Source organism: Streptomyces sp. GLSS-08 (assembly GCF_056387915.1).
Window position 1 is genome coordinate 55246 of sequence record NZ_JBWJAQ010000016.1, and the last position, 55387, is coordinate 110632.

The following is a 55387-nucleotide window of genomic DNA, read 5'->3' on the forward strand; positions in this document are numbered from 1 at the left end:
TCGCTGTCATGAAGCGACAGGCGGATCTCACGAAGCGGCGGGCAGTAGACCTGTGCCGCGTCGCCGCCATGCTCTGTCGCACCTTCTGAGCGGAAGCCCGCGTACTTCCGCGTTCCCGGCCCGTGGACCATCCCCGTCAGGGCCACGCGTGCGCCGCGTACGCCACCGCTGTCGTGACCGTGTACCGCGCACCCCCTCTACACCGCACAGCCCCGCCGCACCTGCCCCGGAGGAGAACGAGCATGAGCCGCAGCGACGTCCTGGTAGACGCCGACTGGGTCCAGGAGCACCTGGACGACCCGAACGTGGCCGTCGTCGAGGTCGACGAGGACACGTCCGCGTACGAGAAGAACCACATCCGCAACGCGATCCGGATCGACTGGACCAAGGACCTCCAGGACCCGGTCCGCCGTGACTTCGTCGACCAGGAGGGCTTCGAGAAGCTCCTGTCGGAGAAGGGCATCGCCAACGACACGCTGGTGGTCCTCTACGGCGGCAACAACAACTGGTTCGCCTCGTACGCCTACTGGTACTTCAAGCTCTACGGCCACGAGAACGTGAAGCTCCTCGACGGCGGCCGCAAGAAGTGGGAGCTCGACTCCCGCGACCTGGTCGCCGAGGTCCCGGCACGCCCGAGGACCGAGTACACGGCCAAGCCGCAGAACACGGCGATCCGCGCCTTCCGTGACGACGTCGTCGCCGCGATCGGCTCGCAGAACCTGGTCGACGTGCGGTCGCCCGACGAGTTCTCCGGCAAGCTGCTCGCCCCGGCCCACCTCCCGCAGGAGCAGTCGCAGCGCCCGGGCCACGTCCCGAGCGCCCGCAACATCCCGTGGTCGAAGAACGCCAACGACGACGGCACCTTCAAGTCGGACGAGGAGCTCAAGGAGCTCTACGCCGCCGAGCAGGTCGACCTCGCCAAGGACACCATCGCGTACTGCCGCATCGGTGAGCGTTCCGCGCTGACCTGGTTCGTGCTGCACGAGCTGCTCGGCGTCGAGAACGTCAAGAACTACGACGGCTCCTGGACCGAGTACGGCTCCCTCGTCGGTGTGCCGATCGAGCTCGGCGCCAACAAGTAATCCGCGGCCTCCGCGACCCCTCATCACCCGAAGGACAGAACTTATGTGTGGAGCGAAGGCCGGCGGCCCCGACGCGTCGACGATCAAGCCCGGTGAGACCACCATCCAGGGTCAGGTGACGCGCGACGGCGAGCCCGTCACGGGTTACGTCCGTCTGCTGGACTCGACGGGTGAGTTCACCGCCGAGGTTCCGACCTCGGCGACCGGACAGTTCCGCTTCTACGCGGCCGAGGGCACCTGGACCGTCCGGGCCCTGGTCCCCGGTGGCACCGCGGACCGTACGGTCGTCGCGCAGACGGGCGGCCTCGCCGAGGTCGCGATCGCCGTCTGACGCCGGCACCCGAACGGCCGCAGGGCCGCACCCCAGGGTTGGACGCTCGGGGCGCGGCCCTTCGGCTGTCCGCGGCCTACGCTGGAGGTATGTACGCGCGACGGCGGCACGCCTACTTCGCCCTCATGGCGACGTGCATCGGCCTCTTCGTCCTGGCCTGGGGGGTCGTGCGGATCTGGTCGGTCCCCGCGGCCGTCGGGATGTGTGTGGTGGCGATGGTGATCCCGCCGGTGGCCGCGATGGTGGCCAACCGGCGCGGGCCCGAGGACCGGTGGTGGGACGACCCCTCGGGGGACCCGAAGTCCGACGAGTGGTGGGACGAGCTGGACGGGAAGAGGCGCCGGCCGCAGTAGCGGCGGCGACCGCGCTGCCCGGCCCGGCATCCGTCCGCGCCGACGCGCCGCTCCCCGGGGGCGTCTCAGGTCCCAGCAGTGGGAGCCGTCCCTCGGGCGCGTCTCAGCAGTGGGCGCCGTTCCCCGGGGATGTCTCAGTAGACGAGCGCCTGCGTCCCGTCGGCCATCGCCTCCTGCACGAACACCTGGGCGCCCGCGATGCGGACGCCCTGGAGGACGTCCTTCTCCGTGATGTCCCGGCGGGCCGCGCACTGGGTGCACAGGGTGATGCGGCCGGCCGCCATGATCGAGTGGATCAGCTCGGGCAGCGGCGCCGCGTGCGGTAGCTCGAACTCCGCCGCCCGGCCCGGCAGCGCGAACCACGCGGACTCCCCGGTCAGCCAGAGGGAGACGTCGACACCGCTGGCCACCGCCACCGCCGCGACGGTGAACGCCTGCGAGCAGCGCTCGGGGGCATCGGCCCCCGCGGTCACCTTGATCACGAGCTTCTTCGCCATGGCCGCATGGTAGTCCGCGTCCTGATCAACGCATCGAGGACATCAGCGGACGGTGACCCCGCAGAGCCGGCTGCTCGGGCGGCCCCCCGAGGGCGACCTCACAGAGAGAGCCGGGCCCCCGCCCACTAAGCTGGGATCCGGCTCTTGTACTTCCACCCCGCTCAATCGAGGAGCACCCCGTGCTTGAGGCATTCTTCGAAGCCCTGCTGGTCCTGGTCTGCGTCGGCGTCCTCGCCTTCGCCGGACTGACCGTGAAGAAGCTGTACCAGGGCCAGCGCTGACCCCGCGTCGTCCCTGACCTCCGCGACGTCCCCGACGCCCCCGACGAAAAGCTGCTCATGATCGAGATCCCGTCCGACCTCCACAAGGACCTCGTCCCGCTCGCCTTCCTGCTCGGCAGCTGGGCCGGCGCGGGCGTCCACGACTTCCCCGGTTCCGAGAAGTGCAACTTCGGGCAGGAGGTCTCCTTCAGCCACGACGGCCGGGACTTCCTGGAGTACCACTCCCGCACCTGGGTCCTCGACACCGACGGGAACAAGGTCAGGCCGCTGGAGACCGAGTCCGGCTTCTGGCGGATCGACGGCAACCGCAAGGTCGAGGTCGTCATGACCCGCGACGACGGCGTCGTCGAGATCTGGTACGGCGAGCTGGCCGCCAAGAAGCCGCAGATCGACCTGGTCACCGACGCCGTGGCCCGCACGGCGGCCTCCGGCCCGTACACCGGCGGCAAGCGCCTGTACGGCTACGTGAAGAGCGACCTGATGTGGGTCGGCGAGAAGCAGACCCCCGAGGTCGAGCTGCGCCCCTACCTGTCGGCGCACCTCAAGAAGGTCGTCACCCCGGAGGACGTCGAGCGCTGGGCCAAGGCCCTGCCGGACGACATGCCGGACGACGGGATCGCCTTCTTCAAGTAGGCCGATCGAGTCCCCGGCGGCTCCGGCCGGGTGGCCATACACTTCCGGTGTGGTGAGCACCGACTGGAAGAGCGACCTGAGGCAGCGCGGCTACCGGCTGACGCCGCAGCGCCAGCTTGTCCTCGAAGCCGTGGACACCCTGGAGCACGCGACCCCCGACGACATCCTCATCGAGGTGAGGAAGACGGCGTCGGGGGTCAACATTTCCACCGTCTACCGGACGCTGGAGCTCCTGGAGGAGCTCGGTCTGGTCAGTCACGCCCATCTCGGGCACGGTGCCCCGACGTACCACCTGGCCGACCGGCACCACCACATCCACCTGGTCTGCCGGGACTGCACGAACGTCATCGAGGCCGACGTCGAGGTGGCCGCCGAGTTCACCGCCAAGCTGCGGGACACCTTCGGCTTCGACACGGATCTGAAGCACTTCGCGATCTTCGGGCGCTGCCAGAGCTGCACGCTCAAGACTTCAACTACCGAGTCGTAGGGTTAGGCGTATGAAGAGCCCCCTGCTGTCCCTGCCCGGCGCCGTGCCCGCCGAGGGTGTGGACGAAGGTGTCGCAGCCCACTACGGCGACCTGTTCCGCGAGCAGCGGACCCTCGCCGACGGCACCGGCTTCGTCGACCTCTCGCACCGCGGCGTCGTCGCCGTCTCCGGCGCGGACCGGCTGAGCTGGCTGCACCTGCTGCTCACCCAGCACGTCAGCGACCTCCCCGCCGGCCGTGCCACCGAGGCGCTGATCCTCTCCGCCAACGGCCACATCGAACACGCGCTGTACCTCGTCGACGACGGCGAGACGGTGTGGATGCACACCGAGCCCGGCACCCAGGACGCGCTGATCGCGTACCTGGAGTCCATGAAGTTCTTCTACCGCGTCGACGTCACCGACCGGACGGGCGAGATCGCGGTCGTGCACCTGCCGGCCGGTTCCATCGCCGAGGTCCCGCAGGGCGTCGTCGTCCGCGAGACCCCGCACGGGCGCGACCTCTTCCTGCCGCGCGCCGGGCTGGAGGCGTTCGCTGCGGACACCGGCGGCCACGGACCGGCGGTCGGGCTGCTGGCGTACGAGGCGCTGCGCGTCGAACACCACCGCCCGCGGCTCGGCTTCGAGACCGACCACCGCACCATCCCGCACGAACTGGGCTGGATCGGCAGCGCCGTCCACCTCCAGAAGGGCTGCTACCGCGGCCAGGAGACGGTCGCCCGCGTCCACAACCTGGGCAAGCCCCCGCGCCGGCTGGTCTTCCTGCACCTGGACGGCAGCGAGGTCCACCTGCCGCCGCACGGCACGGAACTGCGCATCGCGGACGAGGGTCCCGACGGCCGCAAGATCGGCTTCGTGACGACGTCCGTACGCCACTACGAACTGGGCCCCATCGCGCTGGCCCTGGTGAAGCGGAACGTTCCGCCGGGCGCGCGGCTCCTCGCCGACACGACGGCGGCGGCCCAGGAAGTCGTCGTCGAACCGTAGGAGTCCGGGGCGCGGGCCGTGGGCGTCACATCTCCAGCAGGACCGTGAACGGGCCGTCGTTCGTCAGCGAGACCCGCATCGACGCGCCGAACCGGCCCGTCGCCACCGTGGCGCCCAGCGACCGCAGCTGGGCGACCACCTCGTCGACCAGGGGCTCGGCGACCTCACCGGGCGCGGCCGCGTTCCAGGTGGGGCGCCGGCCCTTGCGGGCGTCGCCGTAGAGCGTGAACTGGCTGACGACCAGCAGCGGCGCGTCGATGTCCGAGCAGGAACGCTCCTCGCTGAGCATCCGGACCGACCAGAGCTTGCGGGCCAGTCGGGCCGCCTTCTCCTTGGTGTCGTCGTGGGTGACGCCCACCAGGACGCACAGCCCCTCGCCGCTGATCCCGCCGACCGTCTCCGGGCCGTCCGCCCCGTCCACGACGACGCTCGCGCCGTCCACTCTCTGCACCACCGCACGCATGCGGACCATCATGCCGTGCGGGCCCTTCGCGTGATTTACGGGGGGTTCGAACCCCCCATCCGGGGCCGTTCGGGGGCACTCGGTCACATAGCGGGCTCCGGGGGTGGCACCATGCAGGTACCGCGAAGCTCATACGCGGTGGACCGCACCGGTCGAGGGGACGGCAGAGGCACATGAGCACACCGAGCAGTACCGGGCGCCCGCCCGGGACCGTGTCATTGACCCGTAACAGCCCGCGCGGGAGCAGCGACGGCACGGGCGCCCCGCTCCGGCCGCCCGTGCAGCGCACCGACAGCCCGCTGGCCGTGGACCCGCCCGAGCCGGAACTCGCCTTGCTGGGCCTGCCCGAGCTGCGCACGCTGCGCCGGGACGCCCAGCGGGACGAGGCCGACCTCAGCTATGTGCGGCGGCTGCTCCAGGGCCGTATCGACATCCTGCGGGCCGAGCTCGCCCGCCGCGGGGGCCTGCCGGCGCCGGCCGGGCTCGTCGCGGTGCCCTCGCTCATGGACCGGCTCCCCGAGATCCTCACGGACGCGCCCGCCCGGCACCGCTCGTCGGCCCGGCACGTGACGGTCGGCACCCCGCGCGGCGAGGAGTACCGGCGGCTGGCCGCGGACATGCTGTCCGAGGTCGAGCTGTCGGACCTCGAGGCCCGGACGGACGACGAGCTGAACGACGGGATGGGCCGGCTGGTGCGCTACGAGCAGCAGGTCTCCCGGCGGCGCCAGCGGCTCCAGCGCACAGCCGACGATTGCAGCGCGGAGATCGCCCGCAGGTACCGTGAGGGAGAAGCACAAGTAGACGACCTGCTCATGTGACGCGGTGGCCCGGTGATCCCGGGCGTCCCGGCCGGAGTGACCCCGGTGCCCCGACCGGGTGTCCGCGGAGCGCGCCCGCCGTCGCCGGGGCGGGTCCCGCCCCGGAAGGTCCGCGCCCATGTCCGTCCCCGCCATACCCCCCGTCCTGGCCGAGATCGTCCGTTCCGGCTTCGTCGAGGGCCGCCACCGGGGCAGCCTGGTGCTGCTGGCCGCGGACGGATCGGTGGACCTGGCCCTGGGAGACGTGAGTGCCCCCGTCTTCCCCCGGTCCTCCAACAAGCCGATGCAGGCGGCCGGTGTCCTGCGGGCGGGCCTCGACCTCGCGGGCGAGCGCCTCGCACTGGCCGCCGCCAGCCACTCCGGCGAGCCCTTCCACCGTGACCTCGTCCAGAAGATGCTGACCGAGCACGGACTCACCCCGGAGCAGTTGCAGTGCCCCGCGGACCTGCCGCTGGACCCCGTCGAGGCCGAGACGTACCTGGCCGCAGGCGCGGTCCGGGACCGGGTGACCATGAACTGCTCCGGCAAGCACGCCGCCATGCTCGCCGTCTGCCGCCTGCGCGACTGGCCGCTGGACTCCTACCTGGACCCGGGCCATCCCCTCCAGCGGCTGATCCACTCCGTGGTGGAGGACGCGGCCGGCGAGCAGGTGGCCGCGGTCGGCACGGACGGCTGCGGCGCCCCGCTGATGGCGATCACGCTGACCGGTCTGGCCCGCGCCTTCCGCTCCTTCGTGCTGGCCGCGCCCGGCACCGCCGAGCGCCGGGTCGCCGACGCGATGCGCGCCCACCCCGAGTACGTCGCCGGTACCCGCCGTCCCGACACCTGGCTCATGCGGGAGGTGCCCGGCGCGCTGTCGAAGATGGGCGCCGAGGCCGTCCAGGCGGTCGCCCTGCCCGACGGCCGCGCCCTCGCCTTCAAGATCGACGACGGGTCGGCCCGGGCGCTCGGCCCCGTCCTGGCCCGCGCCCTCGCCCTCCTCGGCGTGGACGCCCCGGTGCTGTCCCGCGTCGGGCACGCGCCCCTGCTGGGCGCCGGCCGCGAGGTCGGGGAGATCCGCCCGGCGTTCTGAGCGCCGGAGGCATCGGCACGACGCGGGCGGGCACCGCGCGCGGAGCACCCGCGGGACAGGGCGGTCGGGCAGGGCGGAGGGGGCGAAAACCTGGCGACATGCGCCCCGCCAGGGACCTAGCGTGACCTCATGAGCCATCGTGACGACACCGACGTACGAGCGATCACCGAGGCCGAGATCCCCGACTGGCTCCGCGCCCTGAACACCGGCTTCCTCCGGTCACCGGCCGTGTCGGAGCAGGAGGTCGCCGACCGGTCTTCGTACATCGTCCCGGAGCGGACCCTGGGCGCCTTCGACGGTTCCCGGTGCGTGGCGACGTTCCGGTCGTTCCCGCAGGAGCTCACGGCGGTCGGCGGCGCCCCCGTACCCGCCGACGCCATCTCGAACGTGACCGTGACCGCCACGCACCGCCGCCGGGGACTGCTCACCCGCATGATGGCCCGGGACCTCGCGGCGGCGAAGGAGCGCGGCGACGTGGTGGCGACGCTGATCGCCGCCGAGTACCGGATCTACGGGCGGTACGGCTTCGGTGCCGCGACCACCGCCGCCGAGTGGACGGTCGACGTGCCGCGGACGGGCCTCGACCCCCGCTGGTCGGGCCCGGCCGACGGCGGCCGCATCGACCTGGTGGACGCCGAGGACGTACGCAAGAGCGGGCCCGAGCTGCACGACCGGCTCCGGCGCGTCCAGCCCGGTGCCGTCAGCCGGGACGAGCGCTGGTGGCAGGTGAACACCGGCGCGCTGGTCCTGGACCACGCGGCGTGGACCGAGCCCTTCTACGCCCTCTACCGCTCGGCGGCCGGTGAGATCGAGGGCCTGGTCTCCTACGCGTCGGACGACAACTGGGGCGACGCGAAGCAGCCGCTCAACACGGCGTCGGTGAACTGGCTGATCGCGGTGACCCCGGCCGCGGAGCGGGCCCTGTGGCAGTACCTCTGCTCGGTCGACTGGATCGCCCGCGTGAAGTCGGGCTGGCGGGCTCCGGACGACCTGCTGCCGCACCTCCTGCCCGACCCCCGCGCCGCCCGCATCACCACGCAGGCCGACTGGCTGTGGGTGCGGATCCTGGATGTCGTACGGGCCCTGGAGGCGCGTACGTACGAGGGGACCGGGTCGCTGGTCCTGGAGGTCACCGACCGGGACGGGCTGTCGGCCGGACGGTACCTGCTCGACGCGGCGCCGGACGGCGCGTCCTGTGTCCCGACCGGGCGGGACGCGGAACTCACGCTCGGTGCGGGCGAGTTGGCGTCCCTGTGGCTGGGTGACGAGTCGGCGGTGCGGCTCGCGGCGCTCGGCCGGGTGCGGGAGGAACGGGCGGGCGCCGCCTCCGTCGCCGACGCGCTGCTGCGCACCTCCAGGCGGCCGTGGTGCCCGGACGTCTTCTGAGATCGCGCCGAGCCGGTGACCAACGCCATTGGCACTGAATCCACTTGGAGGTCCCGCCTGATCGCTCCTGCCTGACCCGAGCCCCGCCTTGGGCCCGTCCACGGGCAGTCGCCGAGAAGCGGGACGCCGTCGTGGAGGAATCGCGGAAGTGGTCCGACGCCCTCTGGGCAACCATCGCGAAGGGCCTGACACTCTCCTGGTGACTTCTGACGCGTCGAAGCGGACTGTCCAGGTGACGGAAGAGACGCGGGTCCTGCGGGAGCTGACCGGCCGGGCACGCTTCGTGCTGCTCGGCTTCGACGGGCCGCTCTGCACGCTCTTCACCGTCCACGAGGCGGAACGGGTCGCCGGCGGCCTCGTGAGGTGGCTGGAGGGACGCGGCCCGCGCGGTCTGCTGACGGAGCCGGAGCGCGAGTCCCCGGACCCGCACGAACTCCTGCGCGCGGTCGGCCGCCGCGGCCCCGGTGACGGCCTCGTCGCGGAGCTGGAGGAGCGGCTCACGCGGGAGGAACTGCGCGCCGTGTCCTCGGCGATGCCCACGCCGTACGCGGATCCGCTGGTCCGCACGTGGACCGCGGTGGGCGCGCGGCTCGCCGTCGCCACGGACAGCAACTCCCCGCGCGTGGTCCGCACGTACCTCGAATCGCGCGGGCTGCTCGCCTGCTTCGACCCCCACATCTACGGCCGGACCCAGGAGCCGCACCTCCTCGAGCCCGACCCGCGCTGCCTCCCCCGGGCCCTCGCCGCACTGGGGGCCGACCCCGCCGCCGCCCTGATGATCGGCGACACCCCGTCCGACTTCCTGGCGGCCGGGCAGGCGGGTGTCCCCTTCCTCGGCTACGCCCGCAACGAGGCCAGGGAGAAGTCCCTGCGGGAGGCGGGCGCGGAGGTGACGGTGAACTCCCTGGAGCCGGTGCTGGCGGCGGTGCGGGGGTAGGCCGTGTCCCCTCGTTCCTTCACACCTGCAGGACGACCTTGCCCACCAGTTCCCGGCTCTCGACGGCCGCGTGGGCGTCGGCCGCCCGGTTCAGAGGGAACGTCCCGCCGATCACGGGGCGCAGGCGGCCCGCCGCCGCCTCGGTGAGGGCGCTGGTCGCGAGGCGGGTCCGGGCGGCGGTGTCGAACCGGAGGTCGCCGATGCCGAGGAGGGTGATGCCGCGGCGGGCCGCCTCCTCCCGGTCGACCGGGGCGAAGCCGCCGGTGGGGGCGCCGTGGGCCGAGAAGCGGCCGCCGTCCGCCGTCACCGTGAAGGCGGCCGCGCCGAGCTGTCCGCCGACGCCGTCGAGGACCACGTCGGCGGCGCGGTCGTCACCGCCGAGGGCCGCGGCGGCTGCCGCCGGCCAGTCGGGGAGCGTGGCGTCGACGGCCGCGTCGGCTCCCAGTTCCCGTACCAGGGCGAGCTTTCCGGCGCCCCGGGCGAGGGCCACCACGCGGGCGTCCCGGGCGTGGGCCAGCTGGACGAGGAGCGTGCCCATGCCTCCGGAGGCGCCCAGGACCAGGACGCGGTCGGTGGCCCGGACCTTCGTCAGTTCCATCAGGCCGGCCGCGGTCACGCCGTCGTGAACCAGGGCGGCAGCCGTACGGAGGCCGATGCCGTCCGGGACGCAGACCAGGGCGGGGACCGGAGCAACGGCACGCTCCGCGTAGCTGCCCGTCACGAAGGCGGTCACCCGTCGGCCCAGCCAGTGCCCGGGCACCCCGGGGCCCACGGCGCCCACCACCCCGGCCACCCCGCCACCCGGCACGTACGGCGGGGTCACCGGGAAGAACTCGCGGCCCCAGCCGCCCCTGATCTGGGTCTCCACGAAGATCGTGTCCACGTAGGCGACGTCGATCACCACCTCGCCCGGGCCCGGGACCGGGTCGGGAACCTCCCCGGGCACCAGGACCTCCGGGCCGCCGAACGTCGTCACCTGTGCTGCCAGCATCGTGCTCTCCTCGTGGACCGGCGCTACCGCGGATCGGTGCGGACGCACGGCAGTGTTCGGCCTCAAGCGCGCTTGAGGTCAAGGGTGCCGGGGCGGCCGGGGTGCGTAGGCTCTGGGCATGGCTGAAACGGGGCTGCGCGAGCGCAAGAAGCGGCGGATGTACCAGGCTGTCTCCGACATCGCGATCGGGCTCTTCCTGGACAGGGGGTTCGACGAGGTGTCCGTCGCCGAGGTGGCCGCCGCCGCGGAGATCTCCAAGCCGACCCTCTTCCGGTACTTCCCGGCCAAGGAGGACCTCGTCCTCCACCGGTTCGCCGACCACGAGGACGAGGCGGCGCGGGTGGTCGCCGGGCGTCCGGCGGGGGAGTCCGCGACCGGGGCGCTGCGGAAGCACTTCGTCGCGGGCCTCGAACGGTTCGATCCGGTCACCGGGCTCAACGACGACCCCCGCGTCCTCGCCTTCCACCGGCTGCTCTACGGGACGCCGTCGCTCGCGGGACGCCTGCACGCGTACCTGGAGCGCTCGGAGTCGGCGCTCGCGGAGGCGCTCGGCGGCGACCTCGACGCCCGGCTCGCCGCCGGGCAGACCATCGCCGTGCAGCGCGTCCTCGCCCTGGAGAACTGGCGGCGGATGGCGGCAGGGGAAGAGGCCGCGGAGGTCCGCGGCGAAGCCGTCGCCGCCGCCGAGCGGGCCTTCGGCCGACTGGAGCGGGCCCTGATGGCAACCGAGACAAATATGTGACCGAGTAAAGTTATGCGCTACGCTCGATGGAATGACGTCACCCGACCAGTCCCCCGGCCCCGTCCGTGCCCTCACCCGTGAACGCGCCCACCACGAGACCTGCCGCGCCGCTCTCGCCGCCATGGTCGAGGGAGCCCGGGAACAGGTCGTCACCGGCGAGGACGTGTCCGCGTCCGGCGCCGACGCCGAAGTCCTCGGACACCGGTTCCGCAGCCGTGCCAAGGAACTGCGCGAGCTTCCCGAGGGCCCGCTGTTCTTCGGGCGGCTCGACTTCGACGCCGGCGGGGGCGAGCACGCCGGGGCGAGCTACCACATCGGCCGGCTCCGGATCACCGAGCGGCCCTCCGCCCCACCGCTCGTCGTCGACTGGCGCGCCCCCGTCTCGCGCGCCTTCTACCAGGCGAGCGCCCGCGATCCGCAGGGCGTCGCCGTGCGCCGGCGGTTCGGCTGGGCGCCCGGCAGCCGCGGGGACTCGGCCGATCTCACCGGCCTGGAGGACGAGCCCCTGACGGGCGGCGGCCCGGACGGTCACGGCGCACCCGGGGCGCCCGGGCAGGGCAGCGCCATCCTCGCCGACGAGATCGAACGTCCCCGTGTCGGGCCCATGCGGGACATCGCCGCGACCATCCAGGCCGAACAGGACGACCTCGTCCGGGGCGACCCGACGGTCTCGGTGTGCGTGCAGGGCGCGCCCGGCACCGGCAAGACGGCGGTCGGGCTGCACCGCGCCGCGTACCTCCTCTACACCTGCCCGCAGCGCGTCCGGCGCGGCGGCCTGCTGATCCTCGGACCCAACCGCACCTTCCTGTCGTACATCTCCGAGGTGCTGCCGGCCCTCGGCGAGACGGGGGTCCGCCAGTCGACCGTCGGTGACGAGATCGCCCGGCACCCCGTCACCGCCGAGGACGACGGACGGGCCGCGGTCCTCAAGCACGACGCCCGGATGGCACGGGTGCTGCACCGCGCCCTGTACGCGCGGGTGACGCCGGGCGGTGCCGACTCCCTGGCCGTGCCGGACGGCTCCTACCGGTGGCGGATCCCGGCCGCCGCCCTCGAACGGATCGTGGCGGGCGTACGGGCCGAGGAGCCGCCGTACGCGACCGGACGGGAGCGGGTGCGGACGCGGGCCGTGCGGTGTCTCCAGGCACAGGCGGAGCGGCGCGCCGGACCGCGGACCGACGCCTGGGTGCAGACAATCTCCCGGGCCCGGGCGATGAGCGCGTACGTCGACGCGGTCTGGCCCCGGGTGCGGGCCGAGGAGGTCGTGGCGGAGCTGCTCACCGATCCGCGGGCGCTCGCGGCGGCGGCGGACGGGATCCTCGACGCGGACGAGCAGAAGGCGCTCCTGTGGGCGAGAGCGCCGAGGTCGTACAGATCGGCACGGTGGTCGGCCGCGGATCTCGTCCTCCTCGACGAGGTCGCGGGCCTCCTCGAACACCCGCGGGGCTACGGCCACGTGGTCGTCGACGAGGCGCAGGACCTGTCACCGATGGAGTGCCGGGCGATCGCGCGGCGGGCGTCCTTCGGGTCGCTGACGGTGCTCGGGGACCTGGCGCAGGGCACGACCCCCTGGGCCGCCCGCACCTGGCCCGAGCTGCTGGCGCAACTGGGCAAGCCGGACGCCCGGGTGGTGCCGCTGACCACCGGTTTCCGGGTACCGAAGGCGGTGGCCGGGCTCGCCAACCGGCTCCTCGAACGGCTGGAGGTGGACGTCCCGAGGGCGCGGTCGCTGCGCAGGGACGGGGAGCTGACGGTCCGGGCGGCCGTCGACGTGCTCCCGGAGACGGTCGCCGCCGTGCGGGACGCCCTCGCCCACGAGGGGTCCGTCGGCGTCATCGCCGCCGACGCGGAGACCGTACGGGTACGGGACGCGCTCGACGCCGCGGGCATCCCGTACGCCGGTCCTGGCGAGCTGGGCGTCCGGGTCACCGTGCTGGCCGCCTCCCTCGCCAAGGGCCTCGAGTACGACCATGTCGTGGCCGTCGAGCCGGCGGCGATCGCGGAGGCCGAGGCACGCGGGCTGCACCGGCTGTACGTGGTGCTGACCCGGGCGGTCTCGCGGCTGGACGTGGTGCACGCCCGCCCGCTGCCCTGGTGAGACGGCACTCCGGCTCACCGGGACAGGGGCGGTCGGCCGGGCGGCCGTGATCAGGAAGCGGACGCCGACGCGGCCTCCAGGACGGGGACCAGTACCTCCTCCTCGTAGACCAGGTGCGCTTCGAGTTCGCCGGTGAGGCGGTCCACCTCGGCGAGCACGGTGCGGGGGTCCGCGTCCTCGGCGGAGACGGCCCGGCGCAGCTCTTCGAGGAGAGCGGCGATCCGCTCGTGCTCGTCGCGCAGGCGGTCCAGGGCCGGCGCGAGTCCGGGGTCGCGGCGGGCGGCGAACGGGAACAGTGCCGTGTCCTCACCGGTGTGGTGAAGGTGCAGCCCCTGGCAGAGGGTGAGGCAGTTGATGCGGAGCTGGGCGCCCAGGGCGGTGCCCGAGGTGGCGAACTCCTGCCGGATGAGGCCGAGTTCGCGCCGGAAGGCCCGGTGGACCAGCTTCACGGCCTCGCCGGGGGAACTCGCCGCGAAGCTCGGCGGGCCGGCCACGGGGATCTCGCGGAGGGCGACGACGGGGATGACGCGTTCCGTCTTCGCCTGGTACTCCGCCCAGCCCGGGTCGGCCTCGACGGCGCGCGCGAAGACGTCGTCCCGCTCGGCGCCCTCCAGGACGAGGGCTTCGGCCTCGTACGTGAAGACGCCGTTCTCCACCGTGACGCGGGGGTGGGCGACCAGGTTGCGGTACCAGTCGGGGTGCCGGTCCGAGCCGCCGGCCGAGGCGATGACCAGGACCCGGTCGGCGCCGTCGGGGTAGTAAGCGACGGGCGTCGTGTGCGGGGTGCCGGTCCGGGCGCCGGTGGTGGTCAGCAGGAGCAGGCGTGCTCCCTCGAAAGGACCGCCGACGCGGCCGCCGTTGGCACGGAACTCTTCGATGATCTGCTGGTTGAAGGGGTTGGGCATGCGCTGCTTTCGTCCGTGGGCCTGGATTCCTTCCTCTTCCGTGGTCCTCCCGACGCCTTTCCCCCGTTTCCGGGCAGGGGAGACCGCCACGCAGTGCGGACGCGCGCACCCGTGGTGAGGCGGAGAGGAGAAGAAAAGAAGGGCGGACTCCTGGCCCGCCCGGGCCTCACTCGGAGGCCGGGCACCCAACTCGCTCACGGCACAAGGCCGACCCGGCAGTCATGGGACAACCGTAGTGCGGGGCACGGCAGTTGGGCAATGTTCGGGCGGCCGGGCGCTGGATCCACCTGCGGACCACGAATCCGATCGAGTCGGCCTTCTCCACCGTCAGGCTCCGCGCCAGCGGGCGGGTTCGGCCGGCGGCAGCTGCCCAGCGGTGTCGCAGGCCTGCCTGCGCCGCAGGCCAGGGCCTCAAACGGCGAACGGGTCGGTGTGGCCGGGCAATTGCTGCCCCGGGCGCAGGAACCGCTGGCCGCCCTGTTCGTCGCGGACCGCGAGGAACCCGGCGTCCGTCAGCCGCTGTGCGATCTGCCCGCGGCGGATCGCGCCCACCTTGAACGCCACGGTGAAGAGCAGCGCGACCGCCCCGCCGGAGGCGACCGCTTCGACTGGCGACCTGTCGATGAGCAGGAGGACGGTCAGGACCGCGCAGGCGAGGTAGCCCAGCACCTTCTGGGTCCGGTCGGCGACGTACAGGGCCATGACGTCGAAGGTGACGAGGTCCTTCAGCACGGCCACGGCACCGGCCGCTTCGGGGAGCGGCTTCAGTGAGCCCTGCTCCAGCCCCGGCACTGTCCCGCCGTTGCCCGCCTGCGGATGGGTGGTGATGGTGGCCGCCTCGCGGACGCGCGCGTCGGGCCGCGGGTCCCGGTACATCCGGACCTGGACGAGCGAGTTCTTGTACCCGGTCCTGTACGCCGTGCCGTACGTGTAGCCGTACTGCTCCGCCACGTGCGCCAGGGCGGCCGCCTTCAGCGTGGTGCCCTGGGGGGCGATCTCCACGACGGCCTGCTGACGGGCGATCTGCCGGAGCATCCCCGCTATGTGACGTTCTACGGACATCCTGTTCCCCGCCCCCCGGGACCCTGCGCCTGGGGCCGACCGGCGCACAGCCTAGTACGCCTGCGGCGTTTGGCTTTCTGGTCCGGTCAGAAGGGCCGTGGGGAGCGTGGTGGGTCGGTGCGGACGCCGGTGGAGCACCCCCGCGGCGGCGGGGAGGACGAACGGTTCCTCGTTGAGCGGGCCGTCAAACGGTGGGCGGCCGGGCCCGGAGCTGTCATGGCGATGGCCCGGGCCCCGGTCGCGCCTCCTTTCGCACTTCTGCGAACGCCCCCCGCCTGGTCGCCCTCGTCCGCGCCGGGGTCCGCTTCAAACGCGGCCGGCTCCTCGAACGCCCCGAGGCGGTTGCGGCATGATCGAGACCAGCCGATTACCTGGGGGGCCGACGTGGCATGGTCTGAACAAGTAGTGGTGCAAGACGGCGTCCGGCTTGCCTGCCGGGACTGGGGCGGTCAGGGAAAGCCCATCGTGCTGCTGCACGGCTTGGCCGGTCACGCGGGTGAATGGGACGTGCTGGCACAGCACTTGAGCTCCCGGTACCGGGTCGTCGCGGTCGACCAGCGTGGGCACGGCGTCAGCGAGCGCTACCCGCGGGACGTCTCCCGCGCCGCATACGTCGCCGACGTCATCGCCGTTGTCGATCAACTGGCGCTGGAGCGGCCCGTCCTGGTCGGCCAGTCGCTGGGCGGGCACACGGCCATGCTCACCGCCGCCGCGCGTCCCGGGCTCGTCCGCGCGCTCGTGCTCGTCGAGGCCGGCCCCGGCGGTGCGAACCCGGACAGCCCCGCGGACATCGGCGGATGGCTCGACTCGTGGCCGACCCCGTTCCCCTCACGCGAAGCGGCAGCCGCGTTCCTCGGCGGCGGACCGGTCGGCGCAGGCTGGGCGGCCGGGCTGGAGGAACGCGAGGGCGGATGGTGGCCTCGCTTCGACCGGGACGTGATGGTCCGCTCGCTGGCGGAGAACGCCCAGAGTTCCTTCTGGCACGAGTGGGGGCGGGTCGCGTGCCCCACCCTGGTCGTCCTGGCGCAATCCAGCTTCATCCCCGCGCAGGAAGCCGACGAGATGCTCCGGCAGCGACCCGCCACCAAGGCCATGAGCATCCCCGGCACCGGCCACGACCTGCACCTTGAACAGCCCGAGATCCTGCGCACCGCGCTCACGGAATTCATCGAGGGCCTCGCCTGAAACTCCTGTCGTGATCGCTGCCGTGACGCGGTTCCGGCACGCGGGTCGAGGTGTCCACGCCTTCGCGGTAGAAGATCCACCGGTAGGCGGTCGGCTCGGCCTCGAACTGGGCACGGGCCTCCGTCTCACCCGCGACGAGCCGGGCCGCGGTCAGGAGCTCCCCGGGCGCACTGGTGAGTGATCTTCAAGGGTGCAGTCAGCCCACCCGGATCCCGCAGGCGTCCAGGTGATGCGCATGCCGGCTACCACTTGCTATTCCTGAGTGAGGAAGGCCCGGACATCGCTCGCCAGGGAAGTCATCTGCTCGCCGGCCTCCAGCCAGGTGGTCACCGAGGCACCCCAACCGCTTGCGGGGAGCCGCGCTGTCGTCCCGGACAGGCCCACGACCGGGTGCAGCCGGTCATCCATGCGCACCCGATCCCTGTCCCTCAACGCTGCTCGTGCCCCTGGGCGCTGGCTCATCGAGCCTCCGTCCGTGACACCGGCGTGGCATCCGAGGTGAGGGGCTCCCGGCCAGAGCTGAGCGTCACCCCGGCGGCCCGGTGAGTTTGGCGGCCACGGCGTCGAGGACCCAGTCCAGGCCGGTTGCGAAGGATGTCTCGGCGTCCACGTCCGTACCGTCGTACACGGCCTTGGCCAGGGCCGGGAAGCGGCCGGTGGCCAGTATCTTCGTCATGTGCGGGCCGTGGGCGCGCTGCCAGTCGCGCTTGGACAGGCCCGTGGCGTGCTCGGCCCGCAGGTTCGCGATCTCGCGCCTGATCGCACCAATGAAGTACGCGCTGACAGTCTCCACGGCGCGCATGACGGTGTCGACATCGGCGAGACCGTCGAAGGCGGCCAGCGTGGCCTCGGTGACGGCGAGGCCGTTCGGACCCAGGGCGGGGCGGCCCCCGAGCAGGTCGGCCAGCCATTCGTGACGGAGAGCGGCCTGCCTCGTGCGCTGGGCGAGGATGCGCAGTGCCTCCCGCCAGTCACCGGGCTGTTCCTCGGGGAGGATCTCGGCCTGGACCTCGTCCGCCATGAGGTCGAACAGCTCCTCCTTGGTGGAGATGTATCTGTACAGCCGCATGGGGCCGGCGTCCAGGCGGGCCGCGACCTTGCGCACCGACACCGCCCCCAGCCCGCCCTCGTCGGCCAGCGCGATGGCGGCGGCGACGATCCGCTCCCGGTCGAGCGGCACGGGTTGAGTCGGCGGCTCCGGCCGGTCCCAGACAGTCATGCTCACACCGTACCGTTGCGATGCACCGTATGCGTTCAATACAGTGTATCGACATGAGACATCGCATCGCAGTGGTCGGGAGCGGTCCTGCCGGCCTCACCCTCGCCCGCGTCCTGCACCGCCACGGCCACCCCGTCACCGTCCTCGAACGCGATCCCGCCCCCGACGCCCGCCCCCCGGGCGGCACGCTGGACCTGCATGAAGGGCTGGGCCAGCTCGCGCTGGACAAGGCGGGGCTGCTGGCGGAGTTCCGGGCGCTGTCCCGTCCCGAGGGACAGGCCATGCGCATCCTGGACACGGACGGGACCGTCCTGCGCGACTGGCGACCCCGTCCGGATGACCGGGCCAATCCCGAGATCGACCGCGGGCAACTCCGTGACCTGCTGCTCGGCCCGCTCGACGTCCAGTGGGGCCGGGGCGTGACGCAGGTGGTGCCGGGGACCCGGGATGGCGTACTGGTCCATTTCGCGGACGGGCGACAGGAGACGTTCGACCTCGTGGTCGGCGCGGACGGCGCCTGGTCCCGGACCCGTCCGGCAGTCTCATCGGTGACGCCGCACTACACCGGCGTCACCTATGTCGAGACCTCCCTCGACGGCGTCGACACCCGCCACCCCGACCTCGCCCGGTTGATCGGCGACGGTTCCGTGGCTGCCTACGGCGTGAACCGCGGACTCGTCGCCCAGCGCAACAGCGGTGGCCACGTCAAGGTGTACGCCCAGTTCCGCGCGCCGCTGGACTGGCACGCGAACCTGGACCCGGCCGACGTCGAGGCCGTGCGATCGAGCCTGCTGGCTCTGTTCGAAGGCTGGGCCGCTCCCGTCCTCGACCTCCTCCGGCACGGCACCGCCTTCGTCCACCGCCCCCTCTACGTCCTGCCCGTGTCCCACACCTGGACCCACGTCCCCGGGGTGACGCTACTGGGCGACGCCGCCCACCTGATGCCCCCACTGGGGGCGGGCGCGAACCTCGCGATGCTGGAAGGCGCCGAACTCGCCGAGTCCATCGCCACCGCCCCCGGTCCTGGACATCTGGACGAGGCCGTCCGCGCCTTCGAGGAACAGATGTGGGCACGGGCCGGCAGATGGGCGAAGATCACGACGGCCGGTCTGGAGCGTCTCGTGAGCCCGGACCCCGCCGAAGCCCTCGCACTCTTCGACCAGGTCCAGCCATCCTGAAATGCCCGGTGGGGCTGCCCGCTGCGCGGGTCGTCCGGGACCCGTCCACTTCACGCTGCAGACTCGGCGGGAACCGCAGACGGACGGGAAACGGACGCCGGGTCGCGGGGGTGGTCCGGTGGTTGTGACTGAGCACGGCAGTTGTCACCTGACAACTGCCTCGGCCTTGCACTCCGAGGCGGCGTGAGCAGGATTGCTGTACTGAAAGTGCATCCTTCTTGTCACATTGAGGCTGTTTGCGGTCTTGCTGTCACCAGTACCGAAGATCGCCTACGCCGTACGCAGGGCTTCGCTTGGTTGAGGGAATGGCGGAGATTCAAGGATCCGGCAGCGTACACGCCAAGGCGGCTGACGGCGCAGGGCATGGGCCCTTGTGGTCGCATGCGTGCCGGTGGGAAGACCTGCTCGTCCCTGTCTCGCTCGGTGCTGGGCGGGACAGGCTCGACCTGGCCGAGGGCTGGACGTGACAGTGGACGGCGACCTGGCGTTATGCCGGGGGCGAGGTGACCTGTCCGGTGGCCGACCTGGCAGCGGCTCCGGTCACCGGGCTGGGGCCGATGCGGGGCTTCACATGGAGGCGGGATCAGCGTCATCGTCCCGGGCTGAAGTACATGGTCAGTACGGGGCGTCTGCACGGTTTCGAAAGCCTGGTAGCAGCCGGGCTGCTGCTGGCTCTGGACTTCGCAGGCGATGTGACCGAAGTTCTCTCGCAGCCGCTGCGGCTGAAGTTCCGTACGGCTGCTGGTTGGCGCAAGCACACGCCGGACTTCCTCGCGATCAGTTGCCTGGGTATCTGGCTGATCGACGTCCGCCCCGCCGACTTGATCCAGCAGGAGGACCGTGAGTCCTTCGCGGCGACCGCCGAGGCCGCGCTGACCTGCGGCTGGCACTACGCGGTGGAAGCCACATGTGCTGGTGACGGTGGACGAGATGTCGTCGCGGCGGCGGCCACTGGCGGACCCACTGTGCGTTCAGCCGCGCCTGCTCGCCGGGGCCGGTACGGGCCTGAGCCCGTCCGCCTGCGAAGGGATGACGGTTAAGAGGGCTATCGCCGCGCCTCTCGGAGCCATCCTGAACCAAGTCGCAGGCCAGGCTGTGGGCGGCCAGCCTCGGAGCCATCGCCGACCTGCGATTTCGTCGGGCTCGACGACAGCGGCCCTGACGCCGATCCGGCGGTGACCACCGGCTACAAGCTCGCCCGGAACCGGGTGAGGGCTCTGCTGGTCCTGACGAACCGCGACGCCTTCCGGTGACCGACGATCTCCGCCGAAGTCATCCGCCCGCGACCAGTTTGAGCCGGCCATCGCACACACCAGAATCGTGACCTGCAACTTCGCGATGCACAGCGCTCACTGTCCGGAGTTGAGCAACTCCATTACTATGAACGCGTCCAGGCGCGGCGTGTTCGGGGGGCAACGTGGCAACGATCAAAAAATTGGTGTGTTTGGCAAATTCCCGCAAACACGGTGGGCGGTGCGTTGCGGGCATCGAAATTAATTCGAATAGCTGGATACGTCCCGTCAGTGGCCGTCCAGGTCATGAGGTATCCGCGACTGAGCGGCAATATTCGAACGGGATCGAACCGTGCCTGCTTGACATCGTTTCCATGCGACTCATCGAGCCTAAGCCCATCGCCTTCCATCAGGAAAACTGGCTCCTTGATCCCGGCGTCCGATGGCAAAAGGAAGGACAGGTCGGGTGGGGTGAACTGTGTCTCCTGGAGGAACCCTCCACACGGTTATGGAGGAACGGCTATCACACGTATGCTGGCAGTAACGACCGAGTGCCAGCTGACCAGGAGGGAACAGTGATGGACTCACTCAAGCTCATCCGGGTCGATGGCGCGACGATAAACGTGGATCACTCTTGGCCCACTGACGCGAGGTTGACCGTGCGCGCCGAGTTTCAACACGGCGGATCTTTCTATTCCCTGAAAGTGACCGATCCGGTGTGCGAAGAGAAGTTCCGAGAACAGGGCATCGGACGTTATTCGCTGGGTGATTCTTTCCTGACGGTAAGCCTCAGTGAGGAGTTTGAGGGTTACCTCTATAAGTTGGTGGCGGCGGTCGTTGAGCGCGCCAAAGTGGAACCAAATGGCAGGCGGTGACGTCCGGCATGATGCTGACCATCGGTCACTCCAACCATGAATTTCCGACATTGGTCTGGCTGCTTCAGCAGAGCGAGGTAACCGCAGTGGCCGATGTCCGCTCGGTTCCTGTCAGTCGGTTCACTCCCCATTTTAACCGGGTCCCTTTGGAGCACGGTTTGCGCGATGCCGGCATAAAATACGTTTTCCTGGGCGAGGAACTCGGAGCGCGTACAGATGATGCCACCTGCTACATCGACGGCCAGGTGCAGTACGGCCGCCTTGCGCAGACGCCTGCATTCATCAACGGAATTGATCGCTTGAAAAAGGGTGCACGAACCGAGCGGATCGCCCTTATGTGCGCCGAAGGTGAGCCCTTGGACTGCCATCGCACGGTACTCGTCGCGCAGGTCCTCACCGAGCACGGCATTACGATCAGCCACATCCATGGCAACGGTCGAATTGAGAGCCATGCCGCAGTGATGGAGCGCCTCATGGTCAAGTTCGGGCTGGCGGAAGAGGAACTATTCCGGACTCCAGCTGAGCGTCTCAAAGAGGCGCTGAGTCGCCAGGAAAGCCGAATCGCGTATATCAAGGATGAGTTTCGCGCCGACAAGGCAGCCGAGGCATGAAAATCTACACTATCGGGTTCACGAAGAAATCCGCCGAAAAGTTCTTCGGTCTGTTGCGCACATCGGGCGCGACGACCCTGGTCGATGTCCGACTCAACAACGTTTCACAATTGGCAGGCTTCGCCAAGCGGGATGACCTGAAGTTTTTCCTCGCTGAGCTCTGTGGCATGGGGTACATGCACAGACCTGACCTGGCGCCGACGCAGGTCATCCTCGATGACTACAAAAAGCAGGGAACCGGCTGGGATGCATACGAAAACCGATTCCTGAAACTGATGGAGCAACGGACTATTGAGGATGTCGTCCCACAGGGCCTGATCGACAACGCAGTTCTGCTCTGCAGCGAAGACAAGCCGCACCACTGCCACCGCCGGTTGGTCGCGGACTATCTCGCCGATCGTTGGGGCAGCGTCACGGTCGAGCATCTAGTGTGAATCCTCGATCCACCGGTCAGCTCTCAAATTGTTTGCTGGGCTGGTGTCGTCAACCCCGATTGGCGCCGCGACCGCGCCACCCTCTCCGCCGACGGGGGGCCTACAAACGACCAGCGGGAGGGACGAGGCACATCTTTCACTCCCAGTACCCGGAACTCCGCGCAGCCGGTTCCCTCGCCCCGACCCTCACTGTCGCCACCAGCAGCGACCTCACGCTCTGGACCCGGTCTGAACTCCACTTTGACGACTGAGCGGACAGCGGGGCACCGCGAGAGAGGAAGCCAGATGGACCGTGCGGAACTTGCCGGGATGCTGGGCGACCAGACTGTGGCCTGTGAACCCGCCAGGGCGGCACTTCTCGGCGGAGGCGACTTCGTCGTGTGGGACGGCAGTGTTCCCAGCCAGCAGCTCGCTGGCATCTACGCGGCTCGCCTCCGACGGGCGAGGAAGCGAGGTGCTGAGACTCTCGCCCTGCCGTCTACCGTCGACATCCTCACCCAGCTCGAAGCCACTCAGGTCAGGATCGGCTGCGTCTCCGCACCGGACCGGACGTGGGCTTTCATGCTCTTCTTCGCCGACGACGCCAGCGCGGTCCTCGCCTGTACGGGGGTCCGCCGAGCTGAGCGGTGACAGTTGTCTTGCTCAAGTGACAACTATCTTGCTCAGGCTCAGTGGTCCTGAGACTGAGCACGATAGTTGTCGTTAACCTCTCACCCCGACCTGGCCTTTCTTGAAGCACTGAGCACGATATCTGTCGCCGAATTCGCATCGTTGTTGACGTGGTCCGTGCATTTTGCAGGCAAGTTGTCGCCAACTTCGAAGATCGCTCCTCCGACGGGATGCGCGCGGCTTACCTGGGACTATGAGCGATACCCGGGGCTCCTTGTGGTCCCACAGCTGTACGTGGACGGACCTGCTGGTCCCTGTCTCGCTGGACGCGGGGCGGGGCGACCTGGACCTGTCCGATGGCTGGCCGGACCGGTGGACGGCAACGTGGAAGTACGCCGGGGACGAGATCGCGGGGCCGGTCCGGCACTTGGGGCAGGTGCCGGTGGCGAGCCGTGGGCCGATGCGGGGGTTCACCTGGCGGCGGGAGCAGCGGCATAGGCCCGGTCTGGAGTCGCTGGTGTCGACGGGGCGCCTGCATGGGTTCGAGAGCCTCGAAGAGGATCAGCTGCTGGTAGCTCTGGACTTTGCCGGTGACCTGGTGGAAGTGCTGTCGCAGCCGTTGCGTATCCGGTTCCGTGCGGTGGAGAAGTGGCGCAATCACACCCCGGACTTCTTCGCAGTCACGCGGGTGGGGACCTGGCTGATCGACGTGCGGCCCCGAGATCTGATCGAGCCCGAGGACCTGGAGTCGTTCGCGGCTGCGGAGGAAGTGGCGTTGGCCTGCGGGTGGCACTACGCGGTCGCGGCCGAGTGGCGTCCGCATGTGCGCTCCACGCTCGGCGCGTTGTACGGGAGGCGCCGTCCGACACGCGACGTGCTCGGCATTCAAGCCGATCTGCTTGCTCATGCCGAAGAAGGGCTCACATTTAGAGAGTTGGCGGCCGCGCAGACGTATTGGCCGGTGGCACGGGCCCAGTTGCTGCACTTGTTGTGGCATCGCAGGCTTGGGATCGACCTTGCTCAGCCGTTGACGGACAGTTCGCGGGTGGTGCTGGCGGGAGGCGTCTCATGATGGGGGCGGTGGCACTGGATCTCTCGCCCGGCGCGGGCGTGGTGCTCGACGAGGTGGAGTGGCTGGTCGAACGGCAGGAACCCCATCTGGGGCGGGTCCACCTGGTGCGTGCGGACGGCGAGCGCCAGCGGGCGAGCTTCCGCTTCCTGACCAACCACCCGCGTTGTCGGCCGTCGTCGTGTACAGCGGCGGAGGGCGCCGACCGTGGGCGGCAGTCGGCTTCGTGGAGTGATGTGAAGCCGGAGAAGCGGCCCTTGATGGAACAACGTTTCGCGCATCTGATGGAGGTCAACTGTGGTTTCCGCAGTGGTGATCCGTTCCGTCCCGAGCCGGGGGAGCCGCATCCTGAGTACGACCCGGACCGTTCGACGCTGACTGAGCGGCGGGCGGCGAAGGCCGCTGAGTTGTCGGCGCTGAGGCCCGAAGAGGCCAAGCTGCTTCTGGGCGTCGCGCACGTCGGGGTGCGCACGCTGGAGCGCTGGGAGCGCAGGCGCAGGAAATACGGGATCGTGGGCTGCGCCGATCACCGGTGGCTGCGGGTGAGCGGGGGACACCCGAGCGTCAGCGAGGAGGTTCGCGAGGCGATCTTCGCGGTCAGGGCGGAGACGCAGCACCACCGGTCCCGGGTGAGCGCACGCACCCGCGAGATCATGATCCGTCGCTATGTGCGGGAGACCTTCGAGAACGAAGACGAGGACGGGGACGAGAGCGAGAAGATCGAGGTCCCCAGCTACCACACGCTGCTGCGGGTGTGGAAGGAGTGGTTCGGGCCGGGCGGCGCCCGACAGAAGTATGAGCGCTCGGCCGAACTGCCCACCAAGAACGGGCATGTGCTCGTGACCCGCCCTGGCCAGGTCGTCGCGCTGGACACGACGATCCTGCCGGTGATGGTCCGCGAGAACGTTTTCGGTGACCCGATCACCGTCCACCTCACTTTGGCGCTGGACGTCTACACCCACTCCATCTGCGCGTTCCGGCTCACGCTGGTGTCGGACTCCTCGGTGGACGTCGCGATGGTGCTGCGCGACGTCATGCTGCCTTTGCCCATGCGGGAGGAGTGGGGCGAGGACATGGAATGGCCCTATCCGGGGCTGCCGGCCGCCGTGGTCTCCGAGTTCGCCGGGTACGAGGTGGCCGGGCTGCCGTTCTTCACCCCCGAGACCGTCACCTCCGACCACGGTTCCGTCTACCGCAATCACCATCTGGTGGATGTCCAAGAGGCGATGGGCTGCCGGATTCTTCCGGCGCGCGTGCTGCGCCCGCAGGACAAGAGCGCGGTGGAGCGCGTCTTCGGCAGTATCCGCTCGCTGGTGTTCGAGAAGCTGGCTGGTTACACGGGGGTTGACGTCTCCGATCGCGGCGCGGACCCGGAAGGCGACGCGGTGCTCACCCTGGCCGAGATGGAACACTTCATCGCGACCTGGGTTGTGAAGGTGTGGCAGAACCGCAGGCTCGGCGAGTTCGCGCCCAGCTGGGATCCCGGCGCTGATCACAGCCCCAACACCCTGTTTGCCGCCTCCTTCGCCCAGGAGGGCTTCGACCTGGACATTCCCTCCCCGGAGACGTACTACCGCTTCCTGCCCGAGCACCACGTGAAGCGGATCCACCGGCGGGGCGTGAAGGTCAAGGGGCTCTGGTACGACGCCGCGTTACTGCACCAGCCCGACATGAACTCCGCGCGCGGGGGCCGCTACAAGCAGCACTGGGTCATCCACCGCGAACCCCGCGACCGGCGGGTGGTGTACTTCCAGGATCCCGACACCCATGAATGGCACGAACTGCGCTGGACGGGCCTGCCGCCGGAAGGCGAGATGCCGGCCTTCGGTGACGCCCGAGTCGAGGAACTCCTCACCCGCGTACGGGAAGCAGGCCTCAAGCCGCGCTCTGACAGCGAGCTCGTCCCTAAACTCCTGGAGATGTTGGGGGCCGTCGATCCGGTCGCGAAGTGGCCGTCCCAGCTGACCAAATCCCAGCGGACGCAGCACGCGCGGGAGATCACCCAGGCCCAGGCGGCAGACACGGACCGGCCACAACAGCCGCCGAAGCCGAACAAGTCACCAAGCCTGGCTGCCCTCGGCGCACCGGATGCGGAGCCGCCGTGGCGGGAACGGGCCCGGGAGGCCACCGAGAGCCTGGACGCGCACCGGCGTCGACGGCGTGAGACGGCCAAACCAGCGCAGCAGCCGTCGGCACCCGCCCCGCTGGGATCGAGCCGCCGTGGCCGCAACCTCTTCGTCATCGCCGACGACGATGACGGATCCGACGAACCGGACCCGCAGCCGACGGAGGAGACGTGAGATGAGCAACCTGCACCCGGAGCCGCCGAACGCGCCCGTGCCATTCCTGCGCTTCGGCCCGAGGCCGGACCGGACGCGGCATGAGGGCTGGCAGGAGTTCCGCCGGACACGGGATCTGTTTGTGCCGGTCAGGAAGATCTCCTTGGCCGAGTACGGGCTGATGAGCCCGCGCAAGAAGTCCTTGTATGACCTGCACCGCGGAGCCACGCACGTCAACATGCAGATGCTGGACACCCCGATGAGCGAGGTGGTCACCACCCTGATGCGTTCGCGGATCCAGAACAACGCGATGCGTATCGGCCCGAGCACCCTGGACGGGCTGATGATCAACGGCGGTGGGTACCAGGGCAAGACGGAGACCGCCTGCCGGACCGCCGCCGAGTTTGAGGACACCTGGCGTGACCTGTTCGAGCAGTACCCCGAGTGCTACTTCGATCCAATACCCGGCACCCGGGACCTGATCGCGCCGGTCGCCTACTGCCAGACCCCGGTGAAGGCCACCCCGATCGGCCTGTGTGAGGCAATTCTCGACTACTACGGCGCCCCCTACGGCAAGAACCTGCGCGGCATGATCCGCAACGCCCGCGAATCGATCAAGGCGCACGCCACCACCGTCCTGATCATCGACGACATCACCCGCCTGAAGATGCACCGGGAGGACGACCAGGACACCCTCGACCTGATCCGCGGCCTGATGGACTTGGACGTCACGCTGGTCCTCATCGGCGTGAACATCCCCCGCTCCGGCCTGCTCAGGGAGGGTTGGCACGACCCCCGCACCAACCAGTGGGTCTACGCACCGCTGAAGAAGAGCAAGAGCTACAACCCCGACGCCTCCACCCAGACCGAGCGACGCTTCGACCTCGTCACGCTCGCCCCCTTCGACTACAGCAGCGACGCAGGCATCGCGGCTTTCGTCGCCCACCTCGAAGGCATCGAGAACCAGATCCGGCTCTTCAACGCCGGCCCCGGCACGCTGTCCGAAGGCCGGATGCCCGAGTATCTCTACCGCCGCACCCACGGCATTGTCGGCCTCCTGCGGCGCCTGATCGAGGACGGACTGACCAAGGCCATCGAAAGCGGCCTGGAGGACCTGACTATCGACCTCCTCGACGAGATCACCATCAACCTGGGCAACGTCCCAGGCAAGGACGACGGGCGGGACGCCGAAGCCGGCGAGATCCCCGACATCGATACTTCTCCGAAGCGGAAACCGGGGCTGAAGCCCAGGAAGGGCCGCAACAGTGTCTACGACGACCGAGGCACACCTCCGGCGGCTGAAGCATGATTAGCCGCGCGCTGTCGCGCAGTCTTGACCCGCTCGACGATGAGACCATCGTCGGCTTTATCCTCCGCCTCGCTTGCCATAACGGTACGAACCCTGCTCAAATCGCCGCTCGTATAGGGCTGACGGACGAGGCAGGCAACGCTCCCGGCGTCGTTTCGCCCTGGCTGCTTGCGGACATGGACAAGCCACGTCTTGTCCGGGCGGCACGCGCGACACACCTGACTGTGGAGGAGGCCAGCAAGCTGCTGATCGTCCCTATGGGACATAAATACGGCCTCGTGAGCCGCCGATACCGGCCGTGGACGAGCCCACAGGAGCTGGCTCGCCCCAACCGCTGGGTCTTCATCCGGACCTCTCAGTACTGCCCGCAGTGCCTCGCGGGTGACGACGACACGCTGGGACGCCTGTACGGAGGTGCCTGGAAACGGGCCTGGCGGTTGCCGGTGGTCTTCGCGTGTTCGCGGCATCAGCAACTCCTGAGCCGTACCTGTCCCAAGTGTCGAACCCCCGGCCAGTTCGCCCCCACCGGCCTGATCGCGCGCCCAGGCATGGAAGATCTTCATCCAGCCCAGTGCCGAGCCGTGGCTCCCGCCCCGCGCGCGGGCCAGGAGCGACGCTCCGTCTGCGGGAGGGACCTCGCGCGTATCCACCCTCCTCGCCTGCCGGCAGACACAGACTCTATCGGTGTGTTGCTGGCCCTCCAGCAACGCCTCGATGCGCTGTTGTCAGCCGACGGGCCACAGAAGGTCAACAGCTGCGGCCAACTCGTATCGGTCGCCCAGTACTTCATCGACCTGCGCGTCGTGGCCACCCTGGTTCTGGCTTCCTGGCCGGAGGCCAGTGGCTTCGCGGCGACACCCACCCTGGCCCAGGCAATCGGGCGAGAAGCAGACCAGCGACTGCGCGACAGCCGACGCCGAACATCAGGCGCATCGAAAAGACCGTACGGGATCAACTCGCTGCTCGCGCCCATGGAATCCCCCCTGACCATGGGCGCGGTACTGGGGATCGCCGAACGCATGCTTGATGGCCGAGAGAAACAGTGGACTCGAAGGGCCGTAGACCCGGTCTACGGCGGCGCCCTGACTCTGCACCGGGACACCTTCCGGAAACTCGCCCGCCTTCCCGGCACTTCATCCGCGTTGCAGGAAGTTCTCGGAGTGGCGAAGGAGGCAACGGACAGTTCAAACGCCGAGATCTACGTCCGCGGCCCGCGAAACGGCTGATCATGCGTCCTCTGCCACGCAGCCTAGAGCCGCTACCCGATGAAACCCTCACCGGATTTCTACTCCGGCTCGCCCACCGGTTGGGTACGACACCCGGAGAGATCGCCGTCCGCACCGGCTTGCCTTCTCGTCTCCCCTTGGGCTTCCTGAACTACTTGGACGACGAACACCTCACGGGTTTTGCCCGCGCGACACGGTTGACGCCTGTCGAAGTCAGCGGCATGCTCCTCGCCTCGCTTGGAGAGCGCTACGGGCCGCTGAACCCCGCGCTCACCGTGCGGCGTAGCCCAGCGAGGATGATCTACGACAACCCGTGGGTCCTGACCCGCTCCACGCGCTACTGCCCGCGCTGTCTCGCTGGGGACGGCACCACCATCCAGGATCTCCATGGTGGCGCATGGAGACGATTGTGGCGTCTCCCCGTGTCCTTCATCTGCCTCCGGCACCAGCAACTCCTCCAGCACCAATGCCCTAGCTGCGCAGCGCCCGCCCAGTTCGCGCGCGCACCAAACGCCATCGCGCGCCTGACTGATGACACACTTCACCCATGGCAGTGCCGCTTCACCGCGCGTTCGAGACTGCGACAGCAGCCCGAAACGGTTTGCGCAGCCGATCTGATCCGGTTTGATCCGTCTCCCGCAGCACCACCCGACGCGGTCACGATGGCCGTGCTCTTACAAGTCCAGCGGCAGCTCATTGACTTGCTCGTCGCCAGCGGACCCGAGACCGCGATGAGCGCTGGCGCGCCGGTCTCCGTCGTCCACTACTTCGCCGACCTGCGCGCCACGGTCGCCATGATCTTTCGGTCCTGGCCCGTCGCCCGCGAGTACGCCAGTACACGCTGCCTGGCCGATGCCCTCGACGCGAAGTACGCCTCCCGCGCTGCGCAGGCCGAGCCGCTGCTCAACACCCCGGGCAAGAAGAAGACCTCCAAGCCTTACACCGTGCCGCCGACAGAGTGCCTCGCCACCGGCGCGGCACTCGACATCGCGACGAACCTGCTCGACGCACACGATCCGGGAGACGCCCGGAGTCGGTTGGCGCCGCTCGTTCAACGGCTGAGGGAGGTGGACCTCGCACTGAGCACCTGGCTTCGCCGCCCGTCTTGGATCTCGGTCTCGCTGAGGCAAGCGGTCATGGATCTTCCGACAGGCAGAAGGACTGCATCATGATGCCCACCGCGGTGGGCATCTTGCCGGGCTCGATCGGCTGTGGCGTCCCCAGATCCATGACTCGATCATCTCCTACCGTGAGCGGGAGCCAGTCGTGGGATTCGGGAGCGGCGGAGCCACGTCCCAAGCTTCTCCGTCTGGGCAGAGTGGGGGAGCGTTGCCATGAATCGCTTAGAAACGGTCCGCGATCTCACCGGACTGTGAAAGCTTCCCTGCTTCTGAGGTCTTTTGCATCTGTCCTGGTGAGGCTCGTCGTCCTCTGCCGAGGTGAGCGTACGAGGGCCTGATCAGACAGCAGCAGATCACGACGGAATGTTACGGAATGGTGCTGGAGTGTGATAAAGGTAGGGATCTTCCATTCCGGTGCCGGGATGGAAGCGGCGGGGGCGTGCCCTGATACAGGGCCGGATCGGGGGCGTCGATGGTCGATACGGCGGGCATGGGTGTTGGGGCTGAAGGCGCCAGAGCGTCCGCTGAGCCGGAGGTTTCGGGCGGTTCAGCGCACGCCATCTTCGAAATGGCTCCGGGGGAAGACAGCGGCTCGGACACGTTGGGCCGTTACCGGTACCAGGCGGAGGTGGCCGCGCGCGAGTGTCTCGCCATGCTCACGGAGGACGCAATTGACTTCGTCGTCTGCGAGTGGCACGAGGACTTCGTCGTGGCGTGGGTCGATGGATCAGTGGAACTGGTATCGGTCAAGCATCGCGAAGAGAATCAGGGCACGTGGTCGCTTACGGAGTTGTGCAAGAGCGGCGGCCTGACCCATCTCTTCGACCGCTGGTGCGCATGCGAGTGTGCCGCCAATGTCCGTCTCAGGCTGGCGACGAACGCGGCGCTGAGTCCGATCAAGGGTAATGCCGGCACGCTGGCTCGGATGTGCGGCCCGGAGCCGGAACTCACGGATGGGCTGTCCTCTATGGCGGAGGCAATCGCCCGCCAGATGCTCAAAGTCCGTTGGAAACAGCCCTATCCCAACGTCCCGGGCACACCCCAGGTGAGCAAGCTCGCGGACATCCAGGTGCCAACGGGGTTCGTGGAGAAGGTTCTTCGTTTCCTCGCAGTCCTGGAGATCTCCTGCGATCCACCCCAGCGCGCACACATCACCGACGTCAATATCCAACGGCTTCTGGTGCCTGCCGTCGAGCAACTGCAGCTGGCGCATGTCGACCTTGAGAGCACCTACCGGGCCGTCGTGGATCGGATCGAGCGTGCCAACCGTGATGAGAGCGACCGCAGCCAACTTGCTGTCTACATCGCCGACCCGAGCCGCGTCCGTCACAGCACGCGGATGCAGCAGCGCATCGGCCGGCGCAGAATCACCCGCGAGATCGTTCGCCAGGCGATCGCGTACACGACGGTTCAGCTGCCCACGTTCCCCCGCGGTCAGGCGTCCGTGGTGGCACCGGGAGGGGCAAAGCTCGGCCGCAAGCTGCGTCGGGGCCTGGTGCCCTCGGACGAGGCGGCGTTCGCCGAGCGGCTCCGCTCCGCGTGGTACACGACCTGGTCCGAGCGCCGCTCCGGCCTGGCCGGGGATGAAACCGACCTTATGAACCTGTCCATGGACGTGCTGGAGATGGCCTTCGAGTGCCGACGCCATGCTCGCGCTCAGGTCGCCGAGGGCAGCGAGTTCGGCAACAAGATGAACGACCTGCTGGCCGAGAAACTGAAGGTCGACGCTCTGCCGTCGATGCCGCCGTTCCTGCTCAGCAACCTGCATTTGCGGGGGCTGGCCTACCAGTTGTGCGACGAGTGCCTCTTCTTCTTCTCCGAGAATTTCAACACGGATGAGGAAGCCTCATGACCCACAGTGCCGACTTCGAGACCGCCGTAGCGCGCATGCGGACTCAGCGGCGGCAGGCAGAGCAGCGTGAGGTCCACTACCACGAGGCGCGCATCCTCCTGCTCATCTCGCAGTTCACCACCCCCAAAGGGGGGCTCGACGGTCTGACAAAGCTCGCCAAACTCGACTTCCTGCTGCGCTATCCAGCGATGCTGGAACGTCTCCTGCCCGCTGGCGAGGCGTCGTGGCCGGCAGGAACCGCCCCCACACCACCCGAGCGCCTCGCGGTCGAAAGCCGTATGACCCGCTACAAGTACGGTCCCTGGGACCAGCGCTACTACAGCGTCCTCGGCTCGCTCGCCGCCCGCGGCCTGATCGTCTACAGCAACAGCGCCAGAGCCGAATTCCGCGCCACGCCGCAGGGCGCCGCCGCCGCGGCCTCTCTTGCCGCAACGCCGGAATGGGCCGTTGTCGCCAGAAGGATCAAGCTGCTCAAGAGGCATTTCAACAAGTCAGGATCGGCCTTGAAGAACCTCATCTACGACCGTCTGCCCGACGCCGTCGACCGGCCCTGGCGGACGGAGATCTGACATGGCCGTCCACCTGCGCATCGTCTCTTTGACCGTCACAACCGCCGAGGCGGAACAGACCTACCGCTTCGACCGTCCGGCCACAGTGATCACCGGCCCCATCGGCACTGGCAAGTCCAGTCTGCTGATGCTCTTCAAGCACGCCCTCGGCGGCAGTGCCATGCTCACCCCGGCGGTCCGCGACCACGTCCTGTCGGTCCAGGCCGAGGTCGCGGCCGGCGACGAACGTGTCGTCCTCCGGCGGACCATCGAGGGAGACACCGCCGACTCCGTGGATCTCCTCGATCCACACTCCCTCGCTCTGGAACGCACCCTGCCTCTGCGGGCCTCGGAAGGCGTCACCACGCTCTCCGACCACCTCCTGGACGCGCTCGGCTTCCCGCGCGAACAGATCGCCGCACGGCGAGAAGGAGCAGCGAGGCCGCAGAACCTCACCTTCAACGACCTGTACGCCTACGCCTACCTCCAGGCACGCGAGATCGACCGCCAGGTCGTCGGTCACCTGGACAGCTGGTTTGAGACCAAGCGCAGAGAGCTCTTCCGCCTGATGTTCGGGCTCACCGACAGTGCGCTCATGGAGCTCAAGCGCACCAGGAACCAGCTCTTGGACACGCTGAAGGCCAGAACCGCCGAGCACGACAACGTCAGCTCCTTCCTGGCAGCCTCCGACCCCCGCAGCGACGACGAACTGCGGGCCGAACTCACTCAGCTGCGCGACACCCTGGAGCGGGCATCGTCCGCCCTGGCCAGCCTCCGCAACGAACTTGAGGAACAGACCGCCGCCGACACCGCGCTGCGTGACGAGTTGCAGAACGCCATCCGCACCGCCCGGCAGACCGAAGAAGAAGTGTCCGCGGCCGCCGACCTCGTGGAGGCGCGGCATGCCGTAGCCGCTCAGGTACAGCTCGACCTCTCCCGTCTCGCACGGTCGGTCACGGCCATCGACCAGCTCTCCCCCTTCGAGTTCGTCGTCTGCCCGCGGTGCATGCAGTCGCTGGCGGCCCGGGCCGTTGAGGACGGTCACTGCCTCGTCTGTCTCCAACCCGACCCAGTCGAGGCCGACATCGACCCGGCTGCCATCGAAGAAACACGCACGGTCCTGCAGCAGCAGCTTGAGGACGCACAGCGCATCCAGCAGTCGGACGAGGCGCACCTGCAGACCGTCCAAGAACGGTCGCAGCAACTCAGCTTCGCCGTCACCAGCCTGCGCCGAGAGCTCGACGCCCAGACCCGTGATGCGGTCGCCCCGCGCTTCGACGCCATCGCCGAGGCCAGCTCCCGCGTCGCCTCGCTCAAGGCCAGCATTGATGCCATCACCCAACTGCGCGAATCCTGGGCACGGGTGCGCACCATCGACGCCGACATCCGCTCACTCAAGGCTGACCGCCGGCAGGTGAACAAGGACATCAAGGAGAAGTCCGAGCAGCTCAAGGCCAACCAGACTCTGCTCGGTGATCTCAGCACTGAGTTCAGCCGACTGCTCACCAGCTGGAACCTGCCCTGGGTCGACACGGCCGTCATCGACCGCGACACCTACCTGCCGGTGGTCAACGGACGGTCCTTCGAGACCCTGCAGGCTTCCGGCGGGGGCATCGCCACCTCCGTCAACCTCGCCTACAGCCTCACGCTCCTTGCCTTCGGACTCGACCACTCCGACGTCCTCGTTCCATCGCTCCTCGTGATCGATTCACCGCGCAAGGCATTTGGCAACAACGCCTCCGACCGGCAACGCGCAGCCGAGATCTACAGTCGCTTCAGGACGCTGGCTGACGCATATGGCGAACGCTTGCAACTGATCATCGCCGACAATGACCCCCCGCCCATCACCAGCGACTCCTTCGGCAAGGTGGAATTCGACTACGAGAACCCCATGGTGCCCGGCGTGGATCACCCCGGTCCTGATCAGGTCACTCGCATCGAGAGCCAGTCAGATAGCTGACGATCTGGGTGTCTCGCGAGAGACGGTACGCAAGTGGCGGTCCCGGTTCGCCGCGAACCGGCTGGAGAGTCTGGCGGACCGACCGTGTTCGGGGCCACCGCGAAGGATCACCGACGAGCAGGTCGAAGCCCCAGTCGCCAGGACGCTCGGCCAGGCGCCACCGACGGGTGATTCGCACTGGTCGACACGTTCGACGGCCGAGGCGGAGGGCATGTCGCAGTCGGCCGTCTCGCGGATCTGGCGGGCGTTCGGCCTCAAGCCGCACATCGTGGAGACCTGGAAGCTGTCGACCGACCCGCAGTTCGTGACCAAGGTCCGCGACGTGGTGGGCATCTACCTCGCCCCGCTGGAGAACGCTTTGGTCCTGGCGGCAATGGCCGACGTCACCGACCCGAGGGTCAGTAGGGTGGATTCATGCCGAAGAATGAACCGTTCATCATCGACGGAGTCACTTACGAGCGCGATTCAGCTCCGGGAGAGGGCGGATCAGCCGTGGTGTGGAAGGCCCACCGTAAGCCTGACGGTCAGGTGTTCGCGGTCAAACGGATTAAGAAGGACCGCGACGCGGACTCCGCTCGCAACAAGCGTTTCAAGCAGGAGATCGAGTACGGGCAGACATCGAGCCACCCGAACGTCGTGAGTATCCACGCGCGCTCAGAGGACGCGAACTACTTCTACTACGTCATGGACTTCTACCCTATGACGCTGCGAAACGTGATCAACGAGGAAACCGATGCTGACGTGCTTCTCGACTACGCGCGCCAGCTCTGCGATGCGCTCGCGTACGTGCACGGCGACGGCATAGTGCATCGCGACATCAAACCTGAGAATGTCCTCGTCGACCCTGATGCGCGTCGGCTCGTCCTGGCCGACTTCGGCATCGCGCATTTCAAGGACTCCTCGCTCACGAATCGCGGGGACCTCTTGGTGAACCGGAACTACCTCGCTCCCGAGCAGATGGTGAGGAACAACGCCCTCGGTATCGGCAAGCCGGCGGATATCTTTGCGCTTGGCCTCGTCATAACCGAGATGTTCACGAAGCAGAACGCCCGAGGGCGACGACACGCGCTTTTGCGCGACCGCTACCCCTTCCTGGCCGACCTCGACCTGATCATTGAACAGATGCTGCTCCAAGATGAGGCGCAGCGGCTCCGCATCGACACCGTACGCGGCATGCTTCGGGTAACCCTTCAGCGACTCGACTCGGCAATCGAGGAGATCTCCGATGATCTGCGCCCCAACGAAGCGTCCGCCGACAGCTCATCCGGCGAGGTCGAGCGGATCCTCGGCCGTGCCGCCAGAGACGTGCTGTCGGCGAAGCATGTCTTCGAGCGGGTCGCCGACGGAGAGCTCGACCGATTCAACCTCAACTATCACTGCGAGGTTGCGTACCGGGTGAGCACGGAACTGTTCAATACATGTGCTCAAGCCGTTATATATGCCTCGTGCAAGGCGAAGTTCGACTATGAGGGCGCCGGGCGGTGGGACGAGAACGACGACGCCCTCGTGTTGTCGGCCGCCAAGCCGGGACTCCAACGCGAACTGGAGACGATTCTGGCTGATTTCCCCCTCCCTCAGTCTTCGCGCTGGGGCGGTTTGCCACGGCGGTCGGCTCACTTGTTCCGGTTCTGCAAGGACTACCACTGCGAAGAGCTGCTGACGAGCATCCGCGAATTTGTCTACGGTGAAGGCAGTGGCTCGTTGCGGGCGAATCTGATCAACGCCCCGATCCTCTGGATTACCCGCTGGATGCGTACGAATCTGGACACCGACTACCTGGAGTTCGACAAAACAGTTCGCGAGGACATCGGTTTCGAGCGCCACCTCTCGGTGCTCTGGGACGAGACGCTTCCGTTGGATTCGGCCCGAGAAGCGGTGGGAGTGGATCTGTTGACCGAGCCGCTCAACGCCGACGACGTCGCCGGCACGCTGCAGGCGCTTGAAGCGAAGTGGGATGTCTCCGTGGGAGAGCTCGTAGACGGTGGGTACTCGGTCATGTTCCGGTCACGCAACACGTACCGCTGCTTCCGCGACGAGGCGCTCGACCTCGCAGAACCGGGCTCAGTATTCGAAGCCGACGTCCTCAATCTGCTCCGCCCTGAGACGGAGTTCGACGACCTCGTCGCACTCACATGGGATCGGGACTTCGACGTGGCCATCACGCTCAGAAAGATCCTCGGCACCCCAACGCGCTAGTGTCCTGAGTCCAAATTTCAAGGGCGGTCATAGGACGGGGTGGTGCCTGGTCCGAATCCGTTGTCGCTGGAGTTGTCTGATCACGAACGCCAGGTGCTGCGTGGCTGGTTGCGTAAGCGGACTGCGTCTCAGGCGTTGGTGTTGCGATCAAGGATCGTGCTGGCGGGTGCGGAGGGTCGGGCCAACGCGCAGGTCGCGCCCGCACCGGGCGGGACGACCGCACGGCGCTCGATCTGGGTGTCTCGTGGGAGACGGTGCGTACGTGGCGGGCCCGATTCTTGGCGAATCGGCTGGAGGGTGGCTCAACCTCGTCGAGCGCTGGTTTGCCGAACTGGCCTGCCGCAAACTCGGGGTCTGCTGGTGAGGTGGCGTCGATATGCGTGCCCCGATATGGCGCTATCCCGCCGTGGCGACGGTTTACTAGACTACGACCAGGACAAGACAGCCGTCCTCGCAACGTCATTTTCCACGTCGTGAACGAATCCATCCTGACGGTGATCCTCCGCTAGCACCGCCGTTCTTCGCCGGAGTCAGGGGCCGCTGGCCTCTCGTGACCATTCGGCTGGATGCCGCGCGCGAACAGCAGCGAGGTGGCCGCCTCGGCGAGGTCGGCTGCGCCGCCGCGTTCATACACCCGCCACAGGAAGCGGAGCGCGAGCCGGAACGTCACCACGCCGCACAGCGGCGTGACCACGAACGCGGCGATGACGACGATGTCTGTCACGGTCGTCTCCTTTGAAGAGAGGCCACGGTTCGCAGCCGACAACTCAAGCGTCAGGGACGAAAATCTGGCCACCGACGATCCCGTACGACATCTGGTCATATCAGCCGAAAGTTGATCATGATCTATACATTCACTTACACCCGCTGACGGGTGGAGGATTGACGCATGGCCAAGCTGCACATGCCGGAGCTGGAAGACGGACCGCTGCGTGATCTGATCGTCGAACTGCACCGGCTCCACGCCCGCGCCGGGTGGCCAAGCACGCGTAAGATCGGCAAAGCCACGGGTCTCGGGCACATGACCGTGCACGCGGTCTTCGCCATGGGGACACTGCCAGGCTCGCCGCAGGTGCTCAAGATCGGGCTGTTTCTCATCAACGAGGATGTCCGCAGGCCCGATGAGACCGAGTTGCTGGATCACCTGGACAACTTGTGGACCGCTGCGGAGCGCCGAAGTGAGACTGCGGTGATGCAGCCGCCGAGCACCTACCAGAGCGAGCCGTTCAGGCTGGGCCCGATGAAATCGACCCTGCTCATCGTCGAGGGTGACGGCGGGCATCCAATCGCGCAGCAGGACGTCCGGCTCGTCATCGCCAACAAGACGGTCGAGGTGCCGGATGAGGTGGCTGAGTGGCGTGAGGCCATCGTCCAGGAACAGGCCCGGATCAAGACGTCCGGCCTCGAGCCGATGTGGAACGGTTCGAGTTACGCCGTGGACTACGTCTCGGTGTCCCGCGTGCCCGACGTCGAAGACGCCCGGGTCTCCATCGGGCTGCAGCGGTCCGACTACTTCACGTTCCTGGCTGCGCAGCAACTGGACCGTCCGATGCGGGACAGGCAGACGCTCCGCTCCAAGTACCTAGACGGGAAACCCTGGTCGTCGGTGCCGCCGTTCATCTCCAGCAGCTTCGGCATCAACGTCGCGGTAACCACGGCCGACGACCAGATCATCTTCTCGAAGCGGTCTGGCCGGGTCGGCACACAGCCGAACGTCTGGAACTCGTCTGCGAACGAGGGCCTGTCCCGGGAACTCGACTCGGCCGGCACCCAGCCACCCGACCTCTACCGGGTCGCGGAGCGAGGGCTCGAGGAGGAACTGGGCATCCTCCCCGGCGACTGCGAGCTCCAACTGCTCGGCATCACCCTTGACGTGAAACTGCACCACTGGGGTTGCATCTTTTGGGGCCGGTTGCGGAAACACACCGCTGAGGACTGGTTCGCGCGTACGTCCCGGGGCGTACGGGACCGGTACGAGCACGACAGCCACGACCTGGTGCCGTTCACCCCCGAGGCCGTCTTCAGGAAGCTCCTGAAGATCAACGATGAGGATGCCTGGGCCCCGATCGTCCCCGCTCTGTACTTCCTGACGCTGGTCCGTAGATTTGGCCGCGCCACCGTGGAACGGGTCGCGGCCAAAATGCTCTAGATCCGTCTCTCGGTCCACGTGGGAACGAGGCGGCTCGATCCGAGAGACGGACCCAACCCCCGCGCCTCTTCAGCCGGGTACGACATCGCCGTGGGACAACTCAGGCAGGAGATCGGCTCCTACTCGCCGAAGCTGGGCGTTGCCCAGGTCAGTTGGCGGCGCCCCGGCGAAGGCGACGCCGAGGGACGATGTCCCCAGAGATACCGAGGTGCGCGGTGGCCTGGTCAAGCTCCTCGGCCAGCAACTGCTCGCCGAGGATGGAGTCAAGGATTCGGCCGGCCTGGATCAGGCAGACGGCCGTCCAAATGACGTCGTTCAGGCCACTCTCCCTGGGCTTGTTGCGCAGTTCCCAGCCGTCGGCCCGTGTGCGATGGAGATACAGCTGCGCTGTCTCTCGTGTGGTGTGGGAGTAGGAACTGAGGTGCCTGTAGGGCAGATAGCCTTCCTGCTCCCCGAACGCCGCCATCAGGTCGGCGGTGTTGCGGATCTCGTTCGTCAGCCGGACGACCTCAGGGGCCGGGTGGGCGGTGCGTTCGTCGACAGCGGCACGGACCTTTGCCTCGACCTCATCTCCCTCGACATCCCACCCAGCTCGCTTCGCGTTAGTGATCAGCTTGAGGAGCTGGTCGTCGCTGTAGGCGTCAACGGCCTGCACCGCGGCGTCGCCGCCGTCGACGAGCCAGGCCATCGCCACCGCGTGCGTCATCAGGTTCCGCATCACCGGTGCGACGACGAACCCGTTACCGTTCTTGGCCGCCTCCGCCACCACGCGGGCGGAGTCCGAAATGAGCATCCACCAGCTCCACGCCACTGGTGCCACTGCCTCGTGTTCGCGGAGGAAGCCGATGCCGCCCACTCCGGAGGCCATCCTGTCGCGGGTGGCCAGCAGCTGGTCGATGACGTCGAGAGCGCGTCGGGCCGTGGCCTCGTCATGCGCAAAATCGGGCATAGCGTCAATCTATGGCGCCGTAGCCCGAAACCGCCCCACAATTTCCGACTGGACCTGGATGGCGACAGTTGTCGCGCAAATACGACACCTACCGTGCTCAGTCACAGGTCCGGGGGAGTGGCGTGGCGCACTTTTGCAAGCGGACGCTTGCAATTGTTAGCAGGGGTGGGGCAAGGTAGCGGCATGGCATCGCTCAACGTCGGCAATCTCGGTGAGTACCTGCGCGAGCAGCGGCGCAACGCGCAGCTGTCGCTGCGGCAGCTCGCCGACGCCGCCGGGGTGTCCAATCCGTATCTGAGCCAGATCGAGCGCGGGCTGCGCAAGCCGAGCGCGGAGGTGTTGCAGCAGGTCGCCAAGGCCCTGCGGATCTCCGCCGAGACGCTGTACGTGCGGGCCGGCATCCTCGACGCCGAGCGGGACCGGGACGAGGTGGAGACGCGTGCCGTCATCCTCGCCGATCCCACGCTGACCGAGCGGCAGAAGCAGGTGCTGCTCCAGATCTACGAGTCCTTCCGCAAGGAGAACGGGTTCGAGATAGCCGTGGCCGCCGAGGGCGAGCGGGAGACCGCCGTCGGGGACACCGACGCGCAGGCGGCCCCCGGCACGCAGCACACCCAAGACATACCTGATGTACGGGACACCACCCGCCGCGGCCCCCGCACGGCCGACGGCAGCGATGCCGGCCCGCAGCAGACGGCCGGTTGAGAAGTCCCACGGGCCTTCTCCGCAGCGGACCACCCACACCCTCAGTCGACAGCCGATCCGGGAGGACCACCCTCATGGCCATCACCGACGACATCCGCAAGGCCGCCACCGACCCGACGCCGCTGTACTTCCTGGCCGGCACCGCCGACCTGGCCGTCCAGCAGGCCAAGAAGGTGCCGGCGCTCGTGGAGCAGCTCCGCGCCGAGGCCCCGGCGCACATCGAGACCGTGCGCAACATCGATCCGGGCGCCGTCCAGGAGAAGGCCGGAGCCCGTGCCAAGGAGGCGCAGGCGACCCTCCAGACCAAGGTGACCGGCCTCATCAGCACCTTCGACACCGACCTGAAGAAGATCGGTGAGTCCGCCCAGGACCTCGCGCTGCGCGGTGTCGGCGTCGCCGCCGAGTACGCCGTGAAGGCCCGCGAGGCGTACGAGAAGGTCGCCGAGCACGGCGAGCAGACCGTGAAGACCTGGCGCGGTCAGGCGGCCGACGGCATCGAGGAACTGGCCGTGGCCGTCGAGCCGAAGGCCGAGCCGGGCGAGATCAAGGTCGAGGACAAGCCGGCCGCGACCGGCCCCGTGGCCGCCGCTCCCGCGCAGGCCGCGCCTGCGGCGAAGAAGACCCCGGCCAAGAAGAGCACCGCCAAGAAGACGACCCCGCCCGTCAAGTAGCACGGTCCCGGACCGCCCCCCGGGCGGTCGGAGGAGCGGTGAGCGGAGCCGGGCACCCTCGGGGTGCCCGGCCGGTTCTCCGGGTACGGTTGCCGCGTAGATGTCGTAGGAACGGGCGGTGGGCAGCATGTTGATGTTGGGCTTCGCGGGGTTGTTGGGACTGTTGAAGATCGTCCTCATGGCCCTCGCCGCCTTCGGGCTGTTCGACGCGGCCTTCCGTCGCGAGGACGCGTTCCGAGCGGCGGACAAGCAGACGAAGCCGTTCTGGCTGATCATCCTGGGGCTCGCCCTGGTGGTGAGCTACCTCTTCTCGATCCTGTCGTTCCTGCCGATCATCGGCGTCATCGCCAGCATCGTCTACATCGTCGACGTCCGGCCCGCGGTGCGTACGGCCTCCGGCGGTGGCGGCGGCCGCGGTCGCCGCGGTTCCAGCAGCGACGGCCCGTACGGCCCGTACAACGGCGGCCGCTGAACCGCCCAGCACCTGCTTCGTACGGCCCGTCGGCCCTGCTTCGGCTTCCGCCGGCCGGCAGGGGCGCGGCACTCCGGCACCGGCCCCCGCCACGCGAACTCGAACCCCGTCATGGAGAGTCGAGCAGCGTCGGCGGGGGCTTCGTCATGCGCGCGCCGCGCCGCGCGGCTGGCGGGCCTGGAGCAGTGGGCGTCCGTCAGCCGGTGCGGTCGAGGAGGAGGACCGCCACGTCGTCGGTCAGCTCACCGCCGTTGAGGTCCCTGACCTCGTTCACCGTCACGCGCAGCAGCTCCTCGCCCTCCAGGCCCTCGGCGATCCGGCGGCGCACCAGCTCCACCATGCCGTCCTGGCCGAGCCGCTCCTTGCCGTCGCCGACGCGGCCCTCGATCAGACCGTCGGTGTAGAGCATCAGGCTCCAGGCTGCGCCCAGCTCCACCTGCATGCGCGGCCAGCGGGCCTGGGGCAGCAGACCGAGTGCCGGACCGCCGTACTCGTACGGCAGCAGCCGCGCCGGGCGTCCCGGGCGGGCGATCAGCGGGGACGGGTGACCGGCCAGGCACAGGCCCGCCCGGCGGCCGTCCGGCGCGATGTCCACCGTGCAGAGGGTCGCGAAGATCTCGTCGTTGTCGCGCTCGTGCTCCAGCACCTGCTGGAGCGTCGAGAGCAGCTCGTCCCCGCACAGGCCGGCCAGCGTCAGCGCCCGCCACGCGATGCGCAGCTCCACGCCGAGCGCCGCCTCGTCGGGGCCGTGCCCGCAGACGTCGCCGATCATGGCGTGCACCGTGCCGTCGGGGGTGCGGACGGTGTCGTAGAAGTCGCCGCCCAGCAGCGCGCGGGAACGTCCCGGGCGATAGCGGGCCGCGAAACGCAGCGAGGAGCCGTCCAGCAGCGGCGTCGGCAGGAGCCCGCGCTCCAGCCGGGCGTTCTCCTGGGCCCGCAGCCGGGACTCGGTCAGCCGTCGCTCGGCCGTGTCGGAACGCTTCCGCTCCACCGCGTACCGGATCGCACGGCTCAGCAGCCGTCCGTCGAGTTCCTCGCGCAGGAGGTAGTCCTGGGCGCCCACTCGGACCGCCTCGGCGCCGCGCTCGGCGTCGCCGGACCCGGTGAGGGCCAGAACCGCGTGCCGTGGTGCCAGTTGCAGGACGTGCTTGAGGGTGGCCAGCTCGTCGCCGCTCTCGGCGGCGCGGCCCGGCGCGGGCAGCGTCAGGTCGAGCAGGATGCAGTGGACGTCGTCGGTGAGCAGCCGCTCGGCCTCGGTGAGGTTGCGCGCGGTGCGGATGCGGATGGGCTTGCCCGCCGCGTCCAGCATCCGGGGCACGCTCAGCGCACCCGCCGGGTCGTCCTCGATCACCAGCAGGGTGAGAGGGGTGGCGCCGTCGGCGGGAGCCGTGGGGCCGGCCGCCGGTGCGCTCGCGAACGGGGCAACGGGTGAGGACGCGGCTCGAGCCTGACCACTCTCCACGGCCGGGATCGCTCTCTGCCGCGGTACGGGTGCGGGCATCGTTGTGGGTTCCTTCCCTCCCCCCGAGGGTGTGGTGGGGCGAAGGTCCGACCCACCGACGGGGACCATAGCGGTAGCCGGCGCCGCAGCGGAATGGTGCGGGGAGAACGGCCTCCGTCATATGCCGCATCCCGTACCGCAATTGGGCACGGGACCGCCCCGCGGGTAATGACGAAGGTCACGTCGCGCGGGTTGCCCGGCCGCACGGACGTGACTCATCCCACGTGCGGTGGGTCACGTCCCCTCCGGCACACCCGTCCGGCACGCCCGCACAGGGCGTCCCCGGGGTGCGTCCGCACGACGTCTGCGAAACGCGCCCCGCCCGCCCCGTCCCCGTCCCGCTTCCGTCCCGTACGACAGGGGGACCGGCGCTCGCCCGGACCGCCCCTACTTGTCGGGGCGTACGACGCCGAGTATCGGCATCGAGCCCGCGCCCGCGATCGTCACCGAGCGCCCCGGCCGCGGGGCGTGGACGATCGCGCCGTCACCGACGTACATCCCGACGTGGCTGGCGTCGTCGAAGTAGATGACGAGGTCGCCGGGGCGCATGTCCCGCACGTCGACGCGCGTCAGCTGCTTCCACTGCTCCTGGGAGGTGCGCGGGATGCCCCGCCCGGCGGCGGCCCACGCCTGGGACGTCAGCCCCGAGCAGTCGTACGCCTTCGGCCCCTCGGCGCCCCACACGTACGGCTTGCCGACCTGGGCGGTCGCGTACCGCACGGCCTTCCTGCCCTGCGCGGACGCCCTGCCGTCGACCTCCGCGAGGACGCCGGAGCCGAGCCACGCAGTCTGCGCCGCGTGTGCCGCGTCCTCCTCCAGCTTCGCGAGCCGCTTCTTCTCCTCGGCCGCGAGCTGCGACTCGAGCTTCTCGGCGGCGGCGATCCGCTGCCTGATCTTCTTCTTGGCGGCCGCCTTGGACTTTCGGTTGGCCTCCAGCCGCCGCCACTGCGCGGAGGCGTCCTTCGTGTACTGCGCCAGATCCTTCTGCGTGCGCCCCAGTTCGCCGAGCAGGCCCTTGGTCGCGTGCTCGCCCTGACGCACCCGGCCCGCGCCGTCGAGATACTCCTGCGGGTTGTCGCTCAGCCACAGCCGGGCGTTCGGCGGCAGTCCGCCGCCGCGGTACTGGGCGCGGGCCGCCGCGCCTGCCCGGTCCTGCAGCTTGTCCAGTTTCGCCTGGCCCTTGACGATCTCCCGGGCCAGCTCGACGAGCTGCGTCGACTGCTTCTCGGTCTTCTCCTCGGCGGCGTTGTACGCGTCAGTGGCGACCGCCGCCTCGTGGTAGAGCTTCTCCAGCTTCTCGCGGACCTCTTCAAGGTCCCTGCCGCTTCTGGGGGTTGCGCCGGACGACGGCGCGGGTGCCGGAGTGGGGCCCGGGTCCGCCGGGCTCGCGAACGCCGTGCCCGGTGCGCTCAGCACGGTGACCGCGCAGACGAGAGCCACGGCCGCAGTGGTCAGGCTGCGCTTGCCGGATCCCATACTTCACCCCCAAAGCTGATTTACCGTCAGTAACTTACGGTCGTCTGGGGGATCGTGCCACGCCGACGCGCGGTACGACAGAGGCGGGCGGCAACTCCCTGCCCCTCTTCCCCGCTTCGATATTCCCCCCGAAGCGATCTCCCCCCTGTGTGACGAGCGACTCACGGAGATCGTTCCCCGCGGGACGGACGCCTCACGGCCGCCGGCTCCGCGACCCCGTGAAACCCGTAAACCCGTCACGTCCGCGGCGCCAACGCCTCCCACAGCACCGTCACTTCACCCTGCCGCCAGCGTCCCGCGCCGTCCGCCACGGGCCAGTCCGCCGTCAGGGCGCGGACCGCGCGTATCCAGCGCTGCCGGGCGCCGTACGCGGCGTAGGGCGCGGCGGCGGCCCAGGCGCGGTCGAAGTCCCGCAGGAAGGCGTGCACCGGCTCGCCCGGCACATTGCGGTGGATGAGTGCCTTCGGAAGCCGTTCGGCGAGGTCCGACGGGCGGTCCAGGGAGCCCAGACGGGCGGCGAACGTGACCGTGCGCGGGCCCTCGGGGCCGAGGGCGACCCAGACGTGACGGCGGCCGATCTCGTCGCAGGTGCCCTCGACGAGCAGTCCGCCGCGGGAGCTGCTCGCCGGGTCGGCGGGCGTGAGCCGCGCGCGCATCAGCTCCCAGGCGGCGGCCACCTCGTCCTCGTCGTACTGCCGCAGGACGTTCGCGGCGCGGATCAGCGACACCCGGCCCGGCACCGGGACCTCGAAGCCGCCCCGCCGGAAGACGAGACCCTCGCGCTCGTACGGCCGGGCGACCGCGACCCGCTCCGGCTCGATCTCCACGCCCACCACGCGGGCCCGCGGCGCGGCGGTGCGCAGCCGCTCCAGCAGCTCGACCGCCGTCCACGGGGCCGCCCCGTACCCGAGGTCGACCGCGACGGGGTCGGCGGCGCGGCGCAGTTCGGCGCCGTGGGCCGCGGCGATCCAGCGGTCCATCCGGCGCAGGCGGTTGGGGTTCGTCGTCCCGCGCGTCACCGCTCCCACGATGGGGGACCCGGCGCGCGAGCGGGGCCGGGAGTGCGCGAGGGACGCGGCGCGGGCTGTCATGCGTACGAGGGTATGCGGCGCGCGCGGGCGCGCGGCATGCCTGTGGACAACGGCCGCGTACGCAGACCGACCTCGAACGGTTGAGCGATCACCGGTAATGATTCGGCAAAGAGGAAATGAGGCGGACTGCGCTGGCGTTCCCCACGGTGAAGGGCGACGTGTGCCCTTCGGACGCCACACCCGCAGCGAGGAGGACCGCCACATGAGCCAGTACGCCGGCAGGCTCGGGCGCCTCTCGGCGACCGCCCCCTCGATGCTCAGGCTGCACCGCAAGCCCCGGCGCGTCGCCATGCTCTCCGTCCACACCTCCCCCCTGCACCAGCCCGGCACGGGCGACGCCGGCGGCATGAACGTCTACATCGTGGAGCTCGCCCAGCGGCTGGCCGCGATCAACATCGAGGTGGAGATCTTCACCCGCGCGACGACCGGTGCCCTCCCGCCCGCCGTCGAGCTGGCCCCCGGCGTCCTCGTGCGGCACGTCGACGCGGGCCCCTACGAAGGCCTCTCCAAGGAGGACCTGCCCGCCCAGCTGTGCGCCTTCACGCACGGCGTCATGCAGGCCTGGGCAGGACACCGCCCCGGCTACTACGACCTCGTGCACTCGCACTACTGGCTCTCCGGCCACGTGGGCTGGCTGGCCGCCGAGCGCTGGGGCGCGCCCCTGGTGCACGCGATGCACACCATGGCCAAGGTCAAGAACGCGGCTCTCGCCGAGGGCGACACCCCCGAGCCCGCCGCCCGGGTCATCGGTGAGACCCAGATCGTGCGCGCCTCGTCCCGGCTCATCGCCAACACCGCCGAGGAGGCCGACGAGCTCGTACGCCACTACGACGCCGAGCCCGGCAAGGTCGCCGTCGTCCACCCGGGCGTCAACCTGGAGCGCTTCTGCCCCGCCGACGGCCGTGCCGCCGCCCGTGCCCGCCTCGGCCTGCCGCAGGACGCCCTGATCCCCCTCTTCGCGGGCCGCATACAGCCACTGAAGGCGCCCGACGTGCTGCTGCGCGCGGTGGCCGTGCTGCTGGACCAGCGGCCGGAGCTGCGCTCGAAGATCCTGGTTCCCGTGGTGGGCGGCCCCAGCGGCAGCGGTCTCGCCAGGCCCGAGGGGCTGCAGAAGCTGGCGGCCCGGCTCGGCATCGCCGACGTCGTGCGGTTCCGGCCACCCGTCGGCCAGGACGAGCTCGCGGACTGGTTCAGGGCCGCGTCGGTGCTGGTCATGCCTTCGTACAGCGAGTCGTTCGGGCTGGTCGCCATCGAGGCGCAGGCGGCCGGCACACCGGTGCTCGCGGCGGCGGTCGGCGGTCTCCCAGTGGCCGTGCGCGACCAGCGAACCGGTTTCCTGGTGCGGGGGCACGACCCCGCCTCCTACGCGCGCGTGCTGCGTGATTTCGCCGACGACACCGAGCTGTCCGCCCGCATGGGCGCGGCGGCGGCGCGGCACGCGCAGGGCTTCGGCTGGGACACGGCGGCCGCCGCGACGGCGGACGTGTACACCGCGGCGGCGCAGGCCCACCGCCGCCACCTGCGCGGGCACCACGGCTGATCGCGGCGGCTCCGTAGCCGCCGTCCTGTGCGGATATCGCAGCTGATCCTGGGGCCCGTGCCCGCCGTCCTGCGCGGGCATCGCAACCGATCGCGGCGGCCGGACCTGACGAGTGCCGGGGAGCGGTCCGGGAGCGTCCAGGCAGCCTGCGGCCTCCCGCGCGGGGCGCCGAGCCGCTGACGTACGCTCGCCTCATGGCTGACGCAGCGTCGATCGTCGAGCAGGCACTCACCGAGGCCGAGCTGGAGTGGGAGAGCCCCGAGCCGGGGTCGTACGTGGTGAAGCTGCCCGGGACGCGCAAGCTGTCGACGACCCTGTCGCTGATCGTCGGCAAGCACTCGCTCTCGCTGAACGCCTTCGTGATCCGCCACCCCGACGAGAACGAGGAAGCGGTCCACCGCTGGCTCCTGGAGCGCAACCTCAAGCTCTACGGCGTCGGTTACGCGGTCGACCGGCTCGGTGACGTGTACCTGGTCGGCAAGCTGCCGCTGGCCGCGGTGACGCCCGACGAGATCGACCGTCTCCTCGGCTCGGTGCTCGAAGCCGCGGACGGTTCGTTCAACACCCTCCTGGAGCTCGGTTTCGCGTCCGCGATCCGCAAGGAGTACGCGTGGCGGGTGTCCCGAGGTGAGTCGACCCGCAACCTGGACGCGTTCACCCACCTGACGCGGCCCTCGTCCGACTGACCGGGGCGCGGCCACCGACGGGGACGTTCAGCGCGAACTGACGCGGTAGCGGCCGGGGGCCACGCCGACCAGCCGCTTGAAGTGACGGGTCAGATGGGACTGGTCGTAGAAACCGGTCGCCGTCGCCACCTCGGCCGGCCGCCCGCCCGCCAGCAGGAGCCGGCGGGCCCGGTCCACCCGGCGGGACATCAGGTACTGGTGCGGGGCGATGCCGTAGGCCGCCCCGAACGCCCGTACGAGGTGGGCCGGATGGGCGTGCAGCAGCAGCGCCGCCTCGTCCAGGGCGATGCCCTGCACCACGTGCTCGTCGAGTAGTTCGCGCAGCCGGCGGGCGAGCGGACCGTCGGGCCGCCGCACCCCGGCGGCCGCGCCGGGCCGCAGATGCGTGCGCAGCCGCTCGCCGATCAGCGTCAGCCGGCTCTCCGCCTCCAGCTCGTCGCCCGTCCGTGCAAGGGCCGCGTGCACCTGCCCCACGCGGTGGCGCAGCACCGGGTCGACCAGGTCGGGCCTGTCGACCGCAGGCCCGATGAAGCTCTCGTCGAGCCGGCTCAGATCCAGGTAGAGGACCCGCTTGCGGAAGCCGTCCGCGGTCGCGGGCGAACCGTTGTGCGGGACGTGCGGCGGGAGCAGCGAGACCGTGTCGTGCGGGGTGCCGTGCTCGTGCCGGTCCAGGTCGTACCGTACGGCGCCGGCGTCCACGATCAGCAGCGTCCACGCGTCGTGCACGTGCATCGGGTACGCGTACTCGGTGTAGTGGGCGTGGAAGACCTCCACGACGCCCGGGACGCGCGGGCGCCACGCGGAGATCTCGCGCTGGGCCACCATGCAAGGAACGTACAAGACCGCGGGCGGTCCCGGTCGGCAGTCTCGGGGAATGAGCAGCGAGAACACGCAGGGCACCGTCTCCCCGGGCACCGTTGTCGGGGACCCGGTTCCCACGGCCGCCGGACCCGTCCGCTTCGACACCAGGATCGCTGTGCTGCTGCGCGACGACCTGGAGCCGTGGCAGCGCCTGAACGTCACCGCGTTCCTGGTCAGCGGCCTCGGGGCGAGCGTCCCCGAGGTGGTCGGCGAGCCGTACGAGGACGCGGACGGTGTGCCGTACCTGCCGATGTTCCGTCAGCCGGTGCTGATCTTCGAGGGCTCGAAGGAGACCCTGACCGCCGCGCACACCCGCGCCCTCACCCGGGCCCTGCCGCGCGCCGTCTTCACCGCCGACCTCTTCACCACCGGCAACGACCGGGACAACCGGGCGGCCGTACGGGCCGCACCGACGGCCGACCTGGACCTGGTGGGACTCGCCGTGTACGGCCCGCGGAACGGGGTGGACAAGGTGTTGAAGGGGGCCCGGATGCATCCGTGAGGCTGTGGTGGGGCGGGCGTCCGGGGCGGCTCGGGCGGGGGTGACTTCGGGGCGCCGGGCGTCCTGGGCGGGACAGACGGCGGTGACCTCGGGGCGGGCGTCCGGGGCGGCTCGGGCGGGGGTGACTTCGGGGCGCCGGGCGTCCTGGGCGGGACAGACGGCGGTGACCTCGGGGCGGGCGTCCGGGGCGGCTCAGGCGGGGGTGACCTCGGGGCGCCGGGCGTCCTGGGAGGACAAATGGCGGTGACCTAGCGGCGGGCGTCCGGGGCGGCTCAGGCGGGGGTGACCTCGGGGCGGGCGTCCCGGGCGGGACAGACGGCGGTGACCTCGCGGCGGGCGTCCGGGGCGGCTCAGGCGGGGGTGACCTCGGGGCAGGCGTCCGGGGCGGGACCGGCGGTCGCCGCCACCGTCGTGCTCCCGCCGGGCACCTCCGGCAGGCCGGCCGGAAGGCCGTCCGCGCCACCCGCCGCGGCCGTGCCGCTTCGCAGCCCCGTGGACGCCACCGCGGCCGTCCCGCCGTGCAGCCCCGTGGACGGCGCCGCGGCCGTGCCGCTTTGCACCCCCGTGGACGCCACCGCGGCCGTCCCGCCGTGCAGCCCCGTGGACGGCGCCGCGGGCAACTCCGTAGGCAGTCCCGCGGACGGGGCCGCGGGCAGCCCGGACGACGGACTCGCGAGGGATTCCGCGGGCAGGTCGGACGGCAGGCCCGCGACCTTTTTCGCGGGCGGACCCACCGGCGCCCGGGGCGGCAGGCGTCGCATCAGGGCGCTGTACCCGGCGGCCGCCACCGTGCCCACGACCGCGCACATCGCCCACAGCCAGGCCGCGCCGAACCGGTCGATCACCACGCCGGACATCACCGGTGCCACGAGGGCGGCGAGCGACCAGGACATGGTGTACATGCCCTGGTAGCGGCCCCGGCCGTGCACCGGGGAGAGCCCGACGACGAGCCCCGTCTGCGTGGGCGCGTTGACGATCTCGGCCAGCGTCCACACGCACACCGTCAGCGCGAAGAGGCCGACCGAGCCGGCGAACGCGGTGAGCCCGAAGCCGTACCCCGCGAGCAGCGACGAGATCACCAGCAGCCGCCTCGGGTCCCGGTGCTCGATGAAACGGGTGACCGGGATCTGCAGGACGACGATGAGGACGCCGTTGACGGCGATTGCCAGGCCGTAGTCCGCCGCGCTGAAGCCCGCCTCGCCCATCGCCACCGGCAGCCCCACCGAACCCTGCTGGAAGATCAGGGCGACCAGGAAGGACAGCCCGACGACGCTCATGAAACGGCCGTCGCGCAGGACGGCGCCGAGACCGGCTTTCGGTTCCGAGGCGGCCTTGGCCGTGGGCACCGGCCTGGACTCCGGCAGCTTGGCGAAGACGACGAGCGCGCAGACCAGGGTCATGCCCGCCTCGATCAGGAAGCCGGCCTGGTAACTGAACTCGGCGATGAACCCGGCGGCCGTCGAGGAGACGGCGAAGCCGAGGTTGATGGCCCAGTAGTTCAGGGAGAACGCCCGTACGCGGTCCTCGGGGCGGACGATGTCGGCCATCATCGCCTGCACGGCGGGCCGGGAGGCGTTGCTCGCCATGCCGACGACGAAGGCGACACCGGCGATCGCGACCGGGTCGTGGACGAAGCCGAGCACCGCGACGGACACCGCCGTCGAGGTCTGCGCCACGAGCAGGGTGGGCCGCCGCCCGAGCCGGTCGGTCATCACCCCCGCGCCGAGCGAGGAGATGACCCCGCCGAGGCCGTGCAGGGAGGCGACGAGACCGGCGTACGAGGCGGAGTAGCCGCGGTCCAGCGTCAGGTAGAGCGCCATGAACGTGGCGACGAACGCGCCGAGGCGGTTGACGAGGGTGCTGGTCCACAGCCACCAGAACTCGCGGGGGAGTCCCGAGACGGTTTCTCGGACGGCGCGTCTCAAGACGGCGAGTGGCATCGGGATCCCCCACAGGTAAGCGGCTCAGGCGGTGAGCACAACTTACGAGCGGCTGGGGTCGCGGAGCCACTCGATTAACAGATGCCGTCAAGTGTCCGGCTTCCGGGCAGGCGAGCGAGGGGACGAAGGCTTCGATTACGCTCGGAGCCATGGCCGACGCACCGTACAAGCTGATCCTCCTCCGCCACGGCGAGAGCGAGTGGAACGAGAAGAACCTGTTCACCGGCTGGGTGGACGTCAACCTCACCGCGAAGGGCGAGAAGGAGGCGACGCGCGGCGGCGAGCTGCTCAAGGACGCCGGCCTGCTTCCCGACGTGCTCCACACGTCTCTCCAGAAGCGCGCGATCCGCACCGCGCAGCTCGCCCTGGAATCCGCCGACCGCCTCTGGATCCCGGTCCACCGCAGCTGGCGCCTGAACGAGCGCCACTACGGCGCCCTCCAGGGCAAGGACAAGGCGCAGACGCTCGCGGAGTTCGGTGAGGAGCAGTTCATGCTCTGGCGCCGCTCGTACGACACCCCGCCGCCGGCGCTGGACCGCGACGCCGAGTACTCCCAGTTCAACGACGCGCGCTACGCGGCCCTCCCGCCGGAGCTGCGCCCGCAGACGGAGTGCCTGAAGGACGTCGTCGTGCGCATGCTGCCGTACTGGTTCGACGGCATCGTCCCCGACCTGCTGACCGGCCGCACGGTCCTGGTCGCCGCCCACGGCAACTCGCTCCGCGCCCTGGTCAAGCACCTGGACGGCGTCTCGGACGCCGACATCGCGGGCCTCAACATCCCGACGGGCATCCCCCTCTCCTACGAGCTGGACGCCGACCTCAAGCCGGTCAACCCCGGCGGCACGTACCTCGACCCGGACGCGGCGGCGGCGGCCATCGAGGCAGTGAAGAACCAGGGCAAGAAGAAGTAGGGTTTGTGATCATGCCCTCGACCTGCGGATATGGCGCAGGTCGAGGGCATTTTCACGGCCTGGGCCTCTGTGAAACGGCCCGCACCAGGGGGCGGTCCCCATCGCCTGCGGCCCCGACCCGCGCCGACGGCAGCACAACCGGCACCGGCCGAGAAGGCCTCAGCCCGACGAGGGGGACGCCCCCGGCCCCATCGAGAGTGGGGCCGACCGCTTGCGCGCCGCCTACTTGAGCGCTACACCACCCGAGTTGTGGTAAGCGATCGTCTTCTTGATCAGGTTTCCGCCGTCGGTCTCGACCGATGTCTGTTCCCCATGTCCTGCACCGAACAGCAGGCCGGCGATATGCGCGTCCGCCACCTGGTCCATGTGCGCGAAGAACCAGTCCACCTTGTCGTCCTTGTAATGGTTGAGGGTGTTGTTCTGTGCCATGTTGCCGACGGGGATCTGCCACAGGACCACCGGCTTGCCCACGGACTCGGCCATCGTCTTGTAGAACCCCAGCGAGGCAGTGGCCTTCTGGTCGGTCCAGAAGTTGTCGTAGCCGCCGTGCTCCGGCTTCGCGTACCAGCCCGCATCGCGGTCCGACACGTCGGCGACCAGGAAGTCGGCGTCCTTCGCACCGAGGTTCGCGTAGTCCTTGGCGCATCCCTGCGTGTTGCTCTGCCAGTCCCAGCAGGAAAGGTGGAATCCCACGGTGGTGTTCGGCGCGTACTTGTGCGCCATCGCGATCAGGCAGCGGGAGAGTCCGGCGGCGCTGTTCTCCTGCGAGCCGCAGTCCGTCGGATTGGCGGCCGAGACCTTCGCGGCAACCTTGTGCGGATCACCGAGCGACCGGACATAGCCCCAGAAGTCAGGCTCGAGGTCGATCATGTCCTGTGACTTGCCGATCTTCTGGAGGAAGAAACGGTAATCGTTCATGTAACGAGTGAGCAGGTCAGCCCTGTTGATGGCCTCGACCTCGCCCGGACCGTCGCCATGGCCTGCCAGATCCCCGAGGTCGCGCAGTGAGTACCAGGTCCAGAAGAACTTCTGCGGGCGCGGGCTGCCCTTGTAGGTCGCCTTGGCCACATGGTCGTCCCACCAGGTCACGTAATTGCCGGGCGCCGTGGTGCTGCCGGACCAGCAGCCCCACCAGTTCTTCCACTCGTCCTTGCATTTCGCCGCCGTGTAGTAGTCCGACGAGGGCGCGGGCTGGCTGTGCACATAGGCGTATCGCACGTCGAACGGCGCGGCGTTCGCCGACTCGTCGGACATCGAGCCGCCGACGAGCACCTTGTTGCTGCCCATGAAACCTGTCGTCGAGCTGCCACCACCGGCCGCGGGAGACGACGTCGACGAACCGCTGCCGTCCTTCGTGGTGGACGTGTCGGCGCTGCCGACGCTACCGGCCGGGACGAGTTGCCACTGCTGGTTGGCGCCACCCTGGTCGCGGTACTGGACGACATCGCCCCCGTCGGCCTTGGAGGCCTTGTCGACCTCGACGGCCATGCCACTGAAGCGACTGATCAGACGCACGTAGCCGTCCGACGATTCCGCCACCTTGAACTGCTGGTTGGTGGTGTTCCGGTCGGTCCACTGCACGATGTCGGAGCCGGCGGTCTTCGACCAGTTGTGGATGTCCAGCACCTTGCCGGAGTTCCGGTTCTGCACCCGGAAGTACCCGTCACCCGCGTCGATGAACCGCCACTGCTGGTTGGCCCCGCCGTGACGCCTCCACTGCGCCACCGCCGCGCCGTCGTTCTTGGCGAAGCTGCGGCCGTCCAGCACCTTGCCGCTGTTGCGGTTGACCAGTACGTACCAGGACTTCGGATCCACGGTTCCCGCCGAGGCCGTGTTGATCACCACCACGGAGCCGGCCACTACAGCCATGACGATGGCCGCCCAGACACCCCGACGCGCGAACAGTCGACGGCTACGGTGCATCACTCTTCGTTTACCCGTGACGGCTGGGCGGGGTGCTCGGCGACTACCGCGGGCGCGGCCGCCCGGCACGACGGCCGCCAGCGCGGTACGCCACCGAGAACGCGGGTGGGCGAGGGACATGTCTGTGCTCTCTTTCAGCCGTTGCATCTGACCGGACCACCTGGCCGGACACCACTGAGTGGTCCGCGGAGGCGGAAAGGTTGCCATGCACTTGAAGATTCACAGATTTCGCTCGCACCACAGCCCGGGCAAAGGGGCGAAGAACACCGACACCTGTGGCCTCCGCCAGGGACTCTTCCGTTGGCTGGAGGCCTTGAGGTGTGTCCGGTGCGTGCGGCCTTGGACCTGGGGCGGGGGTTCAGGGGGAGGCGTGGTGCTGCCTGCGGTGGCGGGGGGTTTCCTGGCGTGGTGGCAGAGTCAGGGTGATCTGGCGGACGAGTTGCTGGAAGCAGGCCAGCGATGCGACGGCGGGTAACGCGGCTGCGGCGATTGCGGTGACGGTCCTCTCGGCCTGCACCACGCACAGCATCATCGCGATGGACGAGAACAGCAGAACGATGAACCACGAGTGGAGTGCGCGGCGCCTGTGCAGGGCACTTCGCAGGATGGAGAGAGAGGCGACCATCCAGGGGCCGTACACGAGAAGGGGCCACCAGGGAACCAGCGCGCTCTTCGTGCCGGACGTGATGTTCTGAAGGGGCTCGTGGGCGACCATTCCGCCGAAGACGCTCACCATCGCCGCAAGGACGGCGACGAAGGCCACGATCAGGAAGCTGCTGGTCTGCAGCCACTTGATCCGAATCTTCCGTACCCGCCTCTTGCGGTGCGCGGCGGAAGAGCTTCGGGCGGGTGGCACCCGGTAGCTCTCGTCGGCGCCCGCGGCCGCAGCCGTGGTCCGCGACAGGCTCTCCGCCGGATCGGTGAAGTCGACGCCCGGTGCGAACTCGCTACGAGGTGCAGGGATGTTGGGGAGCGGCTCCGCCGGAACAGCTTCCTGCAAGAGATAGGTGAGCTCCTCGACCGGGTCCCAGCCCGAGTCGGGGGGCGCCAGGGGAACCCCTGTGTGCACGGGACCCCCCGTGTGCACCGCATCGGCAGGACCGCCTTGCCAACCGGTACCCGCCGGGTCGGGGTAGGGGTCGGCGGACCATTCACTCTGCCCGAAGGAGGGATCCGCGTAGTTGTAATTCACGGACAATCACCCCCGTCGCGCACGATCCGCGTAGAAGTCGGAGATCTCCTGGCCGTTCCACCGCTGATTGAGTTCCTCCTGGGCCACCCCGAGCAGGGCGAGGAAATCGCGGAGCAGTGAATCAGTGACGTAGAGTTCGACTCGCGCACCGTCCCCATGCAGACTGCCACGCATCTGGGGCGTCGAGTCCGCCACGCCGGGCGTATAGATATATTTACCCGCTGTCACGGCGCGGCCCGCAAGCAGATCACCCGCTCCCGCGTCGCGGTGAGGCGAGCTACTTGCCCTTGCTTTCGTCATGTTCCTCTAACGCGGCCTCCGCTCCCCTGATGCGCGGCAAAGGAGTGAATGTGGCGTGGCAGTAAGTTTAGGAGATCTGCTCTTCATTTAAGCCCGGGGCGTCTTCATTCAAGCCGGGAGCAGTCCCTCCGCCGCGCCTGACGCCGCCGTCGTCCCGGCAGCCGGCGTGCCCGCGTCCGCCGGACGTCGAGGACGCGGCGCCCCGCCTGGCGCGGTGCGAAACAACGGTCACGACGGCCACGACAAGGGTTACGCGGGCATGTCGGACCCGCTGCACCTCGGCGGCGTCCAGCGCCGACGCCCGGAGAACGGAAGGGGCCCCGCCTGACCAGGCGGGGCCCCTTCGGTGTCGTACCCGGTCAGCCGCACTGGCAGGGGTTGCCGGACTGGCAGCCGCAGCCGCAGCCGGAGCCGCACCCGCAGGCACCGAACAACGGAAGGCTCTTGATCTCGGCGGGCTGCTGGGTCTCGCGGTCCTGTGCGGGATCGGAC

The 55387-nt window shown here is 69.4% G+C and carries 54 protein-coding genes and 1 pseudogene (1 of these 55 cut by a window edge); 38 read left to right on the top strand and 17 right to left on the bottom strand.

Annotation, left to right across the window (positions count from 1 at the left end):
* Nucleotides 1-8 precede the first annotated feature (8 nt).
* The 4 genes from AC0ZLC_RS25795 to AC0ZLC_RS25810 all read left to right on the top strand — a co-directional run bounded on the left by AC0ZLC_RS25795 (nt 9) and on the right by AC0ZLC_RS25810 (nt 1766).
* Complete coding sequence (locus tag AC0ZLC_RS25795; RefSeq protein ID WP_350310325.1) at nt 9-89, top strand: putative leader peptide; 81 nt, start codon at nt 9-11, stop codon at nt 87-89.
* 153 nt (nt 90-242) lie between these two features.
* A complete protein-coding gene (locus AC0ZLC_RS25800; protein ID WP_476754348.1) occupies nt 243-1082 on the top strand; it encodes a sulfurtransferase in 840 nt (279 codons plus the stop codon).
* A 43-nt stretch (nt 1083-1125) separates the two neighbouring features.
* The gene (locus AC0ZLC_RS25805) at nt 1126-1413 is read left to right on the top strand and encodes a DUF1416 domain-containing protein (protein WP_054232391.1); all 288 of its coding nucleotides are present in this window, start codon (nt 1126-1128) and stop codon (nt 1411-1413) included.
* A gap of 89 nt (nt 1414-1502) precedes the next feature.
* Nucleotides 1503-1766: a DUF3099 domain-containing protein gene (locus AC0ZLC_RS25810; protein WP_476754349.1), complete on the top strand. Its 264-nt coding sequence runs from the start codon at nt 1503-1505 to the stop codon at nt 1764-1766.
* 134 nt (nt 1767-1900) lie between these two features.
* Here AC0ZLC_RS25810 and AC0ZLC_RS25815 read toward each other — a convergent pair whose 3' ends face one another.
* Nucleotides 1901-2263, bottom strand: coding sequence for a DsrE family protein (locus AC0ZLC_RS25815; RefSeq protein WP_476754350.1), 363 nt, complete (start codon nt 2261-2263; stop codon nt 1901-1903).
* A gap of 338 nt (nt 2264-2601) precedes the next feature.
* Between AC0ZLC_RS25815 and AC0ZLC_RS25820 the strand changes: the two genes are divergently transcribed.
* The 3 genes from AC0ZLC_RS25820 to ygfZ are packed head-to-tail and all read left to right on the top strand — an operon-like array spanning nt 2602 to nt 4649.
* Nucleotides 2602-3177 (top strand): heme-binding beta-barrel domain-containing protein, encoded by a 576-nt coding sequence (locus tag AC0ZLC_RS25820; protein WP_476754351.1) that lies wholly within the window; start codon nt 2602-2604, stop codon nt 3175-3177.
* 49 nt (nt 3178-3226) lie between these two features.
* Nucleotides 3227-3664 carry a Fur family transcriptional regulator gene (locus AC0ZLC_RS25825; protein WP_358854170.1) on the top strand — a complete coding sequence of 146 codons (438 nt, stop codon included), beginning with the start codon at nt 3227-3229 and terminating at the stop codon, nt 3662-3664.
* Between the two features lie 10 nt (nt 3665-3674).
* The gene (ygfZ, locus tag AC0ZLC_RS25830; protein WP_476754352.1) at nt 3675-4649 is read left to right on the top strand and encodes a CAF17-like 4Fe-4S cluster assembly/insertion protein YgfZ; all 975 of its coding nucleotides are present in this window, start codon (nt 3675-3677) and stop codon (nt 4647-4649) included.
* Nucleotides 4650-4674: 25 nt separating this feature from the next.
* Here ygfZ and dtd read toward each other — a convergent pair whose 3' ends face one another.
* Nucleotides 4675-5112, bottom strand: coding sequence for a D-aminoacyl-tRNA deacylase (gene dtd, locus AC0ZLC_RS25835; RefSeq protein ID WP_476754353.1), 438 nt, complete (start codon nt 5110-5112; stop codon nt 4675-4677).
* A gap of 173 nt (nt 5113-5285) precedes the next feature.
* Here dtd and AC0ZLC_RS25840 point away from each other — a divergent pair, with 173 nt between their 5' ends.
* The 4 genes from AC0ZLC_RS25840 to AC0ZLC_RS25855 all read left to right on the top strand — a co-directional run bounded on the left by AC0ZLC_RS25840 (nt 5286) and on the right by AC0ZLC_RS25855 (nt 9325).
* Nucleotides 5286-5930, top strand: coding sequence for an RsiG family protein (locus AC0ZLC_RS25840; protein ID WP_476754354.1), 645 nt, complete (start codon nt 5286-5288; stop codon nt 5928-5930).
* A gap of 118 nt (nt 5931-6048) precedes the next feature.
* On the top strand, nt 6049-7002 hold the full coding sequence (locus AC0ZLC_RS25845) for an asparaginase (RefSeq protein ID WP_476754355.1): 954 nt from the start codon (nt 6049-6051) through the stop codon (nt 7000-7002).
* Nucleotides 7003-7131: 129 nt separating this feature from the next.
* Complete coding sequence (locus tag AC0ZLC_RS25850; RefSeq protein WP_476754356.1) at nt 7132-8388, top strand: GNAT family N-acetyltransferase; 1257 nt, start codon at nt 7132-7134, stop codon at nt 8386-8388.
* 199 nt (nt 8389-8587) lie between these two features.
* Entirely contained in the window at nt 8588-9325 is a 738-nt protein-coding gene (locus tag AC0ZLC_RS25855; protein ID WP_476754357.1) for an HAD family hydrolase, read from the top strand.
* A 19-nt stretch (nt 9326-9344) separates the two neighbouring features.
* Here AC0ZLC_RS25855 and AC0ZLC_RS25860 read toward each other — a convergent pair whose 3' ends face one another.
* A complete protein-coding gene (locus tag AC0ZLC_RS25860; protein ID WP_476754358.1) occupies nt 9345-10316 on the bottom strand; it encodes a zinc-binding dehydrogenase in 972 nt (323 codons plus the stop codon).
* A gap of 118 nt (nt 10317-10434) precedes the next feature.
* Here AC0ZLC_RS25860 and AC0ZLC_RS25865 point away from each other — a divergent pair, with 118 nt between their 5' ends.
* A complete protein-coding gene (locus AC0ZLC_RS25865) occupies nt 10435-11058 on the top strand; it encodes a TetR family transcriptional regulator (RefSeq protein ID WP_476754359.1) in 624 nt (207 codons plus the stop codon).
* A 31-nt stretch (nt 11059-11089) separates the two neighbouring features.
* The gene (locus AC0ZLC_RS25870; RefSeq protein WP_476754360.1) at nt 11090-13156 is read left to right on the top strand and encodes a HelD family protein; all 2067 of its coding nucleotides are present in this window, start codon (nt 11090-11092) and stop codon (nt 13154-13156) included.
* A gap of 50 nt (nt 13157-13206) precedes the next feature.
* Here AC0ZLC_RS25870 and AC0ZLC_RS25875 read toward each other — a convergent pair whose 3' ends face one another.
* Nucleotides 13207-14061, bottom strand: a complete 855-nt coding sequence (locus AC0ZLC_RS25875) for a nitroreductase/quinone reductase family protein (RefSeq protein WP_476754361.1) — start codon at nt 14059-14061, stop codon at nt 13207-13209.
* A gap of 411 nt (nt 14062-14472) precedes the next feature.
* On the bottom strand, nt 14473-15123 hold the full coding sequence (locus AC0ZLC_RS25880) for a hypothetical protein (RefSeq protein ID WP_476754362.1): 651 nt from the start codon (nt 15121-15123) through the stop codon (nt 14473-14475).
* 384 nt (nt 15124-15507) lie between these two features.
* Between AC0ZLC_RS25880 and AC0ZLC_RS25885 the strand changes: the two genes are divergently transcribed.
* Complete coding sequence (locus tag AC0ZLC_RS25885; protein WP_476754363.1) at nt 15508-16308, top strand: alpha/beta fold hydrolase; 801 nt, start codon at nt 15508-15510, stop codon at nt 16306-16308.
* Nucleotides 16309-16560: 252 nt separating this feature from the next.
* On the opposite strand, the gene AC0ZLC_RS25890 is transcribed toward AC0ZLC_RS25885, so the two are convergent.
* Together AC0ZLC_RS25890 and AC0ZLC_RS25895 are read right to left on the bottom strand one after the other, a co-directional pair.
* Nucleotides 16561-16770, bottom strand: coding sequence for a DUF6228 family protein (locus AC0ZLC_RS25890; protein ID WP_476754364.1), 210 nt, complete (start codon nt 16768-16770; stop codon nt 16561-16563).
* A 64-nt stretch (nt 16771-16834) separates the two neighbouring features.
* Entirely contained in the window at nt 16835-17527 is a 693-nt protein-coding gene (locus AC0ZLC_RS25895) for a TetR/AcrR family transcriptional regulator (protein ID WP_476754365.1), read from the bottom strand.
* A gap of 53 nt (nt 17528-17580) precedes the next feature.
* On the opposite strand from AC0ZLC_RS25895, the gene AC0ZLC_RS25900 reads away from it, so the two are divergent.
* The 16 genes and pseudogenes from AC0ZLC_RS25900 (at nt 17581) to AC0ZLC_RS25975 (ending at nt 36026) form a co-directional block, all read left to right on the top strand.
* Nucleotides 17581-18705, top strand: coding sequence for an FAD-dependent oxidoreductase (locus AC0ZLC_RS25900; protein WP_476754366.1), 1125 nt, complete (start codon nt 17581-17583; stop codon nt 18703-18705).
* Nucleotides 18706-19220: 515 nt separating this feature from the next.
* Complete coding sequence (locus AC0ZLC_RS25905) at nt 19221-19745, top strand: hypothetical protein (protein WP_476754367.1); 525 nt, start codon at nt 19221-19223, stop codon at nt 19743-19745.
* Between the two features lie 398 nt (nt 19746-20143).
* Nucleotides 20144-20812 carry a dual OB domain-containing protein gene (locus AC0ZLC_RS25910; protein ID WP_476754420.1) on the top strand — a complete coding sequence of 223 codons (669 nt, stop codon included), beginning with the start codon at nt 20144-20146 and terminating at the stop codon, nt 20810-20812.
* Nucleotides 20813-20820: 8 nt separating this feature from the next.
* Entirely contained in the window at nt 20821-21423 is a 603-nt protein-coding gene (locus AC0ZLC_RS25915) for a DUF488 domain-containing protein (RefSeq protein WP_476754368.1), read from the top strand.
* On the top strand, nt 21420-21857 hold the full coding sequence (locus tag AC0ZLC_RS25920) for a DUF488 domain-containing protein (protein WP_476754369.1): 438 nt from the start codon (nt 21420-21422) through the stop codon (nt 21855-21857). Before AC0ZLC_RS25915 ends, AC0ZLC_RS25920 begins: the two co-directional genes overlap by 4 nt.
* Before the next feature lie 285 nt (nt 21858-22142).
* The gene (locus tag AC0ZLC_RS25925; RefSeq protein ID WP_476754370.1) at nt 22143-22487 is read left to right on the top strand and encodes a hypothetical protein; all 345 of its coding nucleotides are present in this window, start codon (nt 22143-22145) and stop codon (nt 22485-22487) included.
* 232 nt (nt 22488-22719) lie between these two features.
* Nucleotides 22720-23538, top strand: a complete 819-nt coding sequence (locus AC0ZLC_RS25930; protein ID WP_476754371.1) for a TnsA-like heteromeric transposase endonuclease subunit — start codon at nt 22720-22722, stop codon at nt 23536-23538.
* On the top strand, nt 23535-25835 hold the full coding sequence (locus tag AC0ZLC_RS25935; protein ID WP_476754421.1) for a transposase: 2301 nt from the start codon (nt 23535-23537) through the stop codon (nt 25833-25835). The genes AC0ZLC_RS25930 and AC0ZLC_RS25935 overlap by 4 nt, the downstream gene beginning before the upstream one ends.
* Nucleotide 25836: 1 nt before the next feature.
* Nucleotides 25837-27123, top strand: coding sequence for an ATP-binding protein (locus AC0ZLC_RS25940; RefSeq protein ID WP_476754372.1), 1287 nt, complete (start codon nt 25837-25839; stop codon nt 27121-27123).
* A complete protein-coding gene (locus AC0ZLC_RS25945) occupies nt 27120-28349 on the top strand; it encodes a TniQ family protein (RefSeq protein WP_476754373.1) in 1230 nt (409 codons plus the stop codon). Before AC0ZLC_RS25940 ends, AC0ZLC_RS25945 begins: the two co-directional genes overlap by 4 nt.
* 2 nt (nt 28350-28351) lie before the next feature.
* Nucleotides 28352-29521: a TniQ family protein gene (locus AC0ZLC_RS25950; RefSeq protein WP_476754374.1), complete on the top strand. Its 1170-nt coding sequence runs from the start codon at nt 28352-28354 to the stop codon at nt 29519-29521.
* Nucleotides 29522-29942: 421 nt separating this feature from the next.
* Nucleotides 29943-31322 (top strand): dsDNA nuclease domain-containing protein, encoded by a 1380-nt coding sequence (locus tag AC0ZLC_RS25955; protein WP_476754375.1) that lies wholly within the window; start codon nt 29943-29945, stop codon nt 31320-31322.
* On the top strand, nt 31319-31891 hold the full coding sequence (locus AC0ZLC_RS25960; protein WP_476754376.1) for a hypothetical protein: 573 nt from the start codon (nt 31319-31321) through the stop codon (nt 31889-31891). The genes AC0ZLC_RS25955 and AC0ZLC_RS25960 overlap by 4 nt, the downstream gene beginning before the upstream one ends.
* A gap of 1 nt (nt 31892) precedes the next feature.
* A complete protein-coding gene (locus AC0ZLC_RS25965) occupies nt 31893-33830 on the top strand; it encodes an AAA family ATPase (protein WP_476754377.1) in 1938 nt (645 codons plus the stop codon).
* A 4-nt stretch (nt 33831-33834) separates the two neighbouring features.
* A pseudogene (locus AC0ZLC_RS25970) lies at nt 33835-34011 on the top strand (helix-turn-helix domain-containing protein); the annotation flags it as partial.
* A gap of 233 nt (nt 34012-34244) precedes the next feature.
* Nucleotides 34245-36026 carry a serine/threonine-protein kinase gene (locus AC0ZLC_RS25975; protein WP_476754378.1) on the top strand — a complete coding sequence of 594 codons (1782 nt, stop codon included), beginning with the start codon at nt 34245-34247 and terminating at the stop codon, nt 36024-36026.
* Nucleotides 36027-36531: 505 nt separating this feature from the next.
* Here AC0ZLC_RS25975 and AC0ZLC_RS25980 read toward each other — a convergent pair.
* Nucleotides 36532-36750: a hypothetical protein gene (locus tag AC0ZLC_RS25980; RefSeq protein ID WP_476754379.1), complete on the bottom strand. Its 219-nt coding sequence runs from the start codon at nt 36748-36750 to the stop codon at nt 36532-36534.
* Between the two features lie 165 nt (nt 36751-36915).
* Between AC0ZLC_RS25980 and AC0ZLC_RS25985 the strand changes: the two genes are divergently transcribed.
* Entirely contained in the window at nt 36916-38175 is a 1260-nt protein-coding gene (locus tag AC0ZLC_RS25985) for a hypothetical protein (protein ID WP_476754380.1), read from the top strand.
* A 148-nt stretch (nt 38176-38323) separates the two neighbouring features.
* Here the strand turns inward: AC0ZLC_RS25985 and AC0ZLC_RS25990 are convergent, their stop codons facing one another.
* The gene (locus tag AC0ZLC_RS25990; RefSeq protein WP_476754381.1) at nt 38324-39124 is read right to left on the bottom strand and encodes a hypothetical protein; all 801 of its coding nucleotides are present in this window, start codon (nt 39122-39124) and stop codon (nt 38324-38326) included.
* A 183-nt stretch (nt 39125-39307) separates the two neighbouring features.
* Here AC0ZLC_RS25990 and AC0ZLC_RS25995 point away from each other — a divergent pair, with 183 nt between their 5' ends.
* The 3 genes from AC0ZLC_RS25995 (at nt 39308) to AC0ZLC_RS26005 (ending at nt 40972) form a co-directional block, all read left to right on the top strand.
* Nucleotides 39308-39829, top strand: a complete 522-nt coding sequence (locus AC0ZLC_RS25995) for a helix-turn-helix domain-containing protein (protein ID WP_476754382.1) — start codon at nt 39308-39310, stop codon at nt 39827-39829.
* A gap of 74 nt (nt 39830-39903) precedes the next feature.
* Entirely contained in the window at nt 39904-40500 is a 597-nt protein-coding gene (locus tag AC0ZLC_RS26000) for a hypothetical protein (RefSeq protein WP_476754383.1), read from the top strand.
* Between the two features lie 127 nt (nt 40501-40627).
* Nucleotides 40628-40972 (top strand): DUF2516 family protein, encoded by a 345-nt coding sequence (locus AC0ZLC_RS26005; protein WP_356169599.1) that lies wholly within the window; start codon nt 40628-40630, stop codon nt 40970-40972.
* Between the two features lie 196 nt (nt 40973-41168).
* On the opposite strand, the gene AC0ZLC_RS26010 is transcribed toward AC0ZLC_RS26005, so the two are convergent.
* From AC0ZLC_RS26010 to AC0ZLC_RS26020, 3 genes are all read right to left on the bottom strand, one after another.
* Nucleotides 41169-42473, bottom strand: a complete 1305-nt coding sequence (locus AC0ZLC_RS26010; RefSeq protein ID WP_476754384.1) for a PP2C family protein-serine/threonine phosphatase — start codon at nt 42471-42473, stop codon at nt 41169-41171.
* A 387-nt stretch (nt 42474-42860) separates the two neighbouring features.
* Nucleotides 42861-43949: a C40 family peptidase gene (locus tag AC0ZLC_RS26015; protein WP_476754385.1), complete on the bottom strand. Its 1089-nt coding sequence runs from the start codon at nt 43947-43949 to the stop codon at nt 42861-42863.
* Nucleotides 43950-44185: 236 nt separating this feature from the next.
* Nucleotides 44186-44977 (bottom strand): class I SAM-dependent methyltransferase, encoded by a 792-nt coding sequence (locus AC0ZLC_RS26020; RefSeq protein WP_476754422.1) that lies wholly within the window; start codon nt 44975-44977, stop codon nt 44186-44188.
* A gap of 265 nt (nt 44978-45242) precedes the next feature.
* Between AC0ZLC_RS26020 and mshA the strand changes: the two genes are divergently transcribed.
* Nucleotides 45243-46580, top strand: coding sequence for a D-inositol-3-phosphate glycosyltransferase (gene mshA, locus AC0ZLC_RS26025; RefSeq protein ID WP_476754386.1), 1338 nt, complete (start codon nt 45243-45245; stop codon nt 46578-46580).
* A 194-nt stretch (nt 46581-46774) separates the two neighbouring features.
* Nucleotides 46775-47266 carry a type III secretion system chaperone family protein gene (locus AC0ZLC_RS26030; protein ID WP_476754387.1) on the top strand — a complete coding sequence of 164 codons (492 nt, stop codon included), beginning with the start codon at nt 46775-46777 and terminating at the stop codon, nt 47264-47266.
* A gap of 27 nt (nt 47267-47293) precedes the next feature.
* Here AC0ZLC_RS26030 and AC0ZLC_RS26035 read toward each other — a convergent pair whose 3' ends face one another.
* Nucleotides 47294-48091: an AraC family transcriptional regulator gene (locus AC0ZLC_RS26035; protein ID WP_476754388.1), complete on the bottom strand. Its 798-nt coding sequence runs from the start codon at nt 48089-48091 to the stop codon at nt 47294-47296.
* Between AC0ZLC_RS26035 and AC0ZLC_RS26040 the strand changes: the two genes are divergently transcribed.
* Complete coding sequence (locus tag AC0ZLC_RS26040) at nt 48090-48629, top strand: DUF2000 family protein (protein ID WP_476754389.1); 540 nt, start codon at nt 48090-48092, stop codon at nt 48627-48629. The two genes, AC0ZLC_RS26035 and AC0ZLC_RS26040, sit on opposite strands and share 2 nt — an antisense overlap.
* Before the next feature lie 350 nt (nt 48630-48979).
* On the opposite strand, the gene AC0ZLC_RS26045 is transcribed toward AC0ZLC_RS26040, so the two are convergent.
* A complete protein-coding gene (locus AC0ZLC_RS26045; RefSeq protein WP_476754390.1) occupies nt 48980-50569 on the bottom strand; it encodes an MDR family MFS transporter in 1590 nt (529 codons plus the stop codon).
* A 149-nt stretch (nt 50570-50718) separates the two neighbouring features.
* On the opposite strand from AC0ZLC_RS26045, the gene AC0ZLC_RS26050 reads away from it, so the two are divergent.
* Entirely contained in the window at nt 50719-51480 is a 762-nt protein-coding gene (locus AC0ZLC_RS26050) for a phosphoglyceromutase (RefSeq protein ID WP_476754391.1), read from the top strand.
* A 222-nt stretch (nt 51481-51702) separates the two neighbouring features.
* On the opposite strand, the gene AC0ZLC_RS26055 is transcribed toward AC0ZLC_RS26050, so the two are convergent.
* The 3 genes from AC0ZLC_RS26055 to AC0ZLC_RS26065 all read right to left on the bottom strand — a co-directional run.
* Nucleotides 51703-53349 (bottom strand): RICIN domain-containing protein, encoded by a 1647-nt coding sequence (locus AC0ZLC_RS26055; protein WP_476754392.1) that lies wholly within the window; start codon nt 53347-53349, stop codon nt 51703-51705.
* A gap of 412 nt (nt 53350-53761) precedes the next feature.
* Entirely contained in the window at nt 53762-54472 is a 711-nt protein-coding gene (locus AC0ZLC_RS26060) for a DUF2637 domain-containing protein (RefSeq protein WP_476754393.1), read from the bottom strand.
* A 782-nt stretch (nt 54473-55254) separates the two neighbouring features.
* On the bottom strand, nt 55255-55387 hold the 3' portion of the coding sequence (locus AC0ZLC_RS26065; protein WP_476754394.1) for a hypothetical protein. Its footprint extends 20 nt past the window's final position; the window shows 133 of its 153 coding nt (coding positions 21-153); its start codon lies off the right edge, out of view; the stop codon is at nt 55255-55257.

What these genes read in the sequence shown, in the direction of transcription:
- AC0ZLC_RS25795 (WP_350310325.1), top strand. Translation starts at nt 9, where the DNA reads ATGAAGCGACAGGCGGATCTCACGAAGCGGCGGGCAGTAGACCTGTGC.
- AC0ZLC_RS25800 (WP_476754348.1), top strand. Translation starts at nt 243, where the DNA reads ATGAGCCGCAGCGACGTCCTGGTAGACGCCGACTGGGTCCAGGAGCAC.
- AC0ZLC_RS25805 (WP_054232391.1), top strand. Translation starts at nt 1,126, where the DNA reads ATGTGTGGAGCGAAGGCCGGCGGCCCCGACGCGTCGACGATCAAGCCC.
- AC0ZLC_RS25810 (WP_476754349.1), top strand. Translation starts at nt 1,503, where the DNA reads ATGTACGCGCGACGGCGGCACGCCTACTTCGCCCTCATGGCGACGTGC.
- AC0ZLC_RS25815 (WP_476754350.1), bottom strand. Translation starts at nt 2,263, where the DNA reads ATGGCGAAGAAGCTCGTGATCAAGGTGACCGCGGGGGCCGATGCCCCC.
- AC0ZLC_RS25820 (WP_476754351.1), top strand. Translation starts at nt 2,602, where the DNA reads ATGATCGAGATCCCGTCCGACCTCCACAAGGACCTCGTCCCGCTCGCC.
- ygfZ (WP_476754352.1), top strand. Translation starts at nt 3,675, where the DNA reads ATGAAGAGCCCCCTGCTGTCCCTGCCCGGCGCCGTGCCCGCCGAGGGT.
- dtd (WP_476754353.1), bottom strand. Translation starts at nt 5,112, where the DNA reads ATGCGTGCGGTGGTGCAGAGAGTGGACGGCGCGAGCGTCGTCGTGGAC.
- AC0ZLC_RS25840 (WP_476754354.1), top strand. Translation starts at nt 5,286, where the DNA reads ATGAGCACACCGAGCAGTACCGGGCGCCCGCCCGGGACCGTGTCATTG.
- AC0ZLC_RS25845 (WP_476754355.1), top strand. Translation starts at nt 6,049, where the DNA reads ATGTCCGTCCCCGCCATACCCCCCGTCCTGGCCGAGATCGTCCGTTCC.
- AC0ZLC_RS25850 (WP_476754356.1), top strand. Translation starts at nt 7,132, where the DNA reads ATGAGCCATCGTGACGACACCGACGTACGAGCGATCACCGAGGCCGAG.
- AC0ZLC_RS25860 (WP_476754358.1), bottom strand. Translation starts at nt 10,316, where the DNA reads ATGCTGGCAGCACAGGTGACGACGTTCGGCGGCCCGGAGGTCCTGGTG.
- AC0ZLC_RS25865 (WP_476754359.1), top strand. Translation starts at nt 10,435, where the DNA reads ATGGCTGAAACGGGGCTGCGCGAGCGCAAGAAGCGGCGGATGTACCAG.
- AC0ZLC_RS25870 (WP_476754360.1), top strand. Translation starts at nt 11,090, where the DNA reads ATGACGTCACCCGACCAGTCCCCCGGCCCCGTCCGTGCCCTCACCCGT.
- AC0ZLC_RS25875 (WP_476754361.1), bottom strand. Translation starts at nt 14,061, where the DNA reads ATGCCCAACCCCTTCAACCAGCAGATCATCGAAGAGTTCCGTGCCAAC.
- AC0ZLC_RS25880 (WP_476754362.1), bottom strand. Translation starts at nt 15,123, where the DNA reads ATGTCCGTAGAACGTCACATAGCGGGGATGCTCCGGCAGATCGCCCGT.
- AC0ZLC_RS25890 (WP_476754364.1), bottom strand. Translation starts at nt 16,770, where the DNA reads ATGAGCCAGCGCCCAGGGGCACGAGCAGCGTTGAGGGACAGGGATCGG.
- AC0ZLC_RS25895 (WP_476754365.1), bottom strand. Translation starts at nt 17,527, where the DNA reads ATGACTGTCTGGGACCGGCCGGAGCCGCCGACTCAACCCGTGCCGCTC.
- AC0ZLC_RS25900 (WP_476754366.1), top strand. Translation starts at nt 17,581, where the DNA reads ATGAGACATCGCATCGCAGTGGTCGGGAGCGGTCCTGCCGGCCTCACC.
- AC0ZLC_RS25915 (WP_476754368.1), top strand. Translation starts at nt 20,821, where the DNA reads ATGATGCTGACCATCGGTCACTCCAACCATGAATTTCCGACATTGGTC.
- AC0ZLC_RS25920 (WP_476754369.1), top strand. Translation starts at nt 21,420, where the DNA reads ATGAAAATCTACACTATCGGGTTCACGAAGAAATCCGCCGAAAAGTTC.
- AC0ZLC_RS25925 (WP_476754370.1), top strand. Translation starts at nt 22,143, where the DNA reads ATGGACCGTGCGGAACTTGCCGGGATGCTGGGCGACCAGACTGTGGCC.
- AC0ZLC_RS25930 (WP_476754371.1), top strand. Translation starts at nt 22,720, where the DNA reads ATGAGCGATACCCGGGGCTCCTTGTGGTCCCACAGCTGTACGTGGACG.
- AC0ZLC_RS25935 (WP_476754421.1), top strand. Translation starts at nt 23,535, where the DNA reads ATGATGGGGGCGGTGGCACTGGATCTCTCGCCCGGCGCGGGCGTGGTG.
- AC0ZLC_RS25940 (WP_476754372.1), top strand. Translation starts at nt 25,837, where the DNA reads ATGAGCAACCTGCACCCGGAGCCGCCGAACGCGCCCGTGCCATTCCTG.
- AC0ZLC_RS25945 (WP_476754373.1), top strand. Translation starts at nt 27,120, where the DNA reads ATGATTAGCCGCGCGCTGTCGCGCAGTCTTGACCCGCTCGACGATGAG.
- AC0ZLC_RS25950 (WP_476754374.1), top strand. Translation starts at nt 28,352, where the DNA reads ATGCGTCCTCTGCCACGCAGCCTAGAGCCGCTACCCGATGAAACCCTC.
- AC0ZLC_RS25955 (WP_476754375.1), top strand. Translation starts at nt 29,943, where the DNA reads ATGGTCGATACGGCGGGCATGGGTGTTGGGGCTGAAGGCGCCAGAGCG.
- AC0ZLC_RS25960 (WP_476754376.1), top strand. Translation starts at nt 31,319, where the DNA reads ATGACCCACAGTGCCGACTTCGAGACCGCCGTAGCGCGCATGCGGACT.
- AC0ZLC_RS25965 (WP_476754377.1), top strand. Translation starts at nt 31,893, where the DNA reads ATGGCCGTCCACCTGCGCATCGTCTCTTTGACCGTCACAACCGCCGAG.
- AC0ZLC_RS25975 (WP_476754378.1), top strand. Translation starts at nt 34,245, where the DNA reads ATGCCGAAGAATGAACCGTTCATCATCGACGGAGTCACTTACGAGCGC.
- AC0ZLC_RS25985 (WP_476754380.1), top strand. Translation starts at nt 36,916, where the DNA reads ATGGCCAAGCTGCACATGCCGGAGCTGGAAGACGGACCGCTGCGTGAT.
- AC0ZLC_RS25990 (WP_476754381.1), bottom strand. Translation starts at nt 39,124, where the DNA reads ATGCCCGATTTTGCGCATGACGAGGCCACGGCCCGACGCGCTCTCGAC.
- AC0ZLC_RS25995 (WP_476754382.1), top strand. Translation starts at nt 39,308, where the DNA reads ATGGCATCGCTCAACGTCGGCAATCTCGGTGAGTACCTGCGCGAGCAG.
- AC0ZLC_RS26000 (WP_476754383.1), top strand. Translation starts at nt 39,904, where the DNA reads ATGGCCATCACCGACGACATCCGCAAGGCCGCCACCGACCCGACGCCG.
- AC0ZLC_RS26005 (WP_356169599.1), top strand. Translation starts at nt 40,628, where the DNA reads ATGTTGATGTTGGGCTTCGCGGGGTTGTTGGGACTGTTGAAGATCGTC.
- AC0ZLC_RS26010 (WP_476754384.1), bottom strand. Translation starts at nt 42,473, where the DNA reads ATGCCCGCACCCGTACCGCGGCAGAGAGCGATCCCGGCCGTGGAGAGT.
- AC0ZLC_RS26015 (WP_476754385.1), bottom strand. Translation starts at nt 43,949, where the DNA reads ATGGGATCCGGCAAGCGCAGCCTGACCACTGCGGCCGTGGCTCTCGTC.
- mshA (WP_476754386.1), top strand. Translation starts at nt 45,243, where the DNA reads ATGAGCCAGTACGCCGGCAGGCTCGGGCGCCTCTCGGCGACCGCCCCC.
- AC0ZLC_RS26030 (WP_476754387.1), top strand. Translation starts at nt 46,775, where the DNA reads ATGGCTGACGCAGCGTCGATCGTCGAGCAGGCACTCACCGAGGCCGAG.
- AC0ZLC_RS26040 (WP_476754389.1), top strand. Translation starts at nt 48,090, where the DNA reads ATGCAAGGAACGTACAAGACCGCGGGCGGTCCCGGTCGGCAGTCTCGG.
- AC0ZLC_RS26035 (WP_476754388.1), bottom strand. Translation starts at nt 48,091, where the DNA reads ATGGTGGCCCAGCGCGAGATCTCCGCGTGGCGCCCGCGCGTCCCGGGC.
- AC0ZLC_RS26045 (WP_476754390.1), bottom strand. Translation starts at nt 50,569, where the DNA reads ATGCCACTCGCCGTCTTGAGACGCGCCGTCCGAGAAACCGTCTCGGGA.
- AC0ZLC_RS26050 (WP_476754391.1), top strand. Translation starts at nt 50,719, where the DNA reads ATGGCCGACGCACCGTACAAGCTGATCCTCCTCCGCCACGGCGAGAGC.
- AC0ZLC_RS26055 (WP_476754392.1), bottom strand. Translation starts at nt 53,349, where the DNA reads ATGGCTGTAGTGGCCGGCTCCGTGGTGGTGATCAACACGGCCTCGGCG.